Genomic DNA, 56,421 nt, shown 5'->3' on the forward strand with positions numbered 1-56,421 from the left:
CGTCGTCGTCGTTTCGCTCATGCCTGCCCCCTCGGGATGTTGACGTTGACACCCTAGCGCGCGGGGGTTATGTTTACGTCAACATCTCGACGACCCGGCCGGGATGCGCACCAACGAAGAGGCACCGGACGATGACGACCACTGCGGCACCCCCGCCCGCCCAGCGTTCCCCGCGGCGCAAGCGACGCACCCGAATCGACGATCGAGGCTGGCTGTTCGTCGCCCCCTTCGCTCTCGTCTTCGCGCTCGTGTTCCTGGCGCCCCTGGCCTACAGCGTCTACCTCAGCCTGTTCCGCGACCAGCTGATCGGCGGCAACGCATTCGTCGGCTTCGAGAACTACATCACCGCCTTCGGCGACCCCAAATTCTGGGACGGCTTCGGGCGGGTGGCGGTGTTCCTCGTCGTGCAGGTGCCGGTCATGCTGCTGCTGGCTCTGGCCGCCGCGCTCGCGATCGACAGCGCCCGACTGCACGCGGCGGGCTTCTACCGCATCGTCATCTTCCTGCCCTACGCCGTGCCCGCGGTCGTCGCCGTGCTCATGTGGGGCTACATCTACGGCGACCAGTTCGGCCTGACCCGCAACCTCAACGACCTGTTGGGCGGACAGGTCGTCCAGCCCTTCCTCCCCGAGTGGATGCTGCTGTCGATCGGCAACATCGTGACCTGGCAGTTCGTGGGCTACAACATGCTCATCTTCTACTCCTCGCTGAAGACCATCCCCAGCGAGCTCTACGAAGCGGCGTCCATCGACGGCGCGGGCGCGTGGCGCACGATCTTCTCCATCAAGATCCCCGCGGTGCGCGGCGCCATCGTCATCGCCACGATCTTCTCGATCATCGGCAGCTTCCAGCTGTTCAACGAGCCCAACATCCTCAAGCCTCTGGCGCCGAACACGATCTCGACGTTCTTCACGCCGAACATGTACGCGTACAACCTCTCGTTCGCCGGCCAGCAGTACAACTACGCCGCCACGATCGCCATCATCATGGGCGTCATCACCGCGGTGATCGCCTACGTCGTGCAGCTGCGCGGCTCACGTCAGGAGACGCGATGACCACCGCGACCGCACCCCGCACCGACACCGTCGCCGTGACCACGCCCCGCAGCGGCCGGGCCGGCACGCGCTTCGCGCGCACCTCTCCCACGCACGGCAAGAAGTCGATCGTGCTGAGCATCGTCATGGGCCTGTACCTGCTGTACACGCTCGTCCCGCTGTTCTGGCTCGTCATCAACGCCACCAAGACGCAGCCCGACCTGTTCACGACCTTCGGCCTCGGGCCCGGCAACACCTTCGCGCTGTTCGACAACATCGCGCAGACGCTGACCTATCGCGACGGCATCTTCGTCCGCTGGCTCGGCAATACCCTGCTCTACGTCGTGGTCGGTGCGGGCGGCGCGACGCTGCTCGCCACTCTCGCCGGTTACGGTCTGGCGAAGTACAACTTCCGTGGCCGCAAGGCGGTCTTCGCCGTCGTCCTCGGCGCGATCGCGGTGCCGGGAACCGCCCTCGCGGTGCCGACGTTCTTGCTGTTCAGCCAGCTCGGGATCACCAACACCCCGTGGGCGATCATCATCCCCTCGCTCATCAGCCCCTTCGGTCTGTACCTCATCTGGGTGTACGCCACCGACGCCATCCCCACCGAGCTGCTCGAGGCCGCGCGCATGGACGGCGCGGGCGAGTTCCGCACGTTCTTCACCATCTCGATCCGCCTGCTCACACCGGGCATCGTGACCGTGCTGCTGTTCGCGGTCGTGGCGACCTGGAACAACTACTTCCTGCCGTTGATCATGCTCAGCGACCCCACCTGGTACCCGCTCACCGTCGGGCTCAACCAGTGGAACGCGCAGGCCATCGGCGTGGGCGCCCAGCCCATCTACAACCTCGTGATCACCGGGGCGCTGCTGTCGATCCTCCCGATCGTCGCCGCGTTCCTCGTGCTGCAGCGCTTCTGGCAGTCGGGCCTGAGCGCGGGCAGCGTCAAGCAGTGATCCGCTGACCCCCCACCGCGCATCGCCCCTCCGCGGGACGTCGCACCTGCATCCGCAACACCATCCACAACAACGAAGTAGAGGAAACCGATGACATTCATGCGCAAGGGCTCCGCCATGCGGCGGACCGTCTTCGCCGTCGCCGCCACCGCCCTGTCGGTCGGCGCGCTCACCGCGTGCTCGGGCGGCAACGCCGGCGGCGCAGCCGCCGGTTCGGCCGACGACATCGAGAAGGCCCTCGAGGCCGGTGGCGAGCTCACGTACTGGTCGTGGACCCCGTCGGCCGAGGCGCAGGTCGCCGCGTTCGAGAAGAAGTACCCCAACGTCAAGGTGAACTACGTCAACGCGGGCACCAACACCGAGGAGTACACCAAGCTCCAGAACGCGATCAAGGCCGGCTCGGGCGCCCCCGACGTCGTGCAGATCGAGTACTACGCCTTCCCGCAGTTCGCGCTCTCGGACTCGCTGCTGGACCTGTCGTCGTACGGCTTCGCCGACCTCGAGGGCGACTACGCCACCGGACCCTGGGGCTCGGTCGACTTCGACGGCAAGATCTACGGCCTCCCGCAGGACTCGGGCCCCATGGCCCTGTTCTACAACAAGAGCGTCTTCGACCAGTACGGCATCGCGGTGCCCACCACGTGGGACGAGTACTACGCCGCCGCCCAGAAGCTGCACGCGGCCGACCCCACCAAGTACATCACCGCCGACACCGGCGACTCCGGCTTCACCACCAGCATGATCTGGCAGGCCGGCGGCACCCCCTTCACGACCACCGGCGACGCGGGCACCGACGTCACCATCGACCTGCAGGACGCCGGCTCGAAGAAGTTCGCCCAGAACTGGAACCGCCTGATCGAGGGCGACCTGCTCTCCAGCACGCCCAGCTGGAGCGACGAGTGGTTCAAGGGCCTCGGAGACGGCTCGATCGCCTCGCTCGTCATCGGCGCCTGGATGCCCGGCGTCCTGGAGTCCTCGGTGAAGGACGGCGCCGGCAAGTGGGCCGTCGCCCCGATCCCGACCTACGACGGCAAGCCTGCGACGGCGGAGAACGGTGGCGGCGGCCAGGCCGTGACCAAGCAGAGCAAGAACCCCGCCCTGGCGGCCGGCTTCCTGAAGTGGCTGAACAACGACGAGGAGAGCCTGAAGATCTTCGCGGAGTCGGGCGGCTTCCCCTCCACCACCGCACAGCTGAGCGACTCGTCGTTCGTCGACCAGAAGTCGGACTACTTCGGCGGCCAGCAGATCAACCAGGTGCTGACGCAGGCGTCGAGCGACGTGGTCAAGGGCTTCAGCTACCTGCCCTTCCAGGTCTACGCCAACAGCATCTACAGCGACACCGTCGGCCAGGCCTACGCCAACAAGAGCGATCTGAACGCCGGCCTCACGACGTGGCAGGACCAGCTCGTCCAGTACGGCAACGACCAGGGCTTCTCGGTCAACAAGTAAGAGTCAACTCCGGGGCGGGCCGCAGCGAAGGCATGCGGCCCGCCCCCTCCCTTTCCCTCCCGAGGAGAGCCATGAGCACCCCCACCCGCATCCGTGTCGACCGCGCCGCAGTCGGCTCCGAGGTCCCCCGCCGCCTGTTCGGCTCGTTCGTCGAGCACATGGGCCGCTGCGTGTACGACGGCATCCACTCCCCCGGCCACGACACCGCGGACGCCGCAGGCTTCCGTGCGGACGTGCTCGAGCTCGTCCGTGAGCTCGGTGCCACGGTCGTGCGCTACCCCGGCGGCAACTTCGTCTCGGGCTACCGCTGGGAGGACGGGGTGGGCCCGTGCGACGAGCGCCCCGTGCGCCTGGATGCCGCGTGGCACAGCACCGAGACCAATCAGGTGGGGCTCCACGAGTTCGCCGAGTGGGCGGATGCCGCGGGCCTCGAGGTCATGGAGGCGGTCAACCTCGGCACGCGCGGTGTCGCCGAGGCCGCCGACCTGCTCGAATACACGAACCATCCCTCCGGCACGGCGCTCAGCGACAAGCGCCGCGCGAACGGACGTGAGGACCCGTTCGGCATCCGCCTGTGGTGCCTCGGCAACGAGATGGACGGTCCCTGGCAGATCGGCCACAAGACCGCCGACGAGTACGGCCGCCTCGCCGCCGAGACCGCGCGCATGATGCGCTTCATCGATCCGACCGTCGAGCTCGTCGCCGCCGGCAGCTCGAACCACGAGATGCCCACGTTCGGGGAGTGGGAGCGCACGGTACTCCGTCACACCGCCGGCCTCGTCGATCACATCTCGGTGCACGCGTACTACGAAGAGGACCCGGCCGACCCGGCGAGTTTCCTCGCGAGCGGCGCCGCCCTCGACCGCTACATCTCCGACGTCGTCGACATCATCGACGAGGTCGGCGCCACCACCCCCGAGGGCGGGACGATCGGCATCAGCGTCGACGAGTGGAACGTGTGGAATCAGACCCGCTGGAACGAGGTCGACAAGCCCCGCGTCTTCACCGGAGACTGGCCCGTCGCCCCGCGCCTGATCGAAGACGACTACACCGTCACCGACGCCGTCGTCGTCGGCTCCCTGCTCATCACGCTCATCCGCCGCTCCGACCGGGTCTCGATGGCCAACCTCGCGCAGTTGGTGAACGTCATCGCCCCGATCCGCACCGAGCCCGGCGGGGGCGCGGCCTGGCGCCAGAGCACGTTCCACCCGTTCGCGCTGACCGCGCGGGCGGCATCCGGTCGCGTCGTGCACCCCGTCGTCGAGGGCGCCACGATCGACACCGCGCGGCACGGGTCCGTCGACGCGGTCGATGCCGTCGCCACCGTCGACCGCGATACCGTCTCGGTCTTCCTCGCCCACCGCGACCTCGACGCCCCCACCCCGGTCGAGCTCGACCTGGGGGCGGTGGCCGAGGTCGACGCGGTCGTGATCACGGTCCCCGAGGGCCGCGACCGCCACACCACCAACTCCGCCGCCGGCGAGCCCGTCGCCCCGCAGCCCCTGTCCGTCGACGTGGGGGCCGACGGCATCCTGCGCTTCACCCTCCCCGCCCTCGCCTGGGTGCGCCTGACGGCGCGCCTCACCGACTGACCCGAAAGACACCGTGACGACCTTCACCATCGGCGAGACCGACTTCCTGCTCGACGGGCGACCGCACCAGGTCATCTCGGGCACGCTGCACTACTTCCGCATCCACCCCGAGCACTGGGCCGACCGCATCCGCACAGCCAAGGCGATGGGGCTCAACACCATCGAGACCTACGTCGCGTGGAACGCGCACGAGCCCGTGAAGGGCGAATGGGATGCCACCGGCTGGAACGACCTGGGCCGCTTCCTCGACCTCATCGCCGCCGAGGGGCTGCACGCGATCGTGCGTCCGGGACCCTACATCTGCGCCGAGTGGCACAACGGGGGGCTGCCGGTGTGGCTGACCTCGACACCGGGGATCGGCATCCGTCGCTCCGAGCCGCAGTTCGTGGAGGCCGTGACGGAGTACCTGCGCCGCGTGTACGAGATCGTCGCCCCGCGCCAGATCGATCGCGGCGGCAACGTCGTGCTGGTGCAGATCGAGAACGAGTACGGCGCGTACGGCTCCGACAAGGAGTACCTGCATGAGCTCGTGCGCGTGACGAAGGACGCCGGCATCACCGTGCCGCTGACCACCGTCGACCAGCCCATGCCGTGGATGCTCGAGGCGGGGAGCCTGCCCGAACTGCACCTCACGGGTTCGTTCGGCTCGCGGTCCGAGGAGCGCCTCGCGACCCTCCGGGAGCACCAGCCCACCGGACCGCTGATGTGCAGCGAGTTCTGGGACGGGTGGTTCGACTGGTGGGGCAGCATCCACCACACGACCGACCCCGCGGCATCCGCCCACGACCTCGACGTGCTGCTCGCGGCCGGGGCCTCAGTGAACATCTACATGGTGCACGGCGGCACGAACTTCGGCACCACGAACGGCGCCAACGACAAGGGCCGGTTCGACCCGATCGTGACCTCGTACGACTACGACGCACCCATCGACGAGTCGGGCCATCCGACGGCGAAGTTCCACGCGTTCCGCGAGGTCATCGCGAAGTACGCGCCCGTGCCGGCGGAGGTTCCCGCGCCGCGGCCCGCGGCCCCGTCGTTCGAGGTGGCGCTGTCGGGCGAAGGCGAGTGGATGCCGGCGGCCGCCGATACGGCCCCGATCGACTCCCCCGCCACCTTCGAGCAGCTCGGACACCTCGGTCCTCTCGTGCGGTACGACGTCGAGCTGCCGTCGTTCACCGGTCGCGCGGCGCTCGTGTTCGACGAGGTGCGCGACCTCGCCTGGGTGCACGTGGACGGGATCGCGGTGGGACGACTGTCGCGGTCGCTGCGCGAGCGCGCGCTGATGATCCCCGCCGGCGCGCGACTGACGGTGCTCGTCGAGGACCAGGGACGCGTGAACTACGCCGATCGTCTCGGCGAGCCGAAGGGGCTCATCGGCGCGGTGACGCTGGACGGCGCCCCGCTCACCGGCTGGACCGCGACGCCGATCGACCTCGACACCGTCGAGGGCTCGGGCTCGGGCTCGGGCTCGGGCTCGGGCTCGGGCTCGGCGGGCCGGGCGTTCCTGCGCGGGACGTTCGAGCTCGACGCGCCCGGCGACCTCTTCCTCGACACCGCCTCGTGGGGCAAGGGCTTCGCCTTCGTCAACGGCTTCTTCCTCGGTCGGTACTGGAACAACGCACCGCAGAACACGCTCTACGTGCCGGGACCGGCGACCCGCGCCGGAGCGAACGAGATCGTCGTGCTCGAGCTCGAGCACGCGGTGGAGCCGGTCGCGCGCTTCGTCGCGGAGCCGTCGCTGGGGCAGCTCGAGGAGTAGGCCGGCCGTCCCTCCGGAACAGGCGATCCGTCGCGTGCAGGACGACCCGCGGGAGGGCGGTCCTGTTCGGCGGATCGCCTGTTTCCGCGTGTGCGCAGACGCGCGTCGCGCGGGAGGAGCAGGATGGGGTCATGACGATGGCCGCCTGGCTCCGCTCGCTCCCCTCGCTCACCGGGGTGGCCCCGGAGCCGGATGCCGCGCCCCTGCCCGATACGCCGGAGCCGCTGTTCGAGCGATGGATCCGCGGGGCGGTGGAGGCGGGTGTCGCCGAAGCGCACGGTGCCACCCTCTCGACGGTGGATGCCCGCGGCATCCCGGACGCCCGCGTGCTGATCCTCAAGGACCTCGGTCCGGGAGGCTGGGCCTTCGCGGGCCCGCGCGACTCGGCGAAGGCGGAGCAGCTGGCCGCCCACCCCGTCGCAGCCCTGACCTTCTGGTGGCCGGCCGTCGTGCGGTCCGTCCGCGTGCGCGGCCGGGTGGTCGAGGCATCGGCGGAGGAGTCCGCGGCCGATCTCGCTGCGCGATCCGCCGCCGCCCGCGACGGGATCGCTCCGGGCGGGTGGGTGCTGTGGCGGCTCGTTCCCGACCACGTCGAGTTCTGGCAGGGCTCCGCCGATCGCCGTCACCGGCGCACGATCTACCGTCGCGTCGGCGACGGCTGGCGGGTATCCGCCCCCGAGGCGGAGAGCGAGCGACGATGAGCGGCTACGAGATCACCGACATCGGCGCGATGGCCGCGTGGCGCGAGCACTTCGGCGGGTTCGTGCCGGAGCGCTCGCGCGACGGTCGACGCGTCGTCGACCACGAGCTGACCATGCAGTTCATCGGGATGACGGCGAACGCCCTCCTCCCCGGCGAGGACGCGGGGTACTGGCACACGCACAGCCGGGTCGAGGAGCTCTACGTCTTCCTCGAGGGGCGCGGACAGATGGGCTTGGGAGACGACGTCGTCGACGTCGGCGCGGGGAGCGTCGTCCGTGTCGGTCAGGGCGTGTGGCGCGTCTGGCGCGCGCTCCCCGACAGCCCGGGCGAGCTGCGCTGGCTGTGCATCCGCGCGGGCGGTGAGGCCCTGCCCCACATCCCCGACGACAGTTCGCGCGACGCCGATCGCCCGATGCCGTGGGCCGCCGCCGGCTGACCCCTCGGCGCTAGGCCGATCCGCGCCAGACGACCGGAGCGTCGAGCAGGATGCCGTCGGCATCCGCCACGCCGCCCGAGAGCTGCAGCAGCACCGCCTCGGCGGCCGCCGCCCCCAACCCTTCCGCGGGCTGATCGACCGTGCTGAGCGGGGGGTCGGTGCGCAGCGCCCAGGCGCTGTCGTCGAAGCCCACGACGCCCACGTCGTCGGGCACGCGTCGCCCCGCCGCGCGCAGAGCCTGCACGGCGCCGGCCGCCACGGCATCCGACGCTCCGAAGACGGCGTCGAGGTCGGGCGCGCGCTCGATCAGACGCCGCATGCCCGCCTCGCCGTCGGCGAAGGCGTACAGCGCGACGGGTTCGACGAGATCCTCGTCGAAGTCGGCGCCCAAGGCCTCGCGGAAGCCCGCCAGGCGGTCGCTGCCGGAGTCGCGGTCGAGAGCCGCGGCGATCATGCCGATGCGTCGACGACCGGTCGCGCGCAGCTTCTCGGTGATCGCGCGCGCCGCTCCGAGATTGTCGATGCCCACCCACGGGCGGGAGATGCCCGGGGGGTGGCCGACATAGGCGACGGGCAGCCCCAGGCGCTCCACGACGTCGGTGATGGGGTCGTGATGCCGGGCCGAGACGATCACCGCGCCGTCGACGAAGCCTCCGCTGAGGTAGCGCGCGACGCGGTCGGTGTCGCGCTCGGTGTCGACGACCACGCACACCATCTGGTAGTCGGCCTTCGACAGCGCCGTGTTGGCACCGAGCATGATGCCGCCGATGTTCGGGTCTTCCAGGAACAGCGAATGCGGCTCGTGCACGATGAAGCCGACCGCCTGCGTGCGCTGGCGGACGAGGTTGCGGGCGGCTGTGTTGGGGACGTACCCGACCTCGCGGATCGCGGTCTGGATCGCCTCGCGCGCTTGATCGGAGACGTATCCGCCGTTGAGGACACGGCTCACCGTGCCCCGCGACACCCCCGCGGCCTTCGCCACGTCATGCACCGTGCTGCGCCGGCGCCCGGGCGGAGGAGGCGTCATGAGGGTCAGCCTAGCGGGACGCGGGAGTTGACGACGGCGGTACGGCGTGTCAGTATGTGCACGTTCACACATCCTCATTCGATGTTCCACATCGCCGGTGTGTGCACGTTCACAGAACCCCGCAAAGGAGCGCCCACCGGATGCTTGCCGTCGATCATCTGGCCCCGCTCGATCGCGACAGCGACCGAGCGACCGACCCGACCCGCGCGGGCGCCGCGCTGGACGCCCTGACCCGCGAGGGCCTCGTGTTCGGATGCGACTACAACCCCGAGCAGTGGGACCGCGCGGTGTGGGACGACGACATGCGCCTCATGAGCGAAGCGGGCGTGGGGCTCGTGGCCGTGAACATCTTCGGCTGGTCCTGGATCAACCCCGATCACGGCATCTGGAACTTCGACGAGCTCGACGAGGTCATGGACCTCGCCCACGCGCACGGCATCCGGGTCAACCTCGGAACCGCGACCGCCTCGCCCGCCCCCTGGGTGACCACTCGGCATCCCGAGATCCTGCCCGTGGCCGAGGACGGGACACGGCGTTTCCCCGGCGGCCGCCAGGCGTACTGCCCGAGCTCCCCGGTCTTCCGCGGCTACGCGGCCGAGCTGAGCCGTCGCGTCGTGGAGCGCTACGCCGAGCACCCCGCCCTGGCCATGTGGCACGTCTCGAACGAGCTCGGATGCCACAACGCCCTGTGCTACTGCGAGGCCAGCGCCGCGGCGTTCCGCGACTGGCTGCGCGCCCGGTACGGCACCGTCGCAGCCGTCAACACCGCCTGGGGCACCTCGTTCTGGAGCCAGCGCTACAGCGACTGGGGGCAGATCCTCCCGCCGATGGCCGCGCTGTCGCTGCGCAACCCCGGGCAGCTGCTCGACTTCCAGCGCTTCTCCTCCGACCAGCAGCTCGAGCTGTACCGCGCCGAAGCCGAGATCATCCGCGCGCGCAGCGCAGCCCCGGTCACCACCAACTTCATGGTCACCGCGCACATCCGGGCGCTCGACTACTTCTCCTGGGCCGGCGAGATGGACGTCATCGCCAATGACCACTACCTCGACCGGCGACTCGCCGACCCGATCGCGGAGCTCTCGTTCGCGGCCGACCTCACGCGCGGCATCGCCGCGGGCACCCCGTGGCTGCTGATGGAGACCGCGACCGGCGCCGTGAACTGGCAGCCGCACAACCTCGCCAAGGGCGAGGGCGAGCTGCTGCGCAACGTCGCCTCGCACGTGGCGCGCGGCGCCGACGGCATCTGCTTCTTCCAGTGGCGCGCGTCGGCCCAGGGCGCCGAGAAGTTCCACTCCGCCCTCCTCCCCCACGCCGGCACCGACACCGCGCAGTGGCGCAGCGTCCTCGAGGTCGGCCGTACCCTGCGTGCGCTCCAGCCCGTCGCCGGGACGCGCGTCGCGTCCGACGCGGCCGTGCTGTTCGACTGGGAGAGCTGGTGGGCGCTCGAGAACGAGGGCCGCCCGAGCGAAGACCTGCGCTACCTCGACCAGGTGCACGCCGCGCACGGGGCCCTCGCCGCCGCCGGGATCTCGACCGACGTCGTCTCGGCGGGCGCCGACCTCTCCGCCTACCGTCTCATCGTCGTCCCGGCCCTCCATCTCGTGCGGGATGCCGACGTCGATCGCCTGTCGCAATTCGTCGAGGCCGGCGGCACCGTCGTCATCACCTTCGCCAGCGGCATCGTCGACGAGCAGGACCGGGTGCGGCTCGGCGGGTACCCGGGCGCCTTCCGCGACCTGCTCGGGATCGTGTCGGAGGAGTTCGCCCCACTGGGGCCCGCGCAGGTCGTCACGCTCGACGACGGCAGCACCGGCTCGGTGTGGTCGGAGCGTCTGCGCACGGTCGACGCCGAGATCGACGCGCTCTTCGTCGACGGTCCCGCGGCGGGGCTCCCCGCACGCACCCGCCGCGCGGTCGGCGACGGTTCGGCGTGGTACCTGGCGACGCTCCCGTCGGCCGACGCCTACCGCGACCTCCTCCTGCGCATCGCCGCGGCATCCGGCATCCGCACCCTCGACGCCGTCACCGGGGTCGAGGTCGTGCGCCGGGCGGGCGAGGACCGCGCCTTCACGTTCGTCATCAACCACACCACCGAGTCGGTCGAGATCGCGGCGCACGGACGCGACGCGCTCACCGGCGAGCGCGTCGACGGTCTCGTCACCGTCGCCGCCGGTGCCGTCCGCATCATCGAGGAGGCCTCGTGACCACCACCGCTCCCGCTCCCGCGCGGGCCGAACGCGCGAGCGCCCCGAGGCCGCGCCGACCGCGCGTGCCCTTCAAGAGCGCGATCGTCATCCTGCTGGCGCCGTTCGCGGTGCTGTTCGTCCTCTTCTACGTCCTGCCGATCGTCTTCGCCATCGTGCAGTCCCTTCTGGTGGTGCGCCGCGAGGGCACGTTCGGCAAGGCCGAACTCGTCTTCGGCGGGCTCCAGCAGTACGCGCTCGTCTTCCAGAACGAAGCGTTCTGGGCGTCGATGCTGCGCATGCTCGCGTTCGGCGTCGTGCAGGTGCCCGTGATGCTCGGCCTCGCGCTGATCTTCGCGCTGCTGCTGGACTCGCCGCTGCTGAAGGGCAAGCGGTTCTTCCGTCTCGCCTTCTTCGTGCCGTACGCGGTCCCCGGTGTGATCGCGGCGATCATGTGGGGCTCACTGTTCTCGCCCAACCTCTCGCCGTTCACCGCGTTGACCCGGAACGTCGACTTCCTCGGCGCCGACCTCGTGCTGTGGTCGATCGCGAACGTCGTCACGTGGGTCTACGTCGGCTACAACATGCTGATCATCTACTCGTCGCTGCTGTCGATCCCCAGTGAGATCTACGAGGCGGCCCGCCTCGACGGTGCGGGGCAGTTCCGCATCGCGTGGTCGATCAAGATCCCGCTCGTGCGGCCCGCGATCGTCATGACCGCGATCTTCTCGATCATCGGCACGCTGCAGCTGCTCGCCGAGCCGCAGGTCTTCCGCTCGTTCAGCTCCGCGGTCACCAGCACCTTCACTCCCAACATGACCGTCTACGCCACGGCATCCATCCCCAACGCCAATCTCGCGGCGGCGTTCTCGGTCGTGCTGGCCGTGACCACCTTCGTGCTGTCGTTCGGCTTCATGAAGTGGATGCAGAAGAAGGGCAACGCATGAGCGCCGTCACCACCTCCCGACGCCCTCTCGGCACCCGCGCGGGCGGCCCCCGCCCCGGCGCGACCCGTTCGGGCGCGGTGCGCGAGCCCCTCGTCTCGCGTACCTCGGCGATGCTCGTCATGGCCGTCTTCACGGTCTACTTCCTGCTGCCGCTGTGGTGGCTGCTGGTGGCATCGAGCAAGAGCACGGGCGACATCCTCACCACCAACCCCCTGTGGTTCGCCGACATGCGGCTGTTGTCGAACATCGGCGATCTGTTCGCCTACCGCGACGGCATCTTCCTGCGCTGGCTCGGCAACTCGCTGCTGTACGCCGGCCTCGGCGGAGCGGTCGCGACGCTCCTGGCCGCGATGGCCGGGTACGCGCTGGCGAAGTATCGCTTCCCGGGCCGCGAGCTCGTGTTCGACGTCGTGCTCGGCGGTGTCCTGGTGCCGGCCACCGCGCTCGCCCTGCCGCTGTTCCTCATCTTCAGCCAGGTGCAGCTCACGAACACCTTCTGGGCCGTGTTCCTGCCCTCACTCGTCAGCCCGTTCGGGGTGTACCTCGCGCGCATCTTCGCGGCATCCTCTGTGCCCGACGAGCTGCTCGAGGCCAGCCGACTGGACGGCGCCGGAGAGATCCGCACGTTCTTCACCGTGAGCCTGCGGCTGATGAGCCCGGCGCTGGTCACGATGTTCCTCTTCCAGTTCGTCGCGATCTGGAACAACTTCTTCCTGCCGCTGATCATGCTGCGCAGCGAGGAGCTGTTCCCCGTGGTGTTCGGGCTCTACGGCTGGAACAACCAGCTCAACCAGATCCCCGAACTGCGCGGGCTCGTCCTGATCGGCGCCCTGCTGTCGGTCATCCCCCTCATCGTCATCTTCCTGCTCCTCCAGCGCTTCTGGCGCAACGGTCTCGGGACCGGCGCGCTGAAGTGATCCGTTCGGCGGCTGCGGCCGCCCCCACCCCGGGCGCAAACGGCGCGTCCGGGCACCCAGAGAAAGAGGCATCCCCATGAAGCACAGAATCCTCGCGGCGACATCCGGCGTCGCCCTGTCGGCTCTGCTCCTCGCCGGTTGCGCCGGAAGCGGGAGCGGCGACGGCGCCGCGGCCGCCGACTGCGCCCCCGCCGACGGTCCCGTGACCCTCGAGTTCACCTCGTGGATCCCGGGCATCGAGAAGGCCGTCGACCTGTGGAACACCGAGAACCCCGATATCCAGGTCAAGGTGCAGACCGGCCCCAACGGCAACAACGGCACGTACCAGAACTTCTTCAACCAGATCGCCGCGGGCAACGCCCCCGACCTCGGCCAGATCGAGTACGACGCCCTCCCCAACTTCCTCGTGCAGGACGGCGTCGAGAACATCGCCGCCTGCTCCGACGTCGTCGCGGCGAAGGACCAGTTCGTGGGCTGGGCGTGGAACCAGGTCGCCCTCGGCGAGGACGGCGCCGTGTACGGCATCCCGCAGGACATCGGCCCGATGGCGCTGTTCTACCGCAAGGATCTCTTCGCGGCGAACGGCATCGCGATCCCCACCACGTGGGACGAGTACACCGAGGCCGCCAAGAAGATCCGCGCGCTCGGCGGGTACATCACCAACTTCTCGCAGTCCGACATCAACCAGTTCGCCGGCTTCGTCTGGCAGGCCGGCGGGCAGTGGTTCGGCAACGACGCGGACGGCTGGACCGTCTCGCTCACCGACCCGGCGTCGGAGAAGGTCGCCGATTACTGGCAGTCGCTCATCGACCAGGACCTCGTCTCGACCTACCCGGCGTGGACCGACGAGTGGAACAACGCCTACAACTCCAGCCAGGTCTGGACGTGGAACTCCGCCGTCTGGGGCGCGAACTCGATCTCGAGCGGCGCTCCCGATACCGCGGGTGGATGGGCCGTGGCCGACCTGCCGCAGTGGAACGCCGGTGACTCCGTCTCGGGCAACTGGGGCGGATCGTCGATCGCCGTCCTCAAGGGCAGCGAGCACCCCTACGAGGCGACGACCTTCGCCCTGTGGCTGAACACCTCCGAGGAGGCGCTGACGGTGCTCAACGAAGAGGCCAACATCTACCCCGCCACGACCGAGGGCTTGAAGCTCCCCTCGCTCACGCAGGGCGTGGAATTCTACGGCGGACAGAAGATCTACGACGTCTTCGCCAAGGCCGCGACCGAGGTGACGCCCGACTTCGTGTGGGGCCCGACCATGACGAAGACCTACGCCGACGTCTCCGACGGCTTCAAGGCCGCGGTCAGCGGCAGCGGCACGCTCGCCGACGCCCTCCAGAAGGGCCAGGATGCCACCATCGGCGCCCTGGAGTCGCAGTCCATCCCCGTGAAGAAGTAACGCTTCCTTCTTCCGGCGACGCCCGTGGATGCTCCGGCATCCGCGGGCGTCCTGCGTTTCCGGCTACCGCCGCGGTGGGGGCACCGGGATTGGGGCGCGTTCTTCCGTTCGGGGCGCGGTATCCCCCGCCCCGAACGCGCGATCGCGCCCCAAACCCGTTGGGGCGAGCGGCGGGCGGGCTCAGGATGCCGCGGCGGCCGCGGCGCGGCGCGCGGCATGGGCCAGGGCCTGCCGCAACGCGGCCGGGCGGGCGTCGGCGATCGGCCGGTCGAACCGGAGGCACTCCGCGGCGAGGGCACCCCACGACCACGAACCCAGCGACACGCGGGTCCGCCCGTCTTCGGTGGCCGCGAGGGTGCCCTCGATCACATAGGGCTTGAGCTCGGATCGCGCCGCGGCGACCACGATGTCGCCCCGGCAGGGCCAGCGTCCCGTCTCGTCGCCCCCGCGGAACCGCCCCTCGAGGTAGCGCACCGGATCTCCGCCGGGCAGCGCGCGTCGGGCGAACGGGCGGCCTCGGTGGGTCTTCAGCGTCATCCGATCGACGCGGTAGATGCGCCAGTCGTCGCGCTCGGGGGTGAAGCCGATGAGGTACCACCGTCCCGAGGACCACACCAGGTGGTGCGGCTCGGTCACCCGCGCGGGCCCCTCCGAGCCGGAGTAGTCGAAGCGCACCTCCTCGGCTGCCTCGATGGCCGCCTCGATCGCGCCGAGCACGGAGGGGTCGACGCCGACCGCACCCGCCGGCGCGATCACCTCGACCGCGAAGCGCTGCGCACGACGCCCCAGCGGCGCCGGCAACAGGCGCGAGAGGACGCTCAGCGCCTCATCGGCGGCGTCGGCGAGGGGACCGCCCGCAGAGGCCGCGACCCGCAGGGCGACCGCGACGGCGACGGCCTGATCCGCGTCGAAGGCCACGGGCGGCAGATGCGCCCCCGCGCGCAAACGGTAGCCGCCTGCGGGCCCGCGCGTCGCATCGATGTCGTATCCGAGTTCGCGGAGGCGGTCGACGTCCCGGCGGATCGTGCGCTCGCTCACGTCGAGACGACCGGCGAGCGCAGCCGCCGACCAGTCGCGGCGGGACTGCAGAACGGTCAGCAGCGACAGCAGCCGCCGCGAGGTCGAGGGAGCGGAGGTCTCCGGCATGGCATCCATTCTGCGGCGCAATGCGGACCAACTCTGTCCGCAATGCGCGGGAGAGTCATGGCATCCGGAACCTCCCGGCGTCAGACAGGAATCGACATGACCCTCACCACCACCCTCCACGTAAACTTCGACGGCCACGCGGCCGACGCCCTCGCCTTCTACGCGGAGGTGTTCGGCGGAACCGTCACGGCGGTCCCTTACGGCGACACGGCCGAAGTTCCCGAGCAGCGCGAGCAGATCGTGTGGGGCGAGATGGTCGCGCCCAGCGGCGTGCACGTGATGGCGTACGACATCCAGCGCTCGCTCGCCTACGACCGGGGCGCGAACCCCTTCTACCTCGCGCTGCGCGGACGCGACGCCGATGAGGTGCGCGCCGCATGGGAAGGACTGAGCCAGGATGCCGAGATCCTCGCCCCGTTCGGACCGTCGGCGTTCTCGCCGCTGTACGGCAAGCTCGTGGACCGCTTCGGCGTCGTGTGGATCATCGACGTGATCGCCCCCTGGAACGGCTGAGCCATCGCCGGCAGGGCTCGGCAGGATCAGCCCCGGGGCTCGGATGTCGCTGCGTCGGGCACTCTCCGACGCAGCGACACCTGAGCGGCGGCTCGACACCCCGAACGCGACGGATGACGGGTCGGCTCACTCCGCGATCGGCACCGGCACGACGGCATCCGTCTTCGCCGGCAGCGACGGACTCGCGAAGCGCGCCTTCGCGACCACCGCGGCGGCGGCGATCATGAGCGCCGCGCCCAGGACGTACGGTGCCGCGTGAGCGACGTGCGCGTAGAGCAGTCCCGCCAGCAGCGGCGCGACCGTCCCGACCGCGGCGTTGAGAGATTGCGCGGCACCCGCGATCCAGCCCTGCTCGTCGTCGCCGACGGCGTTGGAGAGCAAGCCGTCCATGGTGGCCTGCGCCGCCCCCTGGCCCGCGGCGAGCGTCAGGGCGCCCACGACGAACAGCCACGGTTGCGCCAGGAGCGACGCGACCCCGGCGAGGGCGACGAGTCCGACCGCCTGCGCGACGATCCCGCTGATCACGACGCCGCGCTCGCCGATGCGCGGCAGCAGGAAGCCCAGCAGCACCCCTTGGATCGCGATGTCGATGATGCCGACGCACGCGGTGAGCAGGCCGATCGCGGTGGGGCTCCAGGAGATCGCATCGAGGGCGAGCACGCTGAAGTTGTTGACGAAGAAGCCGAACGGAAGGCCGACGAGGATGAGGCCGACCATGAGCCCGCGGAGCTCGGGTCGACGGAAGACGCCGCGGAAGACCGCGAAGGGGTGCACCGCGCGCAGGTCGAGAGAGGCGATCCGCCGGTCGGGGGCGAGGCTCTCGGGCAGCAGGAAAATGCTCAGGATCGCCACCGTCAGCGCGAGACCCGCGGTGACGAACACCGGCAGGTCGACGTCGATCGCGGCGAGGGTGCCGCCGAGGGCGGGCCCGACCATCGTGCCGATGCCGGCCGTCGCCCCGAGGATGCCGAAGCGGCGAGCGCGCTTCTCGGGCGGGGTGATGTCGGCGAGGTAGGCGAAGAGAGCGGGGAGGTCGCCGGCGGTCACGCCCTGCACGATGCGGCCGAGCAGCAGCACCCAGAGGGCGCCCCCGATACCGAAGAGCAGGAAGCCGAGGGCTGCCCCGAACCCGGCGACGATGATGACGGGGCGACGCCCGAAGCGGTCGGAGATGCGGCCGAGGAACGGCGCGACGAGGAACGCGCAGAGCGCGTTGACGGTCTCGAGGATGCCGACCCATACGGCCAGGTCGGCGGGGTTCGACACGTACCGGAGGACGACGAAGGGCAGTACCGGCAGCACGACGGTCATGCCGGCGGTGGTGAGCGTCGTGATGACAACGAGCATCACCCAGGCGCGGCGGCCGGGGACGGGGGTGGAGGAAAGCGAAGTCACGCCGTAACTGTACTCGTACCAGTTTTGTTGTCAATACAGTTATGGACCCATTCCGGTAGACTGCCCGCATGAACACAGACGTCGGACGCCGCGAGCGCAAGAAAGCCGCCACCCGCAAGGCCATCTCCGACGCCGCGACCGCGCTCTTCGTCGAGCGGGGGTTCGACGAGGTCAGCATCCGCGAGGTCGCCGACGCCGCCGACGTATCGCCCACGACCGTGTTCGCGCACTTCCCGCAGAAGGAGGCGCTCGTCTTCGATGAAGACGACGCCCAGCGCGAGATGCTCGTCACCGCCGTGCGCGACCGCGCGTCCGGTACCTCGGTGTCGGACGCGCTGCGCGAGCTCTACCGGCGCGAGCTGATCGGCCTCGCGTTCGACCCGACCGGCGAGCACCGCCGCCAGTTCATGAAGCTCATCACCGAGACCCCCGCCCTGCACGAGTACGCCTCACGCATGTGGCTCCGCCACGAAGACGCCCTCGCCGAGGCCATCGCCGAGACCACCGGGCAGAGCGAACCGGATGCCGAGACCCGCGTCTACGCGAGGATGGTGCTGCAGCTGCAGATCCTCGCGTTCGAGCACGACGACGCCGCGGCGACCATCGAGGCGGGCTTCCGCCTCCTGGAGCGGGGCTGGCGCGAGCCGCGATGACGGTGCACACCCCGGGGAGCGCTTCCGGGGCCCCCGACCCTGTCGCGCGTCAGGCCTGGGCGGTGCTCCGGCGCACGACCACCGACGCGGGAACCGTCTCGGCGATCGGCTCCCCTCCCTCGATCGCACCGACGAGCGCCGTGACGGCGCGCCGACCGAGGGCGTCGAAGTCTTGGCGCACCGTGGTCAGGGGTGGACGGAACTCGGCGGCATCCGCGATGTCGTCGAAGCCGACGACGGAGACGTCCTCGGGAACGCGCCGCCCCGCATCGGCGAGGGCCCGCAGCGCGCCGAGCGCCATCTGATCGTTGGCGACGAAGATCGCCGTCGCCTCGAGCAGGTGCGACACCGCCCGATGACCGGATGCCGAGGTCCAATCGCCGCGGACCGGCTCGGGGGTGACGAGCCCGGCGTCGGCGAGCGCGTCGCGCCACCCTCGTTCGCGCTCGGCCGCGGCGAACGAGCCGCGCGGCCCTCCGAGGTGGTGCACCGTGTCGTGGCCGAGCGCCAGCAGATGCGCGGTCGCGGCGCGGGCGCCGGCGGCGTGGTCGGTCTGCACGATGGAGAAACGCGCGTCGGGCGGCGAATCGACCACGACCACGTGGAGGTCGGCGGGCGGGTCGACGTCGCGGGCGAGCTCGGTCGCCTCGTTCAGCACCACCGCCCCGTCGACGCCCTGCGATCGCAGTCGCGCGAAGGCGTCGCGGATACCGCGCTCGCCCACCGTCTCCACGACGAGCGCATAGTCACGGGCGGCGGCGGCCTCGGAGATGGCCTGGAGCATGCGGGAGTTGCCGACGGACGCGAGGGTCGACACGACGAGACCGATGGTGGAGGTCTGACCCGTGCGCAACGCACGGGCGGCGCGGTGCATGCGGTACCCGAGGTCGGCCATCGCCTTCTCGACGCGGGCACGCGTGGCCGGGTCGACGCGGGGGCTGCCGTTGGCCACGCGCGACACGGTCTGCGCCGAGACTCCGGCCCTCTCGGCCACATCGGCCATGGATACGCGCATCACGCCCCCTCGATGTTGACGATATCACGGCCCGGATGTAGCGTGTTATCGTGAACACGGACAGCCTCACCGCGGAGCCCCTGAGCGCCGGCGTCGTCAAGCGGCCCACCCGCCTCGCCGACGGACGCGAGCTCATCTACTTCGACGACCCCGACACGACGCTCGGCGCCGAGCGCGCGGTCGACGCCCGCACCCTCGACCCGCGGCCGACGACGGCGACCATGCGGCAGGACGTGCTGACCGGTGACTGGATCACCGTGGCATCCAATCGGCAGAACCGGGCGTTTCTGCCCCCCGCCCACCTCGACCCGCTGTCTCCGCAGACGCCGACCAACCCGTCCGAGATCCCCTCGCTCTACGACGTCGCGGTCTTCGAGAACAAATCACCCTCGTTCGGCCCGGCGCTCGATGCCGCCATCCGAGACGCCCCCGCCGCCGTCGACCCGCCGCGCGGCGACGACGACCTCGAGCACCTCGGCCTCGGCCGCACGCGCACCTCGGTCGGCCGGTGCGAGGTCGTGTGCTTCAGCCCCGCGCACGAGGGGTCGTTCGGCTCGCTCTCGCGCACCCGCGCCCGCACCGTCATCGAGGCGTGGGCCGATCGGACCGCGGCGCTGTCGGCTCTGCCCGGCATCCGTCAGGTGTTCCCGTTCGAGAACCGCGGGGAGCAGATCGGGGTCACGCTCCCCCACCCGCACGGGCAGATCTACGCCTACCCGTACGTGACCCCGCGCACGCATCGCCTGCTCGACACGATCTCGCGCACCTCGAACGACCTGTTCGCGCGCATCCTGGAGTTCGAGCAGGGCGGCGAGCGCGTCGTGCTGCGCGGGGAGCACTGGACCGCCTTCGTCCCCTTCGCCGCGCGCTGGCCCATCGAGGTGCACGTGCTCCCGCACCGCCACGTCGCCGACCTCGCCGAGACGACCGACGCCGAGCGCGACGAGCTCGCCCCGTTCTACCTGCGGCTGCTGCGCGGCATCGACGCGCTCTACGACACCCCCACCCCGTACATCGCCGCCTGGCACCAGGCTCCGGTCGGCCGGGGCCGGGATGCCGTGCGCCTCAACCTGCAGATCACCTCCCCCCGTCGTGCCGCCGACAAGCTGAAGTACCTCGCCGGATCCGAGGCCGCCATGGGCGCCTGGATCGGCGACGTGACCCCCGAATCGCAGGCCGAGCGCCTGCGCGCCGCCCTCGACACCGTTCCGGAGGTGACGGCATGACCGCCGTCGACGACGCCCGCACCCTTCTCCGCACCCTCACCGACGCCCCGGAGACCGGGGTGTGGTCGGCCCCCGGTCGCGCCAACCTCATCGGCGAGCACACCGACTACAACGAGGGCTTCGTCTTCCCGTTCGCGATCGCGCAGCGCACCGCCGCGGCCGTCGCGGTACGCTCCGACGACGTCATCCGCGTGACCTCGACGTTCGCCCCCGACCCGGTGGAGGTCTCGCTCGCCGACCTCGACGCCCGGATCGCCGCCGGCGGCCTCGACTGGGCGGGCTACCCGCTGGGCGTGGCGTGGGCGCTGCGTCGGGAGGCCCCGGATGCCGCGCCCCGGGGCGTCGACATCGCCCTCGCCTCCGACGTTCCCGTGGGCGCCGGCCTGTCGTCATCGGCCGCCATCGAGGGGGCCGTGGCATCCGCTCTCAACGATGTGTGGAACGCGGGTCTCGACAAGGTCGCGCTCGCGCGGGTGGGACGCATCGCCGAGAACGACGCCGTCGGCGCCCCCACCGGGATCATGGACCAGATGGCCTCGATGCTCGGCGTCGCCGACGCGGCCACGTTCCTCGACTGCCGCACGCTCGAGACGCGTCCTGTCGCGCTCGGCTTCTCCGACGCGGGCCTGGCGATCCTCGTGGTCGACACGCTCGTCGAGCACGCGCACTCCACGGGGGGCTACCGCGAGCGTCGCGAGGCGTGCGAGCGCGGGGCGGCCGCGTTCGGAGTCGGCTCCCTGCGCGATCTCACGGTCGACGACCTGCCCCGCGCGGCGGAGATCCTCGACGACGTCACCTTCCGCCGGGTCCGCCACGTCGTGACCGAGAACCAGCGCGTGCTCGACACCGTCGCCGCCCTCGACGCCGACGGTCCCGCCGCGATCGGCGACCTGCTGGTCGCCTCGCATGCCTCGATGCGGGACGACTTCGAGATCTCGGTGCCCGAGCTCGATCTCGCGGTCGAGACGACGCTCGCTTCGGGTGCGCTCGGCGCGCGGATGACCGGCGGCGGCTTCGGCGGCGCGGCGATCGCGCTGATGCCCGTCGGCCTCATCCCGGCGGCGACGGATGCCGTGCGGGCCGCGTTCGCGGCATCCGGGTTCCGCGCCCCGAACGTGTTCACGGTGACCCCCTCGGAGGGTGCGCGCCGCGACGCGTGACGGGCGCGGGCCCCAGGGAAGTCGAGGCAGGCCGGGCCGCGGGGCACGCGCGGCAGCGCGTGCACAACTCCTGCGTTCGGGCGCGAACCCGCCCACCGAGGCCGAAACCGGCATGAATCTCCGGAGTTGTGCACCGCCGCCGCGCAGGCGGGACCAGCCGTATCCGCCCGAGGGGCGCGAGTGGTTCCCGGTCGACGTTCCGCCGGGCGAGCCAGACGTTCCTCGCGCTGAACGGGTGGGACCGCGGTCGGGGGTGAGCCCGGACCGGCAGGATGGGGGAATGGATGCCGCCGCGCTCGCCACCACCTCGAAGGGACGCCTGCGGGGGTTCCGCCGCGGTCGGACCGCCGTGTTCCTCGGCGTCCCGTTCGCCCAGCCTCCGATCGGGCCGTTGCGCTTCGCGGCGCCCCTCCCCGTCGAGCCCTGGGAGGGCGAGCGCGACGCGACCGCCTACGGACCGACCACGCAGCGGGGCGACGCCGGCATCACCCTCATCCCCGAGCCGAGTGTCCCGGGCGACGCCACCCTGAACGTCAACGTCTTCGCGCCCGCTGATCGGAAGCCGGATGCCGCCCTCCCGGTGCTCGTGTGGATCCACGGCGGGGGCTACACCTCGGGGTCGCCCGCGAGCCGGTGGTACGACGGCGACACGTTCGCGCGCGACGGCGTGATCACCGTCGTGATCTCGTACCGGATCGGCTTCGACGGCTTCGGCCTCATCGAGGGGGCACCGACGAACCGCGGCCTTCGGGACCAGATCGCCGCCCTCGAGTGGGTGCGCGACGAGATCGGCGCCTTCGGCGGCGACCCGGCGCGTGTGACGGTAGCCGGGCAGTCGGCAGGCGGCGGGTCGGTGCTCGCGCTGATGGCGAGCCCGGGGGCATCCGGACTCTTCCACGGCGCGATGGCGATCTCGCCCGCGATCGGCGCCGTCGCCGTCGGTTCCGCCCGGCGCTTCACCGAACGCGTGGCGTCGCTGGCCGGGGTCACCGCCGACCGCGAGGGGCTCGCGGCCGTGCCGGAGGAACGGCTGATCGCGCTGCAGAAAGCCGCCGGCAAGCCGCCGCGCGGACGCGCACTCGCAGCGCTGACGGCGCTGTTCGACGAGGGGCTTCCGCTCGGGCCGGTGATCGACGGCGATGTGCTGCCGCGGCATCCGCTCGAGATGCTCGCCGAGGAGCCCGGCGTACCCCTGGTCATCGGCTCGACCGACGACGAGTTCACGATGTTGACCTCTCGCTACCGGGACGCGCTGCGGGTCGTGCCCGTGTCGCTGGCGCTGGCCGTGCTCGGTCTCGGGCGCTCGCGGCGGCGCGCCTACCGCGAGCGCACGCGGCGTCGGGGCGCCGCGGCGGTTCTCGGCGGATACGCGACGGACCGGGTGATCCGGGCGACGGTGCTGCGGGTGGCGCGGGCGCGGGCGGCCTCCGCGAGGATCGCTGCCGACGCTCCTTCGGCCTCGGGGGGTGACGGCTCGACACCGGCGACCTGGGTCTACCGCTTCGCCTGGGCGTCGCCGATGTTCGGTGGGGCGTGCCACTGCCTCGACGTGCCGTTCTGGTTCGATCACCTCGACGCGGACGGGGTGACCGCGATCGCCGGAGACACTCCTCCGCGGTCCCTCGCCGCTCAGGTGCACGGCGCAGCGGTCGCGTTCGTCCAAGGCGGCGACCCCGGGTGGCCGACGTGGGATGCCGCGCATCGACGTGCGCGGGTGTTCGACGTCGCGGCATCCGTCCCGCCCGTCGAGGTCGACGCCTACGCCGACGTCGCTCCGCTCGTCTGACGCGCGAGGCGTCGAGCGGGTGCGACGGGTCTCGGACACTGCCGCGTCGGGGCGGCTGCGCACGGGCACCATGGCGTTCCGGGGGCGGCTGCGCACGGGCACCATGGCGTTCCGACGCGCCTGCGCGCGGGCGCCACGGCGTTCCGGGGGCGGCTGCGCACGGGCACCGCAGCCGCCCACCGCGCGCTCTTACAGTGCCGGGATGACCTCGCGCTCGAACAGCGAGATGCCGGAGGTGTCGTACGCGGCCTCGGGGAAGTAGTGGATCGCGTAGCCGAGGCCGTGCGCGGCACGCTCGCGCAAGCGCTCGACGATCTGCTCGGGGGTGCCGAACGCGTCCGATGAGCGGTAGTCGGCCTCGATGGCATCCGCCCGCTCGTCACCCACGTGCGGACGAAGGCGCGCGACGACAGCGGCTAGGCGCTCTTCGGCCTCCGACTCGGTCTCGGCGACGATCGTGTTGAAGTTCGTCGACCGCGTGATCTCGCTCGCGTCTCGCCCGAGGTCGTCGCAGTGTCCGCGCAGGACCGCGCTCTTGTGCTCGAACTCCTCGATCGAGCCGCCGAAGTTCGTGTACGAGGCGTACTTCGCGGCGATCTTGAGCGTGACCTTCTCGCCGCCGCCCGCGATCCACAGCGGGATGCCGCCGGGCTGCAGCGGCTTCGGCTGCACGATCGCGCCGTCGACCTCGTAGTAGGTGCCCGAGAGGGTCGCTTCACCCGTGGTCCAGGCCTGGTGCATGATCTCGACGCCCTCGCGCAGACGCCCGAGACGCTCGCCGATGGGCGGGAAGCCGTAGCCGTACGCCTTCCACTCGTGCTCGTACCACCCGCCTCCGATGCCCATCTCGGCACGCCCGCCCGAGATCGCATCGACCGTCGCCGCGACCTTGGCGAGGTAGGCCGGGTTGCGGTAGCCCATGCACGTGCACATCTGGCCCAGGCGCACGCGATCGGTCGCGGCGGCGAAGGCCGCCATGAGCGTCCAGGCCTCGTGCGTGGCCTCGGCGCTCGGGACGGGCGTCGTGTGGAAGTGGTCGTAGACCCACAGCGAGGTCCAGGGGCCGTCGTCGGCGCCCTGAGCGAGCGCGTTCATGACGCGCCAGTGCTCACTCGCATCGATGCCGACGAGGTCGAAGCGCCAGCCCTGCGGGACGAAGATGCCGAAGTCCATGGCCTCACCCTAGGCGTGGCCACCGACATCGGGGGTCGTCGGGCCGCAACCCGCCGCAGAAGGTCGCGATGCGTCGCCACCCCGGGCGCGACCGACTCAGGGCAGAGCCGCCCTTCGCTGCCACGGGAACGCCCGCATCATGCTCAGCACCGCGACGATCGCCAGCCCGAGCGCGGCGGCGGAGCCGAGCAGGGGCACCACGAGCGGCGAGAGGCTCCGCCGCGACTCGGGGACCAGCCCCGCCGCCTGCGGCTGCGTCGTCAGCGGTGCCGCGACCGGCAGGAACTGCTGCAGCGGTGCGGCGCCGGCGATCGCCCCCGGCGCGCGCAGCAGCGGATTGCTCGGTGCGCCCGCGGGAGCAGCTCCCGTACCGGCTGGGGGAGGCACAGCGACCGGCGCTGCCGAGGAGTAGCTCACCGTGAGCGGCGACGCCGGCTTCGCGGCATCCCGGACTCCGCCCGTCGTGAGCCAGTACCCCTGTTGCCCCGTCACGCGGTGGAAGTCGACGAAGGACTGCGGGAACGATCCCCAGTACGCCTCGTTCGTCTGTGAGCGTGCGACCTGCCCCGCCCCCACGCTCAGGACACCGAGGTACTGCGGGGTGACCGTGAAGCCGCCGGTGCCCGAGAGATCCGCTGCGCGGATGTCGGCCAGCACGATGGTCTGCGCAGCGATCGGGCTCCACTTCGTCATGTCGTCCATCGAGGTGCCGTAGCCGCTCGCGCTCGCCGTGAGCTGGCCATTGCCCGCCGCGTCGAGGGTGAGCTGCGGGTCCGTCACGCTCCAGTAGGTCATCCCCCCGTAGAACACGACGGTGAACGAGCCCGACCACCGGATGTCGAGCGCGCCGTCGCGGCGCGTGCCCGTGCCGCCGTCGATGACGACCTGATTCCCGGTGGTGCTCGCGGCCGAGGCGACCGACACCGGCGCGCCCGTCGGATCCTGGCACTTGGTGGCCCACGAGGCGGTCGTCCACTGGCCTCCCGCCGTCGGCTTCTCGATGCGCACCCGGCCATCCTCGGCGCGGTAGAGGCCGTCGCTCTCGCCCCAGACCCGGGCGCCTCCCGCGTCGCCGGCCACACCGGCGCTGAGGAAGTTGCATCCCCCCGCGAAGGCTCCGCCTCCGGATTCGGCGTTCAGGCCCCACCGCAGTTGCGCGTCGACGATGGCGCCGTCTCCGCCCCCAGGGTCACCGCCGGGCCCGGGCACCGTGACGATGACGTCGTCGGGGCCGGCCGCCGTCGCGGGCGACGCGCCGAACCCCAGCAGCAGGGCGGTCGCGAGAGCGGCCCGCAGCACGGTGTGCGCCCTCATCGCGGCGTCCCCGTCGGCAGAAGTTCGGTCAGCGCGTCAGGAGAGGCGACGGACTTGCCCACCGGCCCCGCATCGTTCACGACGGCGGGCGCCGCAGGCGCGGCGGCGGGTGAAGGGGCGGTGTCTGAAGCCGCGGTGGCTGAAGCGGCGGCGGGTGAAGGGGCCGGGGGAGGTGCAGCAACGGCCGACGTCGACGCGGCGGAAGCCGGTGCGACACCGGAAGATGCGACGCCGGGCGTGGCGAGGGTGCCCGCCGGCACGGCATCCGTTCGCCCCGTCGCGGCAGCCGCGCGCTCCCGCTTCGCGCGACGCCGTGCCCGCGCGCGCACGATCGCGGTCACGATGCTCGTGATGATCAACGCGACCGACAGCGCGACGCAGGCCAGGAGGAGCACGAGCACCCACGTCGGAGCGGTCGGCGCGTCGGAGACGGATGCCACCGCGGTCCCGCCGCTGACGGCGACCTCGGTCTCGGCCACCGCGCCCGATCCTGCCCCGCGCAGGGTGACGAGGTGCGTTCCGTCGCGGATCTCGCGCGGCACCGGCAGCGCCGCCGCGACCTCGCCCTGCGCCCCGGCGGTGAGCGGGCCCACGGCCGTGAGCCCGCCGTCGAGCGAGGCGACGACCTGCTCGCCGGGGGTGAAGCCCTGGCCGGTGAAGACGATCGAGGTGCCCGCCGCGATCGACGCCGTTTCGACGCCGACCCGCACGGAGCCCGCGGCGGCCGGCGCGCTCGCGGCGGCAGGGGCCTCGGCCGCGGAAGCCGCCGCGAACGACACCGGCGTGAACGTCTCGTTGTTGGCGTTCTTCACCCCGTGCGCGCCGATGGTGATGATGCCGCAGGTGACGCGTCGGCAATCGACCTCGCTCACGTTTCCGTCGCGGTCGTGGCTCTCGAAGACCGCCCCAGGAATCACCATCGACACCGACCACGATCCATCGGCGCCGAGCGTGCCGTTCGCGGAGCTCTCGGTCTGGCTTCCCGGGAACGCCAGGAAGCGCTGGTACCCGTTGTTGTCGGCGGATTCCGCGTCGGGCACGTACCGGTAGTCCGCCCCGACCACTCCCCCGGCGCTCGGGCGCCACGACCCGCCGCTCGGGTCGTCGACCCACCCGAACAGCACGTAGATGCCGCCGAAGCCGTTCGGGATCGATTGGAAGCCCGACCCCGAGACGGTCACGTCGGTGGCGTAGTCGGGGTTCGCGAATGCCGTGCCCTCGGCGCCCGTGACCGTCACGGTCCCGGCGGCCCACGCCGGGGTACCGGCGACGACGGCCCCGACGACGGTCAGGGTCAGCGCGGTCGCGAGAGCGGCGAGACGACGAGTCAGACGGTTCATACGAGTTCTCCGGGGAGGGGGGATGCCAGGGGCGAGGCGTCGGCGACGACGAGCAGGGTTCCGCGGGGCCCGTCGACGACGTCGATCGGATGCCGATACACCCGCGTGAGCAGATCGGGATCGAGCACGTCGCGCGGCGGCCCAACCGCGACCACCCGTCCGTTCTCGAGCAGCGCGATGCGATCGGCGTAGGCGGCGGCGAGCCCCAGATCGTGCAGCACGACGATGGCGGCACCCCCGGCGTTCACGCGTTCGCGCGTGCGGGCGAGCACGCGGTGCTGGTGGCGGATGTCGAGGCTCGCCGTGGGTTCGTCGAGCAGCGCGATCGCGCACTCCTGCGCGTACGAGCGCGCGAACGCCGCGCGAGCGCGTTCCCCGCCGGAGAGCCCCGTGACGGGTCGGTCGGCGAACGGTTCCACCTCACCGGCGACCAGCGCCTCGGCCACCGCGTCGTCATCGCGCGCGGCGGCGGGATGCCGGCGCCATGGCGCCCGCCCCATCCGCACGACGTCACGGACGACGAATGGGAACGACACCTCGTTGCTCTGCGTCAGCACCGACCGACGGCGCGCCCGCTCGGCGACGGGCCACGAGTCCAGCGCTGCCCCGTCGAGCTCGACGGATCCCGTCGCGGGAGCACGGTCTCCCGCGAGCACCGACAGCAGCGTCGACTTGCCCGCGCCGTTCGGGCCGACGAGCACGACCATCTCTCCGGCGGCGAGGTCGAGGTCGACGTCGTCGAGCACACGCCTACCGCCGACGTCGGCCGAGATCCCGCGCGCACGCAGCACGGCGGTCATCCCCATCCCCCCGACCGGCGACGCGTGCGGCGCAGGAGCCAGAAGAAGAACGGCCCGCCGATCAGGGCGGTGAGCATGCCGATCGGCAGCTCCGACCCGGGTATGGCGGTGCGCGCGACGAGATCGGCGGCGAGCAGCAGCACGGCACCGCCGAGGGCGCTCGCGGGCAGCAGCAGGCGGTGACCGGGGCCGAGGACCATGCGCATGAGATGGGGAACGACGAGACCGACGAAGCCGATGATCCCGCAGAAGGCGACCGCAGCGCACGTGAGCAGCGCGATCACGACGATCGCGATCACGCGCAGCCGCTCCACGCGCACGCCGAGGTGCTCGGCCTGCCGCTCGCCGAGCGCGAGGAGGTCGAGGCTCCCCGCGAAGAACAGACATGCGACGACGCCGACGACGGCGAGCGGCGCGACGACGGCGAGGTCGTCCCAGCGCGTGCCGTTGAGCGATCCGAGCTGCCAGAACACGATCTGCTCGCGCTGCTGCGTGGAGCCGAGGTAGGTGAACAGCGCGATCGCGGCCCCGCCGATCGCGTTGACCGCGATCCCGGTGAGCACGAGGGTGACGACCTCGGTGCGCCCGTCGGCACGCGCCGAGGCGTAGACGACCACGGTCGCGGCCAGCCCGCCGGCGAACGCGAGGGCGGGAAGGGTGAGCGGGCCGAGGAACGTGAGCCCGAAGACGATGGATGCCGAGGCCCCGACCGCCGCTCCCGACGAGATGCCGATCACCCCGGGCTCGGCCAAGGGGTTTCGGAACACGCCCTGCATGACGACCCCGGCGGTGGCGAGCGTCGCCCCCACCAGCACGGCCATGAGCAGTCGTGGCATCCGGATCAACCACAGGGTGGCCTCGCCGTTGACGTGCTCCATAGCCGCGCCGGGCGCGACCGACAGCACGCCGAGCCCGATCCCGCGCACCGCATCGTTCCAGGCGCGCGCGAAGGCACCGACGACCTGATCGGGCGGGATCGAGAGCTGCCCACTCCCGGCCGACACGACGACGAGCACCGCGAGGGCGACGGACAGCGAGCCGAAGACCGCCGGGACACGCACGCCGATCCGGGGTCTCGGTGCGGCGACGGGAGCGACCGCGACCGCCGTCATCCCGCCGCCTCGGGCGCGTAGACGGCCACGGCGAGCGCGTCGAGCACGTCGGCGGCGGCGGGGCCGAAGCTCAGCACCGTGGTGTCGGACATGTCGACGATGCGGCGGTGGCGACCGGCATCCGTCTGGGCGACCGCGGGGAGGTGCTCGGTGAGCCCGTCCACGCCGCCCACGGATTCGAGGCCCTTGGTCATCATGATGAGCAGGTCGGGGTTCGCGTCGACGAGGGCCTCGTCGGTGATCGGGCGCATCCCTTTCCAGCCGATCTCTCCGGCGACGTCGACGCCGCCGAGGGCCTCGATCAGGCTGTCCGCGCCGGACTCCTCGCCGAACAGGTAGTAGACGCCCGACTGCCCCCGGACATAGAGGAACATCATGCGAAGCTTCTGCGCGGGATCGCTCGGCGCGACGGCGGCGATCTGCGCGATCTTGGCGTCGACCGCGGCGGTGCTGCGCGCGGCGAGCGCCGCTGCCCGCTCGGGTACGCCGAGAGCCGCCCCGACCTGCTCGATGAGCGACCCGACCGACTCGAGCGACCGGTGCGAGTCGACCACGACGACCGGGATGCCGGCATCCCTCATCTGCAGGATGGTGTCCCACGGGCCGAGGCTCGTGTCGGTCAGGATCACCGTGGGGGCCGCGTCGAGGATCGCCTCGGCGTTGAGGTCGTGGCCGTTCTCGGTGACCACCGGAAGGTGTGCCGCCTCGGGGAACCCCGTCGAGATGTCGCGCGCGACGACCTGCTCGCCGAGCCCCAGTTCGAAGACGATCCGCGAGAGCGAGCCGTAGATGTCGAGCGTGAGGATGCGGGAGGTGTCGGCGACCGTGACGTTCGTGCCCTGGGAGTCGGTGACGGTGGCGGGCAGCACCTGCGCGCCGTCGGCGACCGGCACGATCGGCGCGGCGGCCGCGACCGCGGTCGACGGACCCTCCCACGACAGCGGGTCGGCGAGCGGCGTCACCTCGGCCAGCGGGGGCGTGGCCGCCGCGCCGCCACCGTGGGCCGTTCCGGCCGCGTCGCAGGCAGTGAGCCCTGCGGCGACGGCCACGAAGAGCGCGAGCGCGGCAGCGCCCCGAGTCGTTCGACGGATCATGAACGCACCTCCAAGTAAGGTGAGCCTACCCTTAACATTGCCCGGACGCCGACTTCGTGCTTAGGTAAGGCTAACCTGCCTTTCAGCGCCCACCGGGGTGCACCCGCGGCATGCCGTCGGGACCCGTCGGAAGGCGGAGAAGGGAACGAACGTGGATTCCTCCACGCACAGACGCCGGTTCGTCCGCGTGACCACCGCGAGTCTCGCCGCCGCGGCGATCGCCCTCGGAGGGGCTCTCGTCGCCGCCCCCGCGCACGCCGCCGAGACCACCGTCGACGGCGCCGTCTTCCGCTGGGGCATCAACGCCGAATCCAACGCGGCCGCCTTCGCCCCCGGCACGGTCAACCTGCTGTCAGCGGGGATCGTCACGGCGACCTCGTCGGCCGACCGCGTCACCGCGTCGAACTGGAAGCAGAGCGACGGCAACACGCAGATCCTGAAGAAGCAGGCCGACGGCAGCTACGCCACCGCGACCTTCGCGGGCCTGCGCACGGACGCCAACGGCACCACCATCACCTCGGGCAACGGCCTGAACTCCGGCCACATCGCCGAGATCACCGGCGGCACCGGCACGGTCGACGTGGATGCCAACACCGCGACGATCCAGTGGACCGGGTCGTTCACCTCGGCGTACTACTCGGGCATGACCCGCTCGTGGATCACCGACCCGAAGCTCACCGTCGCGTCCGACGGCACCGGAACGGTCACCGCGACCCTCGGCGGCTACGGCACCTCGATGGACGACCCCGACAAGTTCGAGACCCTCACCCCGGAGCCGAACGTGGTCATCGCGACCCTCACCGGCGTCGACGTGACCCCCACCGGATTCACCGTGACCCCCGACTACCTCGGTCGCACGATCACCGTCCCCGAGGGCTCGGTCGCCCAGGTCACCACCGGCGCGAACGCCGGAGCCTTCCCGCAGTCGTTCGTCGACTTCCAGGTGAAGACCGGTCAGGGCTCGTACTGGTACTCCTCGGGCGGTTCGGCCGACGCGCGCAAGCCCGCGAGCCCGCTCTCGGTCGCCTACACGGCTGCGCCCGCGGCATCCGCTCCCACGGTCACCGTCTCGAAGACAACCGGTCTCACCCAGGGTGAGACGGTCACCGTCTCGGGCAGCGGCTTCCTGCCGTCGGGCACCGCCACCAACGGCACGCGACCGCCCCTGGCCGGGACCTTCAGTGGAACGTACGTGGTGTTCGGCAAGTTCGCCGACGTCTGGAAGCCCACGGCCGGGGCCGCCTCGTCGGCACGCTCGGTGATCACGCAGAAGTGGGCGGTCCCGGCCGCCAGCATGGCGACCATCGGCGGCGCGAACAGCGGCGCGATCGAGCTGAAGGAAGACGGCACGTTCTCGGTCGATCTCGCCCTGAGCACCACCGAGGCGCAGAACCTCGCCGCGGGGAACTTCGGCATCTACACCTACGCCGGCAGCGGCACCGTGTACGCCCCCTTCGAAACGTTCACCCCGATCGCCTTCGCCTCGTCGACCGACGTGATCGTCGAGGTCCCGGACTGGGTCGACAACCCCACCGGCTCGTTCGGATGGGCGTTCGAGGGCACCTCGCCGGCCAGCCTCGGCACCGCCGTCCAGGACGGCGCGAACTTCACGGCCTCCGGGACGCTGACGAACATCGTCGTGACCGACACGCGCGCCGGGGGCACCACGCCGTACACGTGGAGCATCTCGGGCCAGGTCGGAAACTTCGCATCGAGCACGGGCGGGTCGTTCTCGAGCGACCTGCTCGGTTGGAAGCCCACGCTCGTCACGGCCGGACAGACAGTCACCGCCGGCGCCGAGGTCGCGTCGACCCGCCTCGGCGGCACCGGGCTCGGGGCGTCGCGCGTGCTCGCGTCGTCCACCGCGGCCGCGAACGCCACCGTCGGAGCCGACCTGTCGCTCGTGATCCCCGGGACGACCCCGGCCGGCGACTACACCGCCAAGCTCACCATCACCGCCCTGCAGTAATCCACCCGACGGGGACTCCGACGCGCGTCGGGGTCCCCGTCGCCCGTCCCGCAGAAAGCCCGCCCGTGCTTCGACGCCCTCTCACGTTCGCCCTCCTCGGCTCCCTTCTCCTCGCGATCGTCGCTCCCGCACCCGCGACGGCCGCCGACGGCGGCGTCGCCTGGACCGTGCAGACGGCCGACAACGCGCAGGGCACGGGCCGCGCGAACTTCACGTACGACGTAGTGGACCCCGGAACCGTCATCTCCGACGTCATGACGGTCGTCAACACCGGTACCGAGCCGCTGCCGCTCGCGGTCTACGCCGCCGACGCCTTCACGGCATCCACCGGCGAGATCGACGTCCTCGTCGACGGGCAGCCGTCGCAGGGCGCCGGGACGTGGGTGTCGGTCGCCACGACGTCGCTCTCCCTGGCGCCGGGCGAGTCCGCCGAGGTGCCCTTCACCGTCACGGTGCCCGCCGACGCGCGCCCCGGCGACCACGCCGCGGGCATCGTGACCTCGTTCACGAGCACCGACGCCTCATCGACGCTGTCCGTCGACCGCCGCCTGGGAACGCGCATCAACCTCCGGGTCGCGGGTGAGCTTCTGCCGGCCGTGTCCGTGTCGGGCCTGTCCGCCCGGTACGAGGCATCCTGGAACCCGTTCGACTCGGGCCGTCTCGTCGTGGAGTACGCGTTCGCGAACACCGGCAACACGCGACTGACGGGGGCTGAGACGGTCGCCACCGCGGGCCTCTTCGGCGCCCGCACCCCGCCGGTGCAGCTGACCGAGGTGCTTCCGGGGTCGACCGTGGTGGTCGCGCGCGAGGTGCCGACGTTCTCGCTCGGCTGGGTCGCCGGCTCGGTCGAGCTCACGCCCGAGGCGGTCGGTCTGGGTGCCGCGCCGCTCGCGCCGGTGACGGCCGAGTTCTCGGTCGCGGCGGTGCCGTGGAGTCTGTATGCGCTCCTGGCGGTGATCCTCGTGGCGGTACTCGTCGCGGTGCTGCTCGTGCGCCGCCGGATGCGGGCGGGTGCTGCGGATGCCGCGGATGCCGCGGTGGCGGCGCGGCGGCGGCGGCGCGGCGGGGCGGCGGCTCAGGCCGACTGAGCCGCTTTCGCCCGCGCGAGGTCGACGAACAGCTCGGTGTTGAACCGGTAGGCCACGAGCACCTCCTCGATCACGCGCTCCTTCTCGTCGTCGTCCCAGGGAGCGGCATCCAACTGCTCGCGATATACGTTCTTGAACGCGTCGGGGTCGGCGATGTCGCCGAACAGGTAGAACCCGATGCCGTTCGTGTCGAAGCCGAAGTGACGCTGCATGAGCCGACCGATGAACTGCCCGCCCGAGAGGTCGCCGAGGTAGCGGGTGTAGTGGTGGGCGACGAAGCCACCCGGCCACGTCGCCGCGACGCGGCGGATCCGCGAGACATAGGCCTGCGTCGTCGGCAGCGGCGTGATGCGCTCGCACCAGTCGGCGCCGATGAGGAACTCCAGGTCGGCCTCGAGAGCGGGAAGGCGCGTGAGCTTGCCACTGAGGAACACGGATGCCACGGGGTCGACGCGCATGCGCTCGGTGGCCTCTTCGAGCGCCTCGTAGATGAACCAGTGCTGCGCGACGAGCGCGACGTAGTCGTCGCGCGTGCCCGACCCCTTCATGAGGTTCGTCATGAAGTCGGCGCCCTCGCTCGAGGAGTGGGCGGTGCGCGAGCGCTCGCGCAGGGCGACGGAGAACGGAATGACAGCACTCATGCCGCCATCATACCGAGAAGGTTAGGAGAGCCTAACCTTCATAATCAATGGGGCCGCGGCTCGATCCCGAGCCGCCGGCACGCCTCGTCGTACAGCGCGACGATCTCGCGACGCACCTCGTGCCGCTCCACGATCGACCCGCCCGGCCACGGCACGCGTACCTCGGTCGCGGCGCCGCCCTCATCGGTGACGACCCACTCGCCCCCGTCGCCGTCGAATCCGGTCATGCGCGCCGACCCGACTCCCCCCACCGGACCGAACGCCCGCGCGATGAGCACGTTGTCGTCGCGGTGGTCATCGTTCATGTGGGCGAGCACGGCTCGCTGTATCTCAGGGTCGAAAACGTACGTCATTAGGTAAGCCTAACTTCGTTGGGCTGCCCGGTGGGGGTGCCCGGCTCGGTCCCGCCCCCGGCGCGGGGCGGGCATCCGGCCCGCTTCCGGTTTGGGGCGGATTCTGCGGTTCGGGGCGGGAATCCTCCGCCCCAAACCGCGAAACGCGCCCCGAACCCAGGGGACACCCCGCGGCAGCGGCCCAACCCGGCTGCCCGACCCGGCCCGGTTCGGGGCGGACTCTGCCGATTGGGGCGGGGAATTCTCCGCCCCAAACCGCGAAACGTGCCCCAAACCCGGGGACACCACGTGACCGGCCACGAGCGCGGCAGCGGCGGGACCTCAGCCCCGGAACGGCTCCAGGCGATTGTGCATCACGGCCACGGCATCCGCGTTGTCGTCGATGAGTACCGCGTCGCGACCGAGCGGAGCCGCGACCGCCCCGAGCGTGCCGCTGCCGGCGAACATGTCGAGGACGCGGTCGCCGGGGCGGCTCGATGCCTGCACCATGCGCCGCAGCACGCCCTCGGGCTTCTGCGTCGGGTAGCCCGTCTTCTCCCGGCCGGTGGTCGGCACGATCGTGTGCCACCAGACGTCGGTCGGCATCTTGCCGCGGGCGGCCTTCTCGGCGGTCACGAGGCCCGGGGCCATGTACGGCTCGCGGTCGACGGCATCCGAATCGAAGAAGTAGGTCGCGGGGTTCTTCACGTACACGAGGATCGTCTCGTGCTTCGTGGGCCAGCGGCGCTTGGTCTTCGCGCCGTAGTCGTACGCCCAGATGAGCTCGTTCAAGAACTTGTCGCGCCCGAACAGCGCGTCGCACATCACCTTCGCGTAGTGCACCTCGCGGTAGTCGAGGTGCAGGTACAGCGTGCCGTCGTCGGCGAGCAGGCGCCACGCCTCGATCAAACGCGGCTCGAGGAAGCCCCAGTAGTCGTCGAAGCGGTCGTCGTAGGTGCGCAGGTCACCGCGCAGGCGCGCGTACTCGCGCCCGTGGAAGCCGCGCTGCACGACGGGGGCGGGAGGCGGCTCCTCCTCGGGGAAGTCGAGCATGTTGGGATCGGATGCCACGGCCTCGGGCTCGGCGGCATCCTGAGGCTCTTCGACCGGCGCCGTCCAGGTCGCCGACTCGACCGCCTTCGAACGGGTACGCCCCGTGTTGAAGGGAGGGTCGAGGTAGACGAGGGCGAACGAGCCGTCGGTGTATGCCGGGGTGACGGTCAGGTTGTCGGCGTGGTGGATCTCGACGCGGCCGGGTTCGGGGGCGTCGGGCAGGGCGTCGATGCTCACGGGACGCGCTGCAGCCACGCGTCGGTGGCGAACTTCGTCTCGACCAGGGCCTCGGCCTCGGCGTACTCCTCGTCGGTGATGCGCCCCGCGGTCGCGCCGTAAAGGGTCGTGAAGGTCTGGATGAAGCGGTCGATGACCTGATCGCGCGGGAGACCGGTCTGGCTGCGGAGGGGGTCGACGCGCTTGGCCGCCGACACGGTGCCCTTGTCGCTGAGCTTCTCGCGGCCGATGCGCAGCACCTCGGTGAGCACCTGGCCGTCCATGTCGTAGCTGAGCGTCGCGTGGTGCAGCACCCCGCCGTTGGCGAGCCGCTTCTGGGCGGCGCCGCCGATCTTGCCGTGGGGACCCGCGATGTCGTTCAGCGGCTGGTACACCGCGTCGATGCCGAGCGAACGCAGCGCCTGCAGCACCCAGTCGTCGAGGAAGGCGTACGAGTCGGCGAAGGTCATCCCGGCCACGAGGGATGCCGGGACGTACAGCGAGTACGTCACGATCGAGTTCGCGGCCATGAGCATCGCACCGCCGCCCGAGATGCGGCGCACGACGTCGAAGCCGTGCTTCTCGGCGCCCTCGGGGTCGACCTCGTTGCGCAGCGACTGGAACGAGCCGATCACGACGGCGTTCTCGTTCCACTCCCACAGGCGCAGCGTGGGCTTGCGCAGCCCCGCGCCCACGCGGGCGGTCAGCACCTCGTCGAGCGCGAGGTTCATGCGCGGCGACACCGGAGCGTCGTGCACGACCTCCCACTCGAAGTCGGCCCAGCCGGGAGCCGTCACCAGCGCGCGGCGGATGGCCGTGGCGACCGACTCGGGCGTGAAGCCGAGCAGCTGCGCACCCTCGGGCAGGGCGGCGCGGATGGCCGCCGCGATCGTGGGCACGTCGGACTCGACGGGCAGGCCGTTCACGGCCGCGTCGATGTCGTCGAGGGCGTCGTCGGGCTCGAGGAAGAAGTCGCCCGCGAGGTGGAAGCCGTGGATGCGGCCCTCGCGCTCCTCGAGGTCGACGACGACCAGCTTTCCCCCCGGGACCTTGTACTCGCCGTGCATGCGTCCAGCCTACGGCGGCGGCGCCGCGGCCGGGACGGGCGCCGGTGGGGCGGGAGCCCCGGCTGCGGCGAGCGCGCGACGGTGGCGCCGCTCGATCGCCTGGCCGGCGTACGACGCCGCGACGATGAGCACGGCACCGGCCAGACCCGGGACCCCCACCGCTTCTCCACCGATTGCCACACCCACGGCGAGCGCCCACACCGGCTCGGTGCCCATGAGGATGCTCGCGCGCGTCGCGGAGGTGCGGCGCACGGCCCACAGTTGCACGACGAACGCGAAGACCGAACACAGCAGTCCCAGGAAGAGCACGCTCCCCCACCCGGATGCCGTGAGCCGGCCCACGGCGAGCGGGAGGTCGGCACCGGCCACCGCCGACGAGGTCACCGCGCACACCGTCAGCTGCACGAGCACGACCGCGAGCGTGCTGTCGCGCCGTCCGCGCGTGAGTCGCGCGCTGGCCGTGACGTGGACGGCACGGACGACCGCCGCGGCGATCACGAGGGCATCGCCGAGGTTCGGCATCCGCATGCCCCCGCCGGAGACGAGCAGAGCCACTCCGACCACGGCCGCGACGGCGGCGACGAAGTACGACCGCGGCAGCCACGAACGCGCCGCGATGCTCTCGAGCACGGGGGTGAACACCAGGGCGAGGCTGATGAGCAGTCCCGCGTTCGTGGCGGAGGTGAGGTGGACGCCCCAGGTCTCGAGGCCGATCACGGCCGCCTGCGAGCAGCCGAGCGCCACGGCGATCGCGAGACCTCGGCCGCGTGGCATCCGTTCTCGGCGCACGGCGCAGACCACCCCGAGCGCGGCGGCCGCGACGAGGAAGCGCAGGGCGACGGCCGGGGCCACGCCCACCTCGGCGGTGAGCTCCTTCGCGGCGAGGAAGCTCGCGCCCCACACCGCGGCCACGGCGATGAGGAGCGCGTCGACGACGATCTCGGGCGGGCGGCGGGTCATGCGTCCAGCCTCGGCCGCGCCAATCGGAAGAGCAACGGCCAGATGCTTCACGTTCCCGTAAGTTTTGACTTATGGATCCCGCGCACCTCCGCCTGCTTCGCGAACTCGGCGATCGAGGGAGCGTGGCCGCGGTCGCCACGGCACTGCACATCTCGGCGTCGGCGGTATCGCAGCAGCTCGCGCACCTCCAAGCGCGCGTACCGGTGCCGCTCACCGCGCGCCGCGGTCGCGTGCTGACCCTCACGGCCGCCGGGGAGGCCCTCGCCGCCGCGGGCACGCGCGTCGACGAGGCGCTCACCGCCGCGCGGGAGGCGGTCGGAGCCTTCCTCGACGATGACGCGCGACCGGTGCGGGTGTCGGCCTTCCACAGCGCCGGACTCGCGCTGTTCGGTCCGCTGCTGCGCGAGCTCGACGGCATCCCTCTCCTCCGTCTCGCCGACGCCGACGTGGCGCACCGGGACTTCCCGGGACTGACCGCCGACCACGACCTCGTGATCGCTCACCGCCTCGCGCACGACGAGCCCTGGCCCTCGGAACGGGTGGTGGCGACGCCGCTGCTGACCGAGGCGCTCGACATCGCTCTGCCCGCCGCCCATCCCCTCGCTCGACGTGAGCGGCTGCGCGCGAGGGATGTCGCCGGTGAGCGCTGGGTGTCGGTGCATCCCGGCTTCCCCCTCGCCGGGGTGCTGGATCATCTGGCCGCGCACGTCGGTCGACCGCTCGAGATCGCCCACCGCATCAACGAGTTCTCGGTGACCGCCGAGGTCGTGCGCGCGGGGGCCGCGGTCGCGGTGCTGCCGCGCACCACGGCGCTGCCTCTCGCCGGCGAGGGGCTCGTGCTGCGTCCGCTGGCCGATCTGCCCCTGGTGCGGCACGTCGACGCGCTCGCGCGACCGGACGCGCTCGCCTACGCGGCGGTGCGGCGCGTGCTGCGGGCGCTGCGGACGGTCGCGGCTCGCGCGACGGATGCCGCGGGCTGAGGCGGGCGCGGTCACGGGCGGCCGGAGGGGCCGCGGCCGTCGGCGGGCGCGAGCCGCGGGCGGGACTCCGACGGCGCTCGCCGTCCGTCGAGACGGCCGGCCCGGCGGAGCGTCGCGTCCTCCGCGAACGCCGCGCCGCCGTCAGGCCGGAAGGAACGCCGTCGACAGCGACTCGGGCGACAGCGCGTGCTCGATCGCGAGCATGCTCGCCCCGCGCACCCCCGCTTTCTCGGCTTCGACCGACTGCACGATCGAGAGGTACTCCGTCGCCAGCGGCGTCGAGCGCGAGTAGACGACCTCGCGCACCCCGGCGATCAGGTGCTCGCCCACGCGCGCCATCGAGCCGCCGACGGCGATCACCGACGGGTTCATCAGGCTCACGCAGGTGGTCAGCACCTCGCCGATGTCGCGGCCGGCCTGGCGCACCGCCTGGATCGCATCGATGTTGCCGCGCTTGACCAGGTCGACCACGTCGGAGCCGCTGTGCGCCTCGATCCCCTGCGCGCGCAGCGCGCGCGCGATGGCGGGTCCGGACGCCAGAGCTTCGAGGCAGCCGCGATTGCCGCACTGGCACGGGATGTCGGCACCGCGCGCCACCTGCACGTGACCGATGTCTCCGGCGATGCCCTGGGCTCCCCGCTGGAGTCGCCCGTCGGAGATGATGCCGGTGCCGATGCCGGTGGCGACCTTGACGAACATGAGGTGCTCGACGCCCGGCCACGCGGAGCCCTGCTCACCGAGCGCCATGATGTTGACGTCGTTGTCGACGAGCACGGGGACGGGCATGTGCTCGAAGATCCAGCCGGGGATGTCGAAGCGGTCCCACCCGGGCATGATGGGCGGGTTCACCGGCTGACCGGTCGAATGCTCGACCGGTCCCGGCACGCCGATCCCCATCGCCACCACGTCGGACACCGAGCGCTCGACCGACGACAGCAGTCCGCGTGCTCCGTCGACGAGCCAGGTCAGCACCGGGACCGGACCGAGCGCGACATCCAGCGCCGAACCGGTCTCGGCGAGCACCGTGCCGGCGAGATCGACGATCGCCACCGTGGCGTGCGACGCACCGATGTCGGCGGCGACGACGACCTTCGCCGCAGGGTTGATCGCGAACTGCGACGGCGGGCGACCGCCCGTGCTCACGGCGTCGGCGACGGGGGTGATCAAGCCCATCCGCATGAGCTCGTCGACGCGGATCGCGACCGTCGAGCGGGCCAGTCCGGTCGATTTCGCGAGTTCCGCGCGCGTGCGCGGGGTCCCGTCACGCAACAGCTGGAAGAGCTGCCCTGCGCCGTTGCCGGTCTGCACGGAATCTGTGCTCATCCTCTTCACGCCCTCAGTACACCATCAGTTGCCATCACCACGATCCACGAGCCGACGGCGACGGCACGGAAAGCGCAGCCACCGCCGGCAAGGGGTGGCGCCTCAGCCCCGACCCGACGGGCGGGAGAAGCGCTGCTGCAGAAGCACCGCGACGACGATGATGACCCCCTTCGCCACCGCCTGGACCGACGACGACAGGTTGTTCTGGATGAACACGTTCGTCAGCGTCGCGAAGATGAGCACGCCGAACACGGTGCCGGTGATCGTTCCGCGCCCGCCCACGAGGAGGGTGCCGCCCACGACGACCGCGGCGATCACGTCGAGTTCGAGCAGGAGGCCGTTCGTGGAGCTGCCCGCCGTGGTGCGCCCGAGGAACATGACCCCGGCGATGCCGGACGCGAGCCCCACGAGCACGTAGAGCCACATGACGTGGCGGCGCACGTTGATGCCGGCGAGACGCGCGGCCTCGCGATTGCCGCCGATGGCCACGGTGCGACGACCGAAGGTGGTGCGGTTCAGCAGCACCCAGCCCGCCACGGCGACGAGGAGGAAGATCCAGATCAGCATGTTCACGCCCAGGATGTCGGCGTTCATGAAGGAGATGAACCCGCGATCCTGCACGACGAGGGTGCGCCGGTCGGCGAGGATCTCGGCGAGACCGCGCGCTCCCACCAGCATCGCCAGCGTGGCCATGAACGCGACCACGTTGCCGTAGGCGATGACGATGCCGTTGATGAGACCGGCGGCCGCGCCCACGGCGAGGGCCAGCAGGACGAACACGATCCAATGCATCGAGTCGGCGAGATCCTGCACCACCGCGAGCGTTCCCACGACGGAGGCCAGTCCGGTCACCGAGCCGACCGACAGATCGATGCCGCCGGCGATGATGACGAGGGTCATCGCGACGGCGATGACGCCCACGATCGAGGCCTGACGCAAGATCACGAACACGTTGTCGAGGGTGAGGAAGGTCCCGGGGGCGGTGAGGGCGCCGACGACGAACATCACCAGCAGCGCGATGACGAGACCGATGTTGCGACCGGCGGAGCCGGAGAAGAGCGCCCGCAGCGGCGAGCCCGCCGACGGGGAGACCGGCGCGGAGCCGGTCGGGGAGGGGGCCGTGCGCGCACGGGTCGGGGTGGTCGGCTCGCTCACGCGGCGGTTCCTTTCATGACGAGGTCGAGCACACCGTGCTCGTCGATCTGGTGCGAGGCAAGGGTGCGCAGGATCCTGCCGTCGGCGACGACGAGGACCGTGTCGGCGAGACCGAGCACCTCTTCGATCTCGCTCGAGACGACGACCACCGCGTTCCCGGCCGCGGCCAGGTCGCGGATCAGGGTGTAGATCTCGGCGCGGGCGCCGACGTCGACGCCGCGCGTGGGCTCGTCGAGCAGCAGCACGCTCGTGCCGTGCACGAGCCACCGGGCCAGAAGGATCTTCTGCTGGTTCCCGCCCGAGAGGGTGCGGGCGGGTCTGTCGGGGTCGGCAGGTCGCAGTTCGAAGGCCTCGATCTGCTCCCGTGCCACCGCGCGCGCCGCGCGGTCGTCGAGGAACCCGCCCTTGGCGAAGCGCGACATCGAGGCCAGCGCGATGTTGACGAAGATCGGCTCGTCGAGAACGAGGCCCTGGCTCTTGCGTTCCTCCGGGGACAAGCCCATGCCCGCGCCGACGGACGCGTGCACCGACCCGCGCGGCAGGACGCGGTCGCGCACCGACACGGTGCCCGCCGACGACCTCCGCGCCCCGTAGACCGTCTCGAGGATCTCCGATCGCCCCGAACCGACGAGTCCGGCGAGACCGACCACCTCGCCGGCGCGGACCGTGAAGGACACGTCGGAGAAGACGCCGTTCAACGCCAGCCCCTGCACGTCGAGCACGACGGGCGCGTCGGCGTCGATCGGCATCCGTTCCGGGAAGACGTTGGCGATCTCGCGACCGGTCATCAGTCTGATGAGCTCCCCGGTGGGGGTGTCGGCGACGGGGAGGCCGACGGCTGTCGTGCGGCCGTCCTTGAGCACGGTGATCCGGTCGCCGATCTGACGGATCTCTTCCAGCCGGTGGGTGATGTACACCACCGCGATCCCGGATGCCGTGAGCTCGCGCACCACCGCGAAGAGGTTCTTGACCTCCTCGGTGTCGAGGACGGCCGAGGGCTCGTCCATGATGATGAGCTTGATGTCGTGCGAGAGCGCGCGCGCCATGCTCACGATCTGCTTGTTGGCGGCGCTGAGCGTGCCCACCTCGGTGTGCGGACCGAGGTTCGCGTGTCCGAGCCGCCGCAGCAACTCGGTGGTCTGCCGAGCGGCCTCGCGCCGCTGGGTGAAACCGCCGCGGGCGAGCTCGTGGCCGAGGAAGATGTTCTCGGCGATGGTCAGACCGTCGACGACGTCGAGCTCCTGGTACATCGTGGCGATGCCCATCTCGATGGCGGCGTCGGGGTCGACGATCTCCACGGACTCGCCGAGCCAGAGGATCTCGCCGCCGTCCGGGCGGTGCACGCCGGCGAGCGTCTTGATGAGCGTGGACTTGCCGGCGCCGTTCTGTCCGAGCACGCAGTGCACCTCGCCGGCGCGGATGTCGAGGTCGACGCCGCGGAGGGCGTGGACTCCAGCGAACGACTTGGTCACCCCTCGGACGGTGAGTAATGACGCCTCATGGTCAACTTTGATCACGCGGCGAACATAACATGCGCCCCGGGCATCTCCGCTACCCCCTTCGCGCACTCCTCAGCCACGGCATCCCCCGATACGACGAAAAGATTTCCCCGTCATATCGCTTATTCTCGAACCACGTGCTTCTGTCGACAGTCAGACAAAAGTTGACAGAACGAATTTGCATTCTGCTAGCGTGAGCCGCGTCAGAGTGGACTCCTCCTCGAGCGAGGGGCCGCGATGGCCCTGCCGCATCACATTCAAGGAGGAAAGACATGCGCTCACAGCTGACCACGCGCTCCCGCCTGATCCTGACGGGGACGGCGTTCCTGGCCGCCGTCGGCCTGCTCGCCGGGTGCACCGGCTCGAGCACCGAAGGCGAGAACATCGTCGACCAGGGCACCACCACCGAGGAGAACGCCGCTGCCGGCGACACCGTCACGATCGGCTTCTCGGGCCCCGCCGCCGATCACGGCTGGCTCGGTGCCATCAACTCCGGCGCTCTGGCGGCCGGCGACAGCTTCTCCGACGTCGACCTGCAGGTCGCCGAGGGCACCAACGACGTCAACGCGCAGATCGCCGCCGTCGAGACCTTCATCAACAACAAGGTGGATGCCATCGTGCTGCTGCCCAGCGACGGCGCCGCCCTGACCGAAGTGGCGATCAAGGCGATGAACGCGGGCATCCCGGTCATCAACGTCGACCGCGAGTTCTCCAGCCCCTTCGCCGCCCGATCGACCGTGCTGGGCGACAACTACGGCATGGGCGTCAGCGCCGGCACCTACATCTGCGATCAGCTGGGCGGCCGGAGCGACGCCGTCGTGGCCGAGATCGCCGGTATCGACTCGCTTCCGCTCACGCAGGACCGCTCCGCCGGCTTCGCCGACGCCCTGTCGGACTGCGGCCTCGAAGTGGGCCCACGTGTCGCCGCCGACTTCACCGTGCAGGGCGGTGAGTCGGCGACCTCGCAGCTGCTCTCGGCCAACCCGAAGATCGACGCCATCTGGAACCACGACGACGACCAGGGCATCGGCGTGCTCGCCGCCATCACCGCGGCGGGACGCGACGAGTTCTTCATGGTCGGCGGCGCCGGGAGCCGCAATGCCATGGAGGCGATCGAAGCGGGCGACACCCCGCTGCAGGCGACGGTCATCTACCCCTCGACGCAGGCCGCCGACGGCATCGCCCTCGCGCGTCTGATCGCCCAGGGCAAGACCGCCGGCGACCTCATCACCCCCAGCGTGCCCAACCGCATCGTGCTGGACGCCCCGGTGGTGACGAAGGACAACGTGGCGTCGTACATCGACCTGGCATTCGAGTCCTGACCCGCCCGGGGGCGTCCGCGATCGTCACGGGCGCCCCCTTCCTCACCCCCGACTGTCCTCCGCGACGAAAGGCCTCGCCCATGACCCGTCCCCTTCGCATCGCCATGATCGGCGCCGGCTTCATGGGCGCCGCGCACTCCCAGGGATGGCGCGTCGCACCCCGCTTCTTCGATCTCCCCCTCGCCCCCGAGATGAGCGTCCTCGTCGGACGCGACGCCGCCCGCACCCGGGCCGCGGCCGACACCTGGGGATGGGCCGAGAGCTCGACCGACTGGCGCGAGGTGCTCGAGCGCGACGACATCGACGTCGTCGACATCGTCACCCCCGGCGACTCCCATGCCGAGATCGCCATCGCCGCGCTCGCGGCGGGCAAGCACGTCCTGTGCGAGAAGCCCCTCGCCAACACCGTCGACGAAGCCCGCCGTATGGCCGAAGCCGCGGCATCCGCCCAGCGGCTCGGCACCCGTTCGATGGTCGGCTTCACCTACCGACGCCTGCCCGCGACCGCCTTCGCCCGAGATCTGATCGCCGCCGGCCGCCTCGGCGACATCCGTCAGGTGCGCGCCGAGTACCTGCAGGACTGGCTCAGCGACGCGGAAGCACCGCTGACCTGGCGCCTTCAGAAGGATCGCGCCGGCTCCGGGTCGCTCGGCGACATCGGCGCCCATGCCGTCGACATCACCGAGTTCATGACCGGCTTGCGGGTGACGCGGGTGGCGGGTCTGCTCGAGACGATCGTGTCGGAGCGCCCCGTGCTGGGCTCCGCCTCCGGGCTCTCGGGCTCGGCCGGCGCCGGGCGCGGCGCCGTCACCGTCGACGACCTCGCCCTCTTCACGGGGCGGCTGGAGAACGGCGCCCTCGCCTCGTTCGAGGCCTCGCGATTCCGTCTCGGCCGCAAGAACGCCCTGCGCGTGGAGATCTCCGGCTCCCTCGGCTCGCTGTCGTTCGACCTCGAGAGCCCCAACGAGCTGCAGTTCTACGACGCCACGCTGCCCGCGACGGAGCAGGGGTTCCGCCGCATCCTCGTCACCGAACCCGAGCACCCCTACGTCGGCGCCTGGTGGCCCACCGGTCACATGCTCGGCTACGAGCACGGCTTCTCGCACCAGGCGAAGGACTTCGTCGAGGCGGTCGCCGCCGACGAGGATCCGCGCCCGTCTTTCGCGGACGGTCTCCACGTGCAGGAGGTCCTGGATGCCGTGGCCCGCAGCTCCGACGCGAACGGGGTCTGGACGGGCGTCGAGCCCTCTTTCGCACCGTCGACCGTTCCCGACCGCGCGTACGCGGCATCCTGAAACGCCCCCGTTCCCTTCCGATGAAAGGTTTCCCGCGATGACGCGACCGATCACCCTGTTCACGGGCCAATGGGCCGACCTGCCGTTCGAGGAGGTGGCCCGACTCGCCGGCGAGTGGGGCTACGACGGCCTCGAGATCGCCTGCTGGGGCGATCACCTCGACCCCTGGCGCTGGGACGACGAGCAGTACGTCCAGGGCAAGCTCGACGTGCTCCAGCGCCACGGCCTGAAGGTGTGGACGATCTCCAACCACCTCAAGGGCCAGGTCGTCTGCGACGACCCCATCGACCAGCGCCATCGCGACATCGTGTCCGACCGCGTGTGGGGCGACGGCGACCCCGAGGGCGTCCGCCGGCGCGCCGCCGAGGAGCTGAAGAACACCGCCCGCCTGGCTTCCGCGCTGGGGGTGAAGACCGTCACCGGCTTCACCGGGTCGAGCATCTGGAAGTACGTCGCGATGTTCCCGCCCGCCACCGAGGAGATGGTGGATGCCGGGTACCAGGACTTCGCGGACCGGTGGAACCCGATCCTCGACGTCTTCGACGAGGTCGGCGTGCGCTTCGCCCACGAGGTGCATCCCTCGGAGATCGCCTACGACTACTGGACGACGAAGCGGGCGCTCGAGGCCATCGGGCACCGCGAGGCGTTCGGGCTGAACTGGGACCCCTCGCACATGGTGTGGCAGGACATCGACCCGGTCGCGTTCCTGTGGGACTTCCAAGACAAGATCTTCCACGTGCACTGCAAGGACACGAAGAAGCGTCTGTCGAACGGCCGCAACGGCCGCCTGTCGTCGCACCTGCCGTGGGCGGACCCCCGCCGCGGCTGGGACTTCATCTCCACCGGCCACGGAGACGTGCCGTGGGAGGACGCCTTCCGCATGCTGAACGCGATCGGCTACGACGGCCCGCTGTCGGTCGAGTGGGAGGACGCCGGCATGGACCGCCTCGTCGGAGCGCCCGAGGCGCTCGGCTTCGTGCGGAAGCTGTCGTCGTACGAACCGTCGGGGGCGGCGTTCGACGCGGCATTCAGCCGGCGCTGACCCGGGGGGGGCTGAACGGGGGGGGCTGAACGGGGGGCTGGTCGGAAGCGGGGAGGAGGGCCGGGTGCGCACGCATCCGGCCCTTCGCTCTGCAGGGTCGGGGGACCGGACGCGGCGATCGGCTCGGGCTCACCCGCGCCCCGCGGACTCCGGGCGGCGCCGCGCCGCCGCGTCGTCAGCCCCGCGCCGGCAGTCGCCGGTCGAGCCACGCGAGGAGGTCGGCGCGGACGGCATCCTGCTCTCGCTCCGCGAAGATCTCGTGCCGCGCGCCCGGATAGACCAGCGTCGTGACGTCGGTGAGACCCGACCGGTCGCGGAAGGCGTCCGCCAGCCGGTGGACGCTGCGCGGACCGCCCACGGTGTCGTCGCGACCGACCATGAGCAGTATCGGCACGTCGTGGCCGAGATCGCGCCGCGGCCGACCGAAGAGCTTGGCCGCCTCGAGGGGTCCGAACAGCTTCATCAGCGGCTCCGAGGTCGTCAGGGGGTCGGCGACGAAGTCGCGGCCCACCTGCTCGTCGCTCGAGAGCCACTCCATCCCCGACCCGCGCACGTGCTTCCACGGGGCGTTGAGGTCGCCAGCGTTCAGCGCCCCCGGCCAGCGGAGGGCGGACCCGCTCAGCACGACGGCGTCGTAGGCGTCCGGATGCCGGTCCAGCAGCATCTGCGCGAGGAACGACCCCCACGAGTGGCCGAGGAGGACCAGCGGCAGGTCGGGATGCGCCTCGCGGATGAGCTGCGTGAGGGTCCACACCGCGTCGCGCGCGGCACCGAGACCGCCGGGGCCGAGCCGTCCGAGCCGCCGGTGGTCGCCGCCCCACTGGCGGAGCCCGGTGCGCCCGTGTCCTCGATGGTCGTCGGCGTAGACCGTGTAGCCGTCGGCGACGAGGGCGTCGATGAGAGCGCCGTAGCGACCCGCGTGTTCACCGACGCCGTGCAGCAGCTGCACCACGGCCCGCGGCTCGGCGGCCTCGTGGACGTCGTAGACGATCGGGATGCCGTAGGCGTCGACGAACTCGGGCATGCGCCGAGTTTAGGGGCGAGGCGTCGTCGACGGGCGGCCGGAAGGCGCGACCGCGCGGCCGCGAAGCGCGGCATCCATTCCGTTAGCAAGACTAATGAGCTACCCTCGAAGGCAGGAACATGAATGATCGCGTCGACGAATCCCCCCTTCCCGACCTGAGTCATGACTTCAGCGCCGCGGCCTCCGAGCTGCGCATGGCAACGTTCCGTCTGGCCCGTCGCCTCCGGGCGCAGCGGGCCGTCGACACCATGAGCGACGGGCAGTTCGCCGTCCTCGCCGCCCTCACGGTGCACGGTGCGCACACGCTCGGCCAGCTGGCCGATCGTGAGCGCGTCACCGCCCCGTCGATGAACCGGACGGTGTCGTTGCTCGAGGAGGCGGGCTACATCAGCCGCACCCCCGACGAGGTCGATCGTCGCCGCGTGACGATCGACCTCACCGACTTCGGGCGCACGATCGTCGACGAGACCGTCCGACGCCGTGACGCCTTCGTGGAGGAGGCCCTCGCCGAGCTCTCCCCCGAGGAACGCGACACGTTGGCCCGCGCCGCGGTGATCATGAGGAAGGTGGCCGACAGATGAGCTCGTCGATGTTCCGGTCGCTGTCGATCTTCAACTACCGCGTCTGGTTCATCGGCGCCCTCGTCTCCAACGTCGGGGCCTGGATGCAGGCGACGGCCCAGAACTGGGTCGTGCTCACCCAGCTGACCGACAACGACGCGGCCGCCATGGGCGTGACCATGGCGCTGCAGTTTGCGCCACCGCTCCTGCTCGTGAGCGTGACGGGGTGGGTGGCCGACCGCTTCGACCGCCGCAAGCTCATCATGTGCACGCAGTCGGCGCTGCTGCTGCTGGCCGTGACCCTCGGCATCCTGTTGCTGACCGGGGTGATGACCCTGCCCATGATGTTCGGCTTCGCCCTCGCGCTCGGCGTCGTGACCGCGTTCGACAACCCCGCCCGGCAGGCGTTCGTGTCCGACGTCGTCGCCCAGGAGAACGCCTCGAACGCCGTCGCCCTGAACGCGGCGTCGTTCAACACCGCACGCCTGATCGGTCCGGCGGTCGCGGGCGTCATGATCGTCGCGATCGGCACCGGGTGGGTGTTCCTCGTCAACGCGTTCACGTTCCTGGCCATGATCACCGCCCTGCTGATCATGCGACCCCACGAGCTCGTGGTGCACCACCGCCGGGGCGGGCCCGCGCGGCTCGCCGACGGCTTCCGCTACGTCGCCCACCGGACCGACCTCGTCGTGATCTTCGTCATGGTGTTCCTGCTCGGCGCGTTCGGCATGAACTTCCCGATCTTCGCCTCCACGATGGCCCTCGCCTTCGGGCGCGGCGCCGACGGCTTCGGCCTGCTGAGCTCGTTCGTCGCGATCGGCTCCCTGACCGGCGCCCTCCTGGCCGCCCGCCGTGAACGCGCCCGTATGCGCGTGGTGATCCTGGGCGCGGGCGGGTTCGCCGTGGCATCCGCCCTCTCGGTCTTCGCCCCCTCCTACGAGACGTACGCGGCGACCCTCGTGCTGACCGGCTTCTGCGTGGTGACCACCCTGACGACGGCCAACGGCTACGTGCAGACGACGACCGACCCCGCCCTGCGCGGGCGGGTGCTCGCGCTGTACATGGCCATCCTCCTCGGCGGCACCCCCGTCGGCGCCCCCATCGTCGGAGCCGTCGCCGCCGAGTTCGGCCCGCGCGCGGCCATCGCGCTCGCGGCCGGCGTCGCCCTCGTCGCGTGCGGCATCGGCGTCACGTGGACCCTCGCCTCGGGGCGCGTGCACCGGCACGACACGAAGCGCTTCCGCCTCACCGTCGACGAGACACGGCCCATCGCCGTCGTGAACCCCGAGCCCGAGGACTTCAGCGACGAGATCGCCGGGACCACGCCCATCCCGCTCCCGCCGGGCGAACGATCGGCCCTACGCCCGCGCCACGGCGCCTGATCCGCCGCGCCGCGGGCGCGGCCGCCGTTCGCAGTCCGCTGCCGCTCGGCGCGGCTGCGCCCGACGGCTCGAGCGGACACGCAGGATCGGTCGACCCCCGAGGAACACTCACCGGCGACTCACGAGCAGATCGACGCAAGCCCCTTTCCCTCGATAATCTAGCTAGATAATCTAGCTACATGAACGGAATCCCGGACGGACGCCGCTGGGCGGGCCTCGTCTTCATCAGCATCGCCGTCTCGCTGATCATCGTCGACTCGACGATCGTCAACGTCGCCGTGCCCTCGATCGTGGAGGAGCTGAAGATCTCCTCGACCGAGGTGCAGTGGGTCCAAGAGGCCTACACCCTCGTCTTCGCCTCGCTGCTGCTGGTCTTCGGCAGCCTCGCCGACCGGTTCGGTCGACGACGGCTCATGCTCCTGGGCGTCGTCGTCTTCGCCGTCGCGTCGATCGCCGCCGCCCTCGCGCCGACCGGCGGTCTGCTCATCCTCGCCCGCCTCATCCAGGGCGTGGGCGGGTCGATGATCCTCCCGACGACGCTATCGATCATCAACGCCACCTTCCGTGGGCGCGAGCGCGGCATCGCCTTCGCCGTGTGGGGTTCCACGATCGGCGGCATGGCGGCCGTCGGCCCGCTGCTGGGCGGCTGGCTCACCACCGCGTTCTCGTGGCGGTGGGCGTTCGGCATCAACATCCCGCTCGGACTGCTCATCGCCATCGGCGTGCTGTTCACCGTCGCCGAGTCGCGCAGCGATCGCGTCGAGCGCATCGACGGTGTGGGTGCGCTGCTGTCGGTGCTGACGATGGCCCCGCTCGTCTTCGGGCTCATCGAGGGGCGCACCTACGGATGGTGGACACTCGATTCCGCCCCGACGATCGGCGACTGGACCTGGCCGCTCGCCCTGTCACCGGTCCCCCTGGCCTTCGGACTGGCCCTCGTCGCCCTCGTGGCGTTCATCGCGTGGGGCCTGTGGCGACAGCGCCGCGGAGAGCCGACCCTGCTGGCCTTCGGGCTGTTCCGCATCGCCTCGTTCCGCAACGGCAACATCGCCGCAGCCGTCGTCTCGCTCGGCGAGTTCGGCATCATCCTCGCCCTCCCGCTCTGGCTGCAGTTCGTCGTGGGCTTCGATGCGCTGCAGACGGGCCTGCTGCTGCTCTCCCTCGCGATCGGCTCGTTCGTCGCGAGCGGCATCGCCGGGGCGTTGAGCGGGCGCGTCGCCCCGGTCTGGATCGTGCGCGGGGGCCTGCTGGCGGAGATCATCGGCGTCGCCGGAGTGGCGTTCACGATCGGCCCGGATGCCACCTGGGGCCCGCTCATCCCCTTCCTCTTCGTGTACGGGGTCGGTGTCGGTCTCGCCACCGCGCAGTTGACCGGTGTCGTGCTCGCGAAGGTGCCTTCGTCGGCCAGCGGACAGGCGTCGGGCACCCAATCGACCTCGAGGCAGCTCGGGGCGGCCCTCGGCGTCGCCGTGCTCGGGACCGTGCTCTTCTCGACCACGGCGGGGGTGCTGGCATCCACCCTCGACGATCGCGGCATCCCCGCCGCCCAGCGCGACGAGGTCGTGTCGCAGGTGGTCGACAGCGCCGGCGCGGCGATCGCGGGCCTGGCCGCGTCGCCCGAGACGCAGGACCTCGCGATCAACGCCCGCGCCGCATTCAGCGACGGCACTCGCGCAGCCGCCTTCACGGCGGCGGGCTTCCTCGTGCTCGGGCTCGCCTCGACGGCGACGCTCGGCGCGGGCGCGCGGCGTCGCGAGGGCGCGGAGGAGAGGATCGACGAGAGGGCGTGAGCGTGGCGAGCTCGCCCGGAGCCCGCGGGTCAGGCGTCGACGCCGGCGATCTCTCGGAGGATGGCGAGGTGACTCCGCCACGCCGTGCGACCCTCCGCGGTCATGGTCAGGGAGGTGCGCGGCATCTTGCCCGCGAACGACTTCCCGACCGAGAGGTATCCCGCCGCCTCGAGCGCCGACACCTGCTTGCTCAGCGCGGAATCGGTGACCTCCACGGCATCGCGCACTTCCTTGAAGCTCAGGGTCGTCGCGCGGTCCAAGGCGGCCATGATCGAGAAGCGCACGGAGTTCTGGAGCAGGTCGTCGAGACGGTGCCGTGGATGCCGGGCAGCCGTGGTCATGAGCGAGCCTCGCGCGCCGCGCAGACGAGGGAGACGAGCAGGACGACTCCGGATGCCACGCCCGCGAGCAGCACAGACCCGTGCGCCCAGATGACGACGGCCAGGGCGATCGCGTAGGAGGCGAACCACGCGGCGATGTACGCGGTCCACCGGCGACTGCGGGCGAACGCGGCGCGCCCCTGGATGCTGATGACGAAGAAGAGCAGCAGTGCGAACGTCACGGCCAGGGTGCCGACGTAGGCGAGAGCGAACGCATCGCCCGTCGCGAGGGCCATGGCGAAGGTCCCCATGGACGTCGCCACGCCCAGCGCCACGATGAAGGTGATGTAGGGCCAGCGGGTCGCGTCGTGGGCGGACCTGCTGAGGCGCTCCGCGCGGGCGAGGAGGGTTCGGGCTTCGGAAGCGGTGACCGCGGGGTGGGCGTCCATGGGAGTCCTTTCGACCCCTTCAGTCTTGCAAGTACTTTCCTTTATGGCAAGTACTTTCTCCCACCCGGTCTACGATGCGGGGAAGGAGACGAACTCCGCCCCCGCATCGCGCTCGGCCCGGACGTCGCCCGGTCCGTCAGACGCGCGCGTCGACCGCCTGGTCGCCGACCGGGACCAGACGCGTGAGCTGCGTCACGTGGCGCGGCTCGAGCTCCTCGAGCGACGAGACGCCGAGCAAGGTCATGGTGCGCTCGATCTCGCTCCGCAGGATCGCGATGGTGCGGTCGACGCCCTGACGTCCACCGGCCATCAGGCCGTAGAGGTACGCGCGCCCGATGAGGGTGAACTTCGCCCCCAGGGCGATGGATGCCACGATGTCGGCGCCGTTCATGATGCCCGTGTCGACCATGACCGTGGCATCCTTCCCGACCTCGCGCACGACCTTCGGCAGCAGGTGGAACGGGATCGGCGCGCGGTCGAGCTGGCGACCGCCGTGGTTGGAGAGCACGATGCCGTCGACACCGCGGTCGACCAGGCGCGCGGCATCCTGGACGTTCTGCACGCCCTTGACGACGATCTTGCCCGGCCACATGCCACGGATGACGTCGAGGTCGTCGTAGCTGATCGTCGGGTCCATGGCGGCGTTCAGCAGTTCGCCGACGGTGCCACCGGTGGTGCTGAGCGAGGCGAATTCGAGCTTGGGCGTCGTGAGGAAATCGATCCACCACCACGGGCGCGGGATGGCGTTGACGATCGTGCCGACCGTGAGCTGCGGCGGGATCGAGAAGCCGTTGCGCTTGTCACGCAGGCGGGCGCCGGCGATGGGGGTGTCGACGGTGAACTGCAGGGTGTCGAAGCCGGCCTTGGCGGCGCGCTCGACGAGGCCGTACGAGATGTCGCGCTGCTTCATGACGTACAGCTGGAACCAGTTGCGCCCGACGGGGTTGGCCGCCTTGACGCCCTCGATCGAGGTGGTGCCGAGCGTCGACAGGGTGAACGGGATGCCGGCGGCCGCCGCAGCCGACGCCCCCGCCGTCTCGCCCTCGGTCTGCATCAGGCGCGTGAAGCCGGTGGGCGCGATGCCGAAGGGCAGCGCCGAGGGGCCGCCGAGGATCTCGCACGAGGTGTCGACGTTCGCCGCGGGACGCAGGATGTCGGGGTGGAACTCGACGTCCTCGAACGCGCGGCGGGCCCGGTCGAGCGAGAGCTCGCCTTCGGCGGCGCCGTCGGTGTAGTCGAAGGCCGCCTTGGGGGTGCGACGCTTTGCGATCGTGCGGAGGTCGGCGATCGTCAGCGCCGCGTCGAGGCGGCGCTTGCGCGCGTCGAGCTCGGGCTTCTTGAACTGCATGAGCTCGAGGAGCTCGCCGACTTTGGGGAGCTGTCGCTGCACCATGGAGATCTCTCTTTCGTGTGGTCTGACCACATAGTACGCCCCACCCTCGCGGGCGGGAAGGGGCTCAGGGGCGGGGAGCGAATCGCCGCGGAGGGAAGGCGTCGGCGACGCGCTGGCGCAGGTCGTCGAGCGAGGCGTCACCGCCGAAGCAGCCCAGGGCGCGCGCCTGCACGAGCACGTTGCCCAAAGCGGTCGCCTCGACGGGACCGGCCAGCACCGGAAGGCCGCTGCGGTCGGCCGTCGCCTGGCAGAGGAGAGCGTTGAGCGCACCCCCGCCGACGAGGTGGATGACGTCGACCTCGCGTCCGGCCAGATCGCCCGCGGTGCGCACGGCGCGGGCGAAGGCGTCGGCGATGCTCTCGACGATGACCCGCGCGAACGCCGCGCGTGCCTCGGCGCGGGGCTCCGGCATCCCGAGCAGGGCCGCGATGCGCGCCGGCATGTCACCCGGGGCGGCGAGCGAGGGGTCGTCGGCGTCGAACAGGCGCGCGGGCGTCGGGACGGTCGCCGCCTCGGCGAGCAGGTCCGGCAGGTCGACCGGGGCGCCGTCGCGCTCCGACCAGGCCCGCACCGTCTCGCTCAGGAGCCACAGTCCCGTGACGTTGTGGAGGAACCGCACGCGAGAGTCGACCCCGCCCTCGTTCGTGAAGTTCGCCGCGCGGGCGGCATCCGTCACGATCGGCGCGGAGAGCTCCAGACCGACGAGTCCCCAGGTGCCGCACGAGATGTAGGCGGCGTGCGGCGTCGACAGCGGCACGGCGACGATCGCCGACGCCGTGTCGTGCGATCCGACGGCGACCACGGGCAGGCCCGGCGCTCCCGAGCCGGCGACCCCGATCGTCTCACCCGGGTCCACGAGCGGAGGCAGAACGGACGACGGGATGCCGAGCGCCTCGGCGAGCGCGAGATCCCACTCCCCCGTGCGCACGTCGAGGAGCCCCGTCGTCGAGGCGTTCGTGCGCTCCGCGACGCGTCGCCCGGTGAGCCGCTCGGCGAGGAGATCGGGGATGAGCAGGCTCGTCTCGGCGTCGACGACGCGGGGGTCGGCGGCGTACTGGTAGAGCGTGTTGAACGGCAGGAACTGCAGACCGTTGCGTCGATAGAGCTCCTCGAACGGAACGACCGCGTGCGCGGCATCCACCCCGCGTGCGGTGCGCTCGTCGCGGTAGTGGAAGGGCTCCGCGAGCAATCCGTCCGGGCCGAGCAGGCCGTAGTCCACCGCCCAGGAGTCGATGCCGACGCTCTCGATCGACGGCTCTCTGCGCCGCGCTTCGGCGAGCCCCTCGCGCACGTGACCCCACAGGGCCTCGACGTCCCAGTGCCAGCCGTCTGCGCGCTGCACCGGACCGTTCGGGAAGCGCGCGACCTGCTCGAGCTCGAGCACGCCGTCGCCGACCCGGCCGATCATCACGCGACCGCTCGTCGCGCCGAGGTCGACGGCCGCGACGGCGCGGATGCCGCCGCGCGCCGGGGAGCCCGCGGTCTCCCCGCTCATCGCAGGAAGGCCGCGGCGACGCCCGAGTCGACGGGCACGTGCAGGCCGGTCGTGCGCGAGAGCTCGGGTCCGGTGAGCACGAACACCGCGTCGGCGACGTTCTCGGGGACGACCTCGCGCTTGAGGATCGTGCGGTTGGCGTAGAACTGACCGAGGTCCTTCTCGTCGACGCCGTAGGTGGCGGCGCGGTTGGCGCCCCAGCCGGCGGCGAAGATGCCCGAGCCGCGCACGACGCCGTCGGGGTTGATGCCGTTCACGCGAACGCCGTGCTCGCCGAGTTCGACCGCGAGGAGTCGCACCTGGTGCGCCTGGTCGGCCTTCGTCGCGGAGTAGGCGATGTTGTTCGGGCCGGCGAAGACGCTGTTCTTCGACGAGATGTAGATGACGTCTCCGCCCATCTTCTGCTCGATGAGGGCCTTGGCCGCCGCCTTCGACACGAGGAACGACCCCTTGGCCATGACGTCGTGCTGCAGGTCCCAGTCCTTCTCGGTGGTCTCCAGCAGCGGCTTCGACAGCGAGAGCCCCGCGTTGTTCACGACGAGGTCGATGCCGCCGAAAGCGAGGACCGTGGCGTCGATCGCGGCCTGCACGCCCTCGGCATCCGCCACGTTCGCGGCGACCCCGATCGCGACGTCGGTCGAGCCGAGCTCGGCCGCGACGGCCTGGGCCTTCTCGAGGTCGAGGTCGGCGACGACGACGCACGCGCCCTCGGCGGCGAGGCGGGTCGCGATGGCCTTGCCGATTCCGGATGCCGCTCCCGTGACGAAGGCGATGCGCCCCTGGTGCGTCTTCGGCTTCGGCATGCGCTGGAGCTTGGCCTCTTCCAGCGCCCAGTACTCGATGCGGAACTTCTCGGCATCCGAGATCGGCGCGTAGGTCGACAGCGCTTCCGCGCCGCGCATGACGTTGATCGCGTTGACGTAGAACTCGCCCGCCACGCGCGCGGTCTGCTTGTTCGCGCCGTACGAGAACATGCCGACGCCCGGCACGAGCACGATGAGCGGGTCGGCGCCGCGGATCGCGGGGCTGTCGGCATCCGCGTGCGCGTCGTAGTACGCCTGGTAGTCCTCGCGGTACGCGACGTGCAGCTCCTTCAGACGCGCGATCGAATCCTCGACCGAGGCGTCGGCCGGCAGATCGAGGATCAGCGGCTTGACCTTGGTGCGCAGGAAGTGATCGGGGCAGCTCGTGCCGAGTGCGGCGAGGGCGGGAGCCTTCTCGGATGCCAGGAAGTCGAGCACGACGTCGGAGTCGGTGACGTGACCGACCATCGGCTTGTCGGTCGAGGCGAGACCGCGGATGGTGGGGGCCAGGGCCGCGGCCTTCGCGCGGCGCTCGGCCTCGGGCAGGGCGGCGAAGCCCGCGCGCACCCCGCCGAACGGTTCGGCCGCACCGTGCTCGTCGATGTAGGCCTGCGCGGTGTCGATGATCCACAGGCTGTTGCGCTCGGCCTCCTCGGAGGTGTCGCCCCATGCCGTGATGCCGTGACCGCCCAAGATGGTGCCGATCGCCTGGGGGTTCTTCTCCTTGATCGCGGCGATGTCGAGACCCAGCTGGAAGCCCGGGCGACGCCACGGCACCCACACGACCTTGTCGCCGAAGATGGTCGAGGTCAGCGCCTCGCCGTCGGCGGCGGTCGCGATCGCGATGCCCGCGTCGGGGTGCAGGTGGTCGACGTGGGCGGCATCCACGAGTCCGTGCATCGCGGTGTCGATCGAGGGGGCGGCGCCCCCCTTGCCGTGCAGGCAGTAGTCGAAGGCCGCGACCATCTCGTCTTCGCGCTCGATGCCGGGGTAGACGTCGACGAGCGCGCGCATGCGGTCGAGCCGCAGCACCGCGAGGCCCTTCTCGGTGAGCGTTCCGAGGTCTCCCCCGGAACCCTTGACCCACAGCAGCTCGACCGGCTCCCCGGTGACGGGGTCGATGTCGGTGCCC

At 71.2% G+C, this 56,421-nt stretch carries 50 protein-coding genes (2 of these 50 cut by a window edge); 25 read left to right on the forward strand and 25 right to left on the reverse strand.

What is annotated here, in order from left to right:
• Positions 1-21, reverse strand: partial view of a LacI family DNA-binding transcriptional regulator gene (locus ACFZA2_RS16875; RefSeq protein ID WP_391407119.1) — the 5' portion only. The gene continues 1,026 nt to the left of window position 1, outside the view; the window shows 21 of its 1,047 coding nt (coding positions 1-21); it begins with the start codon at positions 19-21; its stop codon lies beyond the left edge, outside the window.
• Positions 22-131: 110 nt separating this feature from the next.
• On the opposite strand from ACFZA2_RS16875, the gene ACFZA2_RS16880 reads away from it, so the two are divergent.
• The 7 genes from ACFZA2_RS16880 to ACFZA2_RS16910 all read left to right on the forward strand — a co-directional run bounded on the left by ACFZA2_RS16880 (position 132) and on the right by ACFZA2_RS16910 (position 7,928).
• Positions 132-1,055 (forward strand): carbohydrate ABC transporter permease, encoded by a 924-nt coding sequence (locus tag ACFZA2_RS16880; RefSeq protein WP_391407121.1) that lies wholly within the window; start codon positions 132-134, stop codon positions 1,053-1,055.
• 125 nt (positions 1,056-1,180) lie between these two features.
• A complete protein-coding gene (locus tag ACFZA2_RS16885; RefSeq protein ID WP_315994608.1) occupies positions 1,181-1,990 on the forward strand; it encodes a carbohydrate ABC transporter permease in 810 nt (269 codons plus the stop codon).
• 90 nt (positions 1,991-2,080) lie between these two features.
• Positions 2,081-3,439, forward strand: coding sequence for a sugar ABC transporter substrate-binding protein (locus ACFZA2_RS16890; RefSeq protein WP_315994482.1), 1,359 nt, complete (start codon positions 2,081-2,083; stop codon positions 3,437-3,439).
• Between the two features lie 71 nt (positions 3,440-3,510).
• The gene (locus tag ACFZA2_RS16895) at positions 3,511-5,031 is read left to right on the forward strand and encodes an alpha-N-arabinofuranosidase (RefSeq protein ID WP_391407123.1); all 1,521 of its coding nucleotides are present in this window, start codon (positions 3,511-3,513) and stop codon (positions 5,029-5,031) included.
• Positions 5,032-5,044: 13 nt separating this feature from the next.
• Positions 5,045-6,790, forward strand: coding sequence for a beta-galactosidase (locus tag ACFZA2_RS16900; RefSeq protein ID WP_391407125.1), 1,746 nt, complete (start codon positions 5,045-5,047; stop codon positions 6,788-6,790).
• Between the two features lie 131 nt (positions 6,791-6,921).
• Positions 6,922-7,491, forward strand: a complete 570-nt coding sequence (locus ACFZA2_RS16905; RefSeq protein ID WP_391407127.1) for a pyridoxamine 5'-phosphate oxidase family protein — start codon at positions 6,922-6,924, stop codon at positions 7,489-7,491.
• Positions 7,488-7,928 (forward strand): cupin domain-containing protein, encoded by a 441-nt coding sequence (locus tag ACFZA2_RS16910; RefSeq protein WP_315994478.1) that lies wholly within the window; start codon positions 7,488-7,490, stop codon positions 7,926-7,928. Before ACFZA2_RS16905 ends, ACFZA2_RS16910 begins: the two co-directional genes overlap by 4 nt.
• A gap of 10 nt (positions 7,929-7,938) precedes the next feature.
• Here ACFZA2_RS16910 and ACFZA2_RS16915 read toward each other — a convergent pair whose 3' ends face one another.
• Positions 7,939-8,955 (reverse strand): LacI family DNA-binding transcriptional regulator, encoded by a 1,017-nt coding sequence (locus ACFZA2_RS16915; protein ID WP_391407130.1) that lies wholly within the window; start codon positions 8,953-8,955, stop codon positions 7,939-7,941.
• 140 nt (positions 8,956-9,095) lie between these two features.
• Between ACFZA2_RS16915 and ACFZA2_RS16920 the strand changes: the two genes are divergently transcribed.
• The 4 genes from ACFZA2_RS16920 to ACFZA2_RS16935 all read left to right on the forward strand — a co-directional run bounded on the left by ACFZA2_RS16920 (position 9,096) and on the right by ACFZA2_RS16935 (position 14,404).
• Positions 9,096-11,159, forward strand: coding sequence for a beta-galactosidase (locus ACFZA2_RS16920; protein ID WP_391407132.1), 2,064 nt, complete (start codon positions 9,096-9,098; stop codon positions 11,157-11,159).
• The gene (locus ACFZA2_RS16925) at positions 11,156-12,085 is read left to right on the forward strand and encodes a sugar ABC transporter permease (protein ID WP_366376332.1); all 930 of its coding nucleotides are present in this window, start codon (positions 11,156-11,158) and stop codon (positions 12,083-12,085) included. Before ACFZA2_RS16920 ends, ACFZA2_RS16925 begins: the two co-directional genes overlap by 4 nt.
• Positions 12,082-13,002 carry a carbohydrate ABC transporter permease gene (locus ACFZA2_RS16930; protein ID WP_391407135.1) on the forward strand — a complete coding sequence of 307 codons (921 nt, stop codon included), beginning with the start codon at positions 12,082-12,084 and terminating at the stop codon, positions 13,000-13,002. The genes ACFZA2_RS16925 and ACFZA2_RS16930 overlap by 4 nt, the downstream gene beginning before the upstream one ends.
• Before the next feature lie 76 nt (positions 13,003-13,078).
• Entirely contained in the window at positions 13,079-14,404 is a 1,326-nt protein-coding gene (locus ACFZA2_RS16935) for an ABC transporter substrate-binding protein (RefSeq protein ID WP_391407137.1), read from the forward strand.
• 180 nt (positions 14,405-14,584) lie between these two features.
• On the opposite strand, the gene ACFZA2_RS16940 is transcribed toward ACFZA2_RS16935, so the two are convergent.
• On the reverse strand, positions 14,585-15,550 hold the full coding sequence (locus ACFZA2_RS16940; RefSeq protein WP_391407139.1) for a helix-turn-helix transcriptional regulator: 966 nt from the start codon (positions 15,548-15,550) through the stop codon (positions 14,585-14,587).
• A 96-nt stretch (positions 15,551-15,646) separates the two neighbouring features.
• On the opposite strand from ACFZA2_RS16940, the gene ACFZA2_RS16945 reads away from it, so the two are divergent.
• Complete coding sequence (locus tag ACFZA2_RS16945) at positions 15,647-16,063, forward strand: VOC family protein (protein WP_391407141.1); 417 nt, start codon at positions 15,647-15,649, stop codon at positions 16,061-16,063.
• 126 nt (positions 16,064-16,189) lie between these two features.
• Here the strand turns inward: ACFZA2_RS16945 and ACFZA2_RS16950 are convergent, their stop codons facing one another.
• Positions 16,190-17,458, reverse strand: coding sequence for an MFS transporter (locus ACFZA2_RS16950; RefSeq protein WP_391407143.1), 1,269 nt, complete (start codon positions 17,456-17,458; stop codon positions 16,190-16,192).
• Positions 17,459-17,526: 68 nt separating this feature from the next.
• On the opposite strand from ACFZA2_RS16950, the gene ACFZA2_RS16955 reads away from it, so the two are divergent.
• Positions 17,527-18,111, forward strand: coding sequence for a TetR/AcrR family transcriptional regulator (locus tag ACFZA2_RS16955; RefSeq protein WP_391407145.1), 585 nt, complete (start codon positions 17,527-17,529; stop codon positions 18,109-18,111).
• Positions 18,112-18,160: 49 nt separating this feature from the next.
• On the opposite strand, the gene ACFZA2_RS16960 is transcribed toward ACFZA2_RS16955, so the two are convergent.
• Entirely contained in the window at positions 18,161-19,126 is a 966-nt protein-coding gene (locus ACFZA2_RS16960; RefSeq protein ID WP_391407147.1) for a LacI family DNA-binding transcriptional regulator, read from the reverse strand.
• Between the two features lie 50 nt (positions 19,127-19,176).
• On the opposite strand from ACFZA2_RS16960, the gene galT reads away from it, so the two are divergent.
• The 3 genes from galT (at position 19,177) to ACFZA2_RS16975 (ending at position 23,298) form a co-directional block, all read left to right on the forward strand.
• Positions 19,177-20,352: a galactose-1-phosphate uridylyltransferase gene (gene galT, locus ACFZA2_RS16965; RefSeq protein ID WP_391407149.1), complete on the forward strand. Its 1,176-nt coding sequence runs from the start codon at positions 19,177-19,179 to the stop codon at positions 20,350-20,352.
• Entirely contained in the window at positions 20,349-21,512 is a 1,164-nt protein-coding gene (galK, locus tag ACFZA2_RS16970; RefSeq protein WP_391407151.1) for a galactokinase, read from the forward strand. The genes galT and galK overlap by 4 nt, the downstream gene beginning before the upstream one ends.
• 280 nt (positions 21,513-21,792) lie before the next feature.
• Positions 21,793-23,298, forward strand: coding sequence for a carboxylesterase/lipase family protein (locus ACFZA2_RS16975; RefSeq protein ID WP_391407153.1), 1,506 nt, complete (start codon positions 21,793-21,795; stop codon positions 23,296-23,298).
• A 189-nt stretch (positions 23,299-23,487) separates the two neighbouring features.
• On the opposite strand, the gene ACFZA2_RS16980 is transcribed toward ACFZA2_RS16975, so the two are convergent.
• The 6 genes from ACFZA2_RS16980 to ACFZA2_RS17005 form a co-directional block, all read right to left on the reverse strand.
• The gene (locus ACFZA2_RS16980) at positions 23,488-24,471 is read right to left on the reverse strand and encodes an LLM class F420-dependent oxidoreductase (RefSeq protein ID WP_391407155.1); all 984 of its coding nucleotides are present in this window, start codon (positions 24,469-24,471) and stop codon (positions 23,488-23,490) included.
• Between the two features lie 96 nt (positions 24,472-24,567).
• Complete coding sequence (locus tag ACFZA2_RS16985; RefSeq protein ID WP_391407157.1) at positions 24,568-25,785, reverse strand: hypothetical protein; 1,218 nt, start codon at positions 25,783-25,785, stop codon at positions 24,568-24,570.
• Entirely contained in the window at positions 25,782-27,125 is a 1,344-nt protein-coding gene (locus ACFZA2_RS16990; RefSeq protein WP_391407159.1) for a hypothetical protein, read from the reverse strand. Before ACFZA2_RS16990 ends, ACFZA2_RS16985 begins: the two co-directional genes overlap by 4 nt.
• On the reverse strand, positions 27,122-27,925 hold the full coding sequence (locus ACFZA2_RS16995; RefSeq protein WP_391407161.1) for a heme ABC transporter ATP-binding protein: 804 nt from the start codon (positions 27,923-27,925) through the stop codon (positions 27,122-27,124). The genes ACFZA2_RS16990 and ACFZA2_RS16995 overlap by 4 nt, the downstream gene beginning before the upstream one ends.
• The gene (locus tag ACFZA2_RS17000; RefSeq protein ID WP_391407163.1) at positions 27,922-29,037 is read right to left on the reverse strand and encodes a FecCD family ABC transporter permease; all 1,116 of its coding nucleotides are present in this window, start codon (positions 29,035-29,037) and stop codon (positions 27,922-27,924) included. The genes ACFZA2_RS16995 and ACFZA2_RS17000 overlap by 4 nt, the downstream gene beginning before the upstream one ends.
• Complete coding sequence (locus tag ACFZA2_RS17005) at positions 29,034-30,131, reverse strand: hemin ABC transporter substrate-binding protein (RefSeq protein ID WP_391407164.1); 1,098 nt, start codon at positions 30,129-30,131, stop codon at positions 29,034-29,036. Before ACFZA2_RS17005 ends, ACFZA2_RS17000 begins: the two co-directional genes overlap by 4 nt.
• A gap of 151 nt (positions 30,132-30,282) precedes the next feature.
• On the opposite strand from ACFZA2_RS17005, the gene ACFZA2_RS17010 reads away from it, so the two are divergent.
• Positions 30,283-32,100, forward strand: coding sequence for a hypothetical protein (locus ACFZA2_RS17010; protein ID WP_391407166.1), 1,818 nt, complete (start codon positions 30,283-30,285; stop codon positions 32,098-32,100).
• Positions 32,101-32,165: 65 nt separating this feature from the next.
• Positions 32,166-33,188: a DUF916 domain-containing protein gene (locus ACFZA2_RS17015; RefSeq protein ID WP_391407168.1), complete on the forward strand. Its 1,023-nt coding sequence runs from the start codon at positions 32,166-32,168 to the stop codon at positions 33,186-33,188.
• Here the strand turns inward: ACFZA2_RS17015 and ACFZA2_RS17020 are convergent.
• From ACFZA2_RS17020 to ACFZA2_RS17040, 5 genes are all read right to left on the reverse strand, one after another.
• A complete protein-coding gene (locus tag ACFZA2_RS17020) occupies positions 33,176-33,829 on the reverse strand; it encodes a heme oxygenase (biliverdin-producing) (protein ID WP_391407170.1) in 654 nt (217 codons plus the stop codon). The two genes, ACFZA2_RS17015 and ACFZA2_RS17020, sit on opposite strands and share 13 nt — an antisense overlap.
• Positions 33,830-33,873: 44 nt before the next feature.
• Positions 33,874-34,182, reverse strand: a complete 309-nt coding sequence (locus ACFZA2_RS17025; RefSeq protein WP_391407172.1) for a DUF2470 domain-containing protein — start codon at positions 34,180-34,182, stop codon at positions 33,874-33,876.
• A gap of 321 nt (positions 34,183-34,503) precedes the next feature.
• Positions 34,504-35,451 (reverse strand): DNA methyltransferase, encoded by a 948-nt coding sequence (locus tag ACFZA2_RS17030; protein WP_391407174.1) that lies wholly within the window; start codon positions 35,449-35,451, stop codon positions 34,504-34,506.
• The gene (locus ACFZA2_RS17035) at positions 35,448-36,497 is read right to left on the reverse strand and encodes a biotin/lipoate A/B protein ligase family protein (protein WP_391407176.1); all 1,050 of its coding nucleotides are present in this window, start codon (positions 36,495-36,497) and stop codon (positions 35,448-35,450) included. Before ACFZA2_RS17035 ends, ACFZA2_RS17030 begins: the two co-directional genes overlap by 4 nt.
• Positions 36,498-36,506: 9 nt before the next feature.
• Positions 36,507-37,457 (reverse strand): DMT family transporter, encoded by a 951-nt coding sequence (locus ACFZA2_RS17040; protein ID WP_391407178.1) that lies wholly within the window; start codon positions 37,455-37,457, stop codon positions 36,507-36,509.
• A 71-nt stretch (positions 37,458-37,528) separates the two neighbouring features.
• Here ACFZA2_RS17040 and ACFZA2_RS17045 point away from each other — a divergent pair, with 71 nt between their 5' ends.
• A complete protein-coding gene (locus ACFZA2_RS17045) occupies positions 37,529-38,437 on the forward strand; it encodes a LysR family transcriptional regulator (RefSeq protein ID WP_391407180.1) in 909 nt (302 codons plus the stop codon).
• Positions 38,438-38,578: 141 nt separating this feature from the next.
• On the opposite strand, the gene ACFZA2_RS17050 is transcribed toward ACFZA2_RS17045, so the two are convergent.
• The 3 genes from ACFZA2_RS17050 to ACFZA2_RS17060 all read right to left on the reverse strand — a co-directional run bounded on the left by ACFZA2_RS17050 (position 38,579) and on the right by ACFZA2_RS17060 (position 42,387).
• Positions 38,579-39,760 carry an ROK family protein gene (locus tag ACFZA2_RS17050; RefSeq protein ID WP_391407182.1) on the reverse strand — a complete coding sequence of 394 codons (1,182 nt, stop codon included), beginning with the start codon at positions 39,758-39,760 and terminating at the stop codon, positions 38,579-38,581.
• A 102-nt stretch (positions 39,761-39,862) separates the two neighbouring features.
• Positions 39,863-40,915, reverse strand: coding sequence for an ABC transporter permease (locus ACFZA2_RS17055; protein ID WP_391407184.1), 1,053 nt, complete (start codon positions 40,913-40,915; stop codon positions 39,863-39,865).
• Complete coding sequence (locus tag ACFZA2_RS17060) at positions 40,912-42,387, reverse strand: sugar ABC transporter ATP-binding protein (protein ID WP_391407186.1); 1,476 nt, start codon at positions 42,385-42,387, stop codon at positions 40,912-40,914. Before ACFZA2_RS17060 ends, ACFZA2_RS17055 begins: the two co-directional genes overlap by 4 nt.
• Before the next feature lie 299 nt (positions 42,388-42,686).
• Between ACFZA2_RS17060 and ACFZA2_RS17065 the strand changes: the two genes are divergently transcribed.
• The 3 genes from ACFZA2_RS17065 (at position 42,687) to ACFZA2_RS17075 (ending at position 46,073) form a co-directional block, all read left to right on the forward strand.
• A complete protein-coding gene (locus ACFZA2_RS17065) occupies positions 42,687-43,736 on the forward strand; it encodes a substrate-binding domain-containing protein (protein ID WP_391407189.1) in 1,050 nt (349 codons plus the stop codon).
• Positions 43,737-43,840: 104 nt separating this feature from the next.
• Entirely contained in the window at positions 43,841-45,031 is a 1,191-nt protein-coding gene (locus ACFZA2_RS17070) for a Gfo/Idh/MocA family protein (RefSeq protein WP_391407214.1), read from the forward strand.
• Between the two features lie 37 nt (positions 45,032-45,068).
• A complete protein-coding gene (locus tag ACFZA2_RS17075) occupies positions 45,069-46,073 on the forward strand; it encodes a sugar phosphate isomerase/epimerase family protein (RefSeq protein ID WP_315994446.1) in 1,005 nt (334 codons plus the stop codon).
• 175 nt (positions 46,074-46,248) lie between these two features.
• Here the strand turns inward: ACFZA2_RS17075 and ACFZA2_RS17080 are convergent, their stop codons facing one another.
• Positions 46,249-47,097: an alpha/beta fold hydrolase gene (locus ACFZA2_RS17080; RefSeq protein WP_391407191.1), complete on the reverse strand. Its 849-nt coding sequence runs from the start codon at positions 47,095-47,097 to the stop codon at positions 46,249-46,251.
• A gap of 119 nt (positions 47,098-47,216) precedes the next feature.
• Here ACFZA2_RS17080 and ACFZA2_RS17085 point away from each other — a divergent pair, with 119 nt between their 5' ends.
• From ACFZA2_RS17085 to ACFZA2_RS17095, 3 genes are all read left to right on the forward strand, one after another.
• On the forward strand, positions 47,217-47,678 hold the full coding sequence (locus ACFZA2_RS17085) for a MarR family winged helix-turn-helix transcriptional regulator (protein ID WP_391407193.1): 462 nt from the start codon (positions 47,217-47,219) through the stop codon (positions 47,676-47,678).
• A complete protein-coding gene (locus ACFZA2_RS17090; RefSeq protein ID WP_391407195.1) occupies positions 47,675-49,039 on the forward strand; it encodes an MFS transporter in 1,365 nt (454 codons plus the stop codon). Before ACFZA2_RS17085 ends, ACFZA2_RS17090 begins: the two co-directional genes overlap by 4 nt.
• A gap of 179 nt (positions 49,040-49,218) precedes the next feature.
• Positions 49,219-50,829, forward strand: coding sequence for a DHA2 family efflux MFS transporter permease subunit (locus tag ACFZA2_RS17095; protein WP_391407197.1), 1,611 nt, complete (start codon positions 49,219-49,221; stop codon positions 50,827-50,829).
• A 29-nt stretch (positions 50,830-50,858) separates the two neighbouring features.
• On the opposite strand, the gene ACFZA2_RS17100 is transcribed toward ACFZA2_RS17095, so the two are convergent.
• From ACFZA2_RS17100 to ACFZA2_RS17120, 5 genes are all read right to left on the reverse strand, one after another.
• Positions 50,859-51,170 carry a winged helix-turn-helix domain-containing protein gene (locus tag ACFZA2_RS17100; RefSeq protein WP_391407199.1) on the reverse strand — a complete coding sequence of 104 codons (312 nt, stop codon included), beginning with the start codon at positions 51,168-51,170 and terminating at the stop codon, positions 50,859-50,861.
• On the reverse strand, positions 51,167-51,598 hold the full coding sequence (locus ACFZA2_RS17105) for a chemotaxis protein CheY (protein ID WP_391407201.1): 432 nt from the start codon (positions 51,596-51,598) through the stop codon (positions 51,167-51,169). Before ACFZA2_RS17105 ends, ACFZA2_RS17100 begins: the two co-directional genes overlap by 4 nt.
• 136 nt (positions 51,599-51,734) lie before the next feature.
• Positions 51,735-52,991 (reverse strand): alpha-hydroxy-acid oxidizing protein, encoded by a 1,257-nt coding sequence (locus tag ACFZA2_RS17110; RefSeq protein ID WP_391407203.1) that lies wholly within the window; start codon positions 52,989-52,991, stop codon positions 51,735-51,737.
• A gap of 64 nt (positions 52,992-53,055) precedes the next feature.
• Entirely contained in the window at positions 53,056-54,486 is a 1,431-nt protein-coding gene (locus ACFZA2_RS17115; protein ID WP_391407205.1) for a rhamnulokinase family protein, read from the reverse strand.
• Positions 54,483-56,421, reverse strand: partial view of a bifunctional aldolase/short-chain dehydrogenase gene (locus ACFZA2_RS17120; RefSeq protein ID WP_391407207.1) — the 3' portion only. 98 nt of this gene lie beyond the right edge of the window; the window shows 1,939 of its 2,037 coding nt (coding positions 99-2,037); its start codon lies beyond the right edge, outside the window; it ends in the stop codon at positions 54,483-54,485. Before ACFZA2_RS17120 ends, ACFZA2_RS17115 begins: the two co-directional genes overlap by 4 nt.

It is taken from the genome of Microbacterium sp. NPDC007973 (genome assembly GCF_042958465.1).
GTDB lineage: Bacteria > Actinomycetota > Actinomycetes > Actinomycetales > Microbacteriaceae > Microbacterium > Microbacterium galbum.

Bases quoted from the DNA above. Each gene is read 5' to 3' on its own strand.
- ACFZA2_RS16880 (WP_391407121.1), top strand. From the start codon at position 132: ATGACGACCACTGCGGCACCCCCGCCCGCCCAGCGTTCCCCGCGGCGC.
- ACFZA2_RS16885 (WP_315994608.1), top strand. From the start codon at position 1,181: ATGGGCCTGTACCTGCTGTACACGCTCGTCCCGCTGTTCTGGCTCGTC.
- ACFZA2_RS16890 (WP_315994482.1), top strand. From the start codon at position 2,081: ATGACATTCATGCGCAAGGGCTCCGCCATGCGGCGGACCGTCTTCGCC.
- ACFZA2_RS16895 (WP_391407123.1), top strand. From the start codon at position 3,511: ATGAGCACCCCCACCCGCATCCGTGTCGACCGCGCCGCAGTCGGCTCC.
- ACFZA2_RS16905 (WP_391407127.1), top strand. From the start codon at position 6,922: ATGACGATGGCCGCCTGGCTCCGCTCGCTCCCCTCGCTCACCGGGGTG.
- ACFZA2_RS16910 (WP_315994478.1), top strand. From the start codon at position 7,488: ATGAGCGGCTACGAGATCACCGACATCGGCGCGATGGCCGCGTGGCGC.
- ACFZA2_RS16915 (WP_391407130.1), bottom strand. From the start codon at position 8,955: ATGACGCCTCCTCCGCCCGGGCGCCGGCGCAGCACGGTGCATGACGTG.
- ACFZA2_RS16920 (WP_391407132.1), top strand. From the start codon at position 9,096: ATGCTTGCCGTCGATCATCTGGCCCCGCTCGATCGCGACAGCGACCGA.
- ACFZA2_RS16930 (WP_391407135.1), top strand. From the start codon at position 12,082: ATGAGCGCCGTCACCACCTCCCGACGCCCTCTCGGCACCCGCGCGGGC.
- ACFZA2_RS16935 (WP_391407137.1), top strand. From the start codon at position 13,079: ATGAAGCACAGAATCCTCGCGGCGACATCCGGCGTCGCCCTGTCGGCT.
- ACFZA2_RS16940 (WP_391407139.1), bottom strand. From the start codon at position 15,550: ATGCCGGAGACCTCCGCTCCCTCGACCTCGCGGCGGCTGCTGTCGCTG.
- ACFZA2_RS16945 (WP_391407141.1), top strand. From the start codon at position 15,647: ATGACCCTCACCACCACCCTCCACGTAAACTTCGACGGCCACGCGGCC.
- ACFZA2_RS16955 (WP_391407145.1), top strand. From the start codon at position 17,527: ATGAACACAGACGTCGGACGCCGCGAGCGCAAGAAAGCCGCCACCCGC.
- ACFZA2_RS16960 (WP_391407147.1), bottom strand. From the start codon at position 19,126: ATGCGCGTATCCATGGCCGATGTGGCCGAGAGGGCCGGAGTCTCGGCG.
- galK (WP_391407151.1), top strand. From the start codon at position 20,349: ATGACCGCCGTCGACGACGCCCGCACCCTTCTCCGCACCCTCACCGAC.
- ACFZA2_RS16975 (WP_391407153.1), top strand. From the start codon at position 21,793: ATGGATGCCGCCGCGCTCGCCACCACCTCGAAGGGACGCCTGCGGGGG.
- ACFZA2_RS16980 (WP_391407155.1), bottom strand. From the start codon at position 24,471: ATGGACTTCGGCATCTTCGTCCCGCAGGGCTGGCGCTTCGACCTCGTC.
- ACFZA2_RS16985 (WP_391407157.1), bottom strand. From the start codon at position 25,785: ATGAGGGCGCACACCGTGCTGCGGGCCGCTCTCGCGACCGCCCTGCTG.
- ACFZA2_RS16990 (WP_391407159.1), bottom strand. From the start codon at position 27,125: ATGAACCGTCTGACTCGTCGTCTCGCCGCTCTCGCGACCGCGCTGACC.
- ACFZA2_RS16995 (WP_391407161.1), bottom strand. From the start codon at position 27,925: ATGACCGCCGTGCTGCGTGCGCGCGGGATCTCGGCCGACGTCGGCGGT.
- ACFZA2_RS17000 (WP_391407163.1), bottom strand. From the start codon at position 29,037: ATGACGGCGGTCGCGGTCGCTCCCGTCGCCGCACCGAGACCCCGGATC.
- ACFZA2_RS17005 (WP_391407164.1), bottom strand. From the start codon at position 30,131: ATGATCCGTCGAACGACTCGGGGCGCTGCCGCGCTCGCGCTCTTCGTG.
- ACFZA2_RS17020 (WP_391407170.1), bottom strand. From the start codon at position 33,829: ATGAGTGCTGTCATTCCGTTCTCCGTCGCCCTGCGCGAGCGCTCGCGC.
- ACFZA2_RS17025 (WP_391407172.1), bottom strand. From the start codon at position 34,182: ATGACGTACGTTTTCGACCCTGAGATACAGCGAGCCGTGCTCGCCCAC.
- ACFZA2_RS17035 (WP_391407176.1), bottom strand. From the start codon at position 36,497: ATGCACGGCGAGTACAAGGTCCCGGGGGGAAAGCTGGTCGTCGTCGAC.
- ACFZA2_RS17040 (WP_391407178.1), bottom strand. From the start codon at position 37,457: ATGACCCGCCGCCCGCCCGAGATCGTCGTCGACGCGCTCCTCATCGCC.
- ACFZA2_RS17045 (WP_391407180.1), top strand. From the start codon at position 37,529: ATGGATCCCGCGCACCTCCGCCTGCTTCGCGAACTCGGCGATCGAGGG.
- ACFZA2_RS17050 (WP_391407182.1), bottom strand. From the start codon at position 39,760: ATGAGCACAGATTCCGTGCAGACCGGCAACGGCGCAGGGCAGCTCTTC.
- ACFZA2_RS17065 (WP_391407189.1), top strand. From the start codon at position 42,687: ATGCGCTCACAGCTGACCACGCGCTCCCGCCTGATCCTGACGGGGACG.
- ACFZA2_RS17070 (WP_391407214.1), top strand. From the start codon at position 43,841: ATGATCGGCGCCGGCTTCATGGGCGCCGCGCACTCCCAGGGATGGCGC.
- ACFZA2_RS17075 (WP_315994446.1), top strand. From the start codon at position 45,069: ATGACGCGACCGATCACCCTGTTCACGGGCCAATGGGCCGACCTGCCG.
- ACFZA2_RS17080 (WP_391407191.1), bottom strand. From the start codon at position 47,097: ATGCCCGAGTTCGTCGACGCCTACGGCATCCCGATCGTCTACGACGTC.
- ACFZA2_RS17085 (WP_391407193.1), top strand. From the start codon at position 47,217: ATGAATGATCGCGTCGACGAATCCCCCCTTCCCGACCTGAGTCATGAC.
- ACFZA2_RS17090 (WP_391407195.1), top strand. From the start codon at position 47,675: ATGAGCTCGTCGATGTTCCGGTCGCTGTCGATCTTCAACTACCGCGTC.
- ACFZA2_RS17095 (WP_391407197.1), top strand. From the start codon at position 49,219: ATGAACGGAATCCCGGACGGACGCCGCTGGGCGGGCCTCGTCTTCATC.
- ACFZA2_RS17100 (WP_391407199.1), bottom strand. From the start codon at position 51,170: ATGACCACGGCTGCCCGGCATCCACGGCACCGTCTCGACGACCTGCTC.
- ACFZA2_RS17105 (WP_391407201.1), bottom strand. From the start codon at position 51,598: ATGGACGCCCACCCCGCGGTCACCGCTTCCGAAGCCCGAACCCTCCTC.
- ACFZA2_RS17110 (WP_391407203.1), bottom strand. From the start codon at position 52,991: ATGGTGCAGCGACAGCTCCCCAAAGTCGGCGAGCTCCTCGAGCTCATG.
- ACFZA2_RS17115 (WP_391407205.1), bottom strand. From the start codon at position 54,486: ATGAGCGGGGAGACCGCGGGCTCCCCGGCGCGCGGCGGCATCCGCGCC.